The organism is Rhodovulum marinum (genome assembly GCF_004343075.1).
GTDB lineage: Bacteria > Pseudomonadota > Alphaproteobacteria > Rhodobacterales > Rhodobacteraceae > Rhodovulum > Rhodovulum marinum.
In genome coordinates, this window is record NZ_SLXP01000006.1 from 1 (window position 1) to 56,781 (window position 56,781).

Here is a 56,781-nt window from a genome sequence, read left to right on the forward strand (position 1 = left end):
CCATCCGGAGCCGCTTCGCCGGCCACACCAGCCGTAGCGCCAAGACCCCTCATGCACTAAGACTGAAACCGGACCACTTCATCGGGGCAGGTCAGGTTCGGTCGAAAATTTCCTCGCTTTTCCATAGGCCTGACTTGCAACGCCGCCAAAACTGCGCGCCCTGTTCCCATCGCTATCGACCGAAACAGAGGCTGATCGCGCAGGGCTCGCCGCGCACGACCAGCCGCTCGAGGACTTCCGGTGCCAGACGCTCCTTCTTCTTCAAGATAAGGTCATAGGCGTCCACATCCTGAGATACGCCAACTTTGCGACCAGTTTCGGCGTCTTTCTTCTGCTTGATCGATTCATCGATGTCTCGGCCGGTTTTTTTGTCGATGGAGGAATAGCCGTTGTGGATCTCGGCGGGGTCGATGGCGGCAAGATATTTCCGGTACGCTGCATTGTCGATCGCGAGTTCGGACAGGTACTCCGCCCTCAGTAACTCGTACTCTTCCTCGAAGACCCGGGCATAAACCCGGGACGGTTCAGTGGAATGGGAACGGGTGTCGACGGTTGATGTGGCCGAAGGAGGTGCCTAAGAGGGCGCCAACAGAAAAAGGTGATCCCATGACTGCTCCCGACCGCTTCGCCAGTGCACTGCAACGCAAGATCGACTTCAAGACCAAGCCCTTGGGCGCGCTCGGTCGCATCGAGACGCTGGCGGCGCAGATCGCCATGCTGCAGGGCAGTCTGACCCCGCGGATGAAGACCTGCCAGCTGACGATCTTTGCCGCCGATCACGGTATCGCCGCCGAAGGTGTTTCGGCCTTCCCGCAGGAGGTCACACGGCAGATGGTGCTGAACTTCCTTGGGGGGGGCGCGGCGGCCAGCGTCTTTGCCCGAAGCGTCGGCGCGGCGTTGCGGGTGGTCGATGCGGGGGTTGCCGGTGCGCCGTTCGGTGCCGAGGGACTGATCGAACGGCGTATCGGCGCGGGCACGGCGAATTTCCTAACAGGCGCGGCGATGACCGAGGCGCAATGCCAGGCCGCTCTGGCGGCTGGTCGCGAGTTGGGTGCGGACGGAGACTGGGACGCCGTCGCCTTTGGCGAGATGGGTATCGCCAACACCGCGGCCGCCGCTGCGCTGGGGCACAAGCTGACGGGCGTGGGGCTGGACGTGCTGACCGGGCGGGGCACAGGGCTTGATGATGCGCAGCTTGTCCACAAGCGCACGGTTCTGGAACGCGCGGCGGCGCGCACGGGCGATCTGGCGCCCGCGCAGTCGCTGGCCGAATATGGCGGGTTCGAGATCGCGATGATGGCGGGCGCCATGCAGGGTGCGGCCGCCGCGCGCCGGATCGTGATCGTGGACGGGTTCATCGCCACGGCGGCGGCGCTGGCGGCGGTGCGGCTGGCGCCGGAAACCCGCGGCGCGATGGTGTTCGCGCACCGCTCCGAGGAACAGGGCCACCGGGTACTGCTGGAGGCGCTGTCGGCCGAGCCGCTTTTGGCGTTGAACCTGCGGCTGGGCGAGGGGACGGGCGCGCTTTTGGCATGGCCGCTCCTGAAGGCGGCGGCCGACATGCTGAACGAGATGGCCAGTTTCGAGGATGCCGGGGTGACGGGGCCGGTATGAACGGGCGTCTGGCCGAGGAGGCTCGCCTGGCCCTGCTGGCGGTGCAGTTCCTGACCCGGCTGCCGGTGCCTGTCGACCCTGGTTTCACGCCCGAGCGGATGACGCGGGCAATCCGCTATTTCCCGCTTGTCGGGCTGGGTCTGGGACTGGCGCTGGCGGCGGTTTACGGGCTGTCGGCACTGGTTTTTCCGCCGGTCGTGGCAGCGTTGCTGGCGGTTGCGGCGGGGGTGCGGCTGACCGGCGCGCTGCACGAGGACGGGCTGGCCGACCTTGCCGATGGGCTGGGCGGCGGGCTGACGCGGGAGCGCGCGCTCGAGATCATGCGCGACAGCCGGATCGGCAGCTATGGCGCGGTCACGCTGGGGCTGGTTCTGGCGCTGAAGGTGGCAGCGCTGGCGGGGCTGGGCGGCGCTGTTGCGGTGGCGGCGCTGGTCGCCGCGCACACGCTGAGCCGTCTGGCGACGGTGGTGATGACGGGGCGGCTTGCCTATGCGCGGGCCGAGGGCAAGGCGGGTTTCGCCAGCACCGGCCCGGGGCGCGACGGGATGCGGATCGCGCTGGCGACGGGGGCTTTGGCGCTGGCCGGGCTGTGGTTGGCCGCCGGGTCCGGGGCAGCGGTTGGCGCGGTGATCGCTGCGGGCATCGTCTACCTGTGGTTCGAGGCGATGCTGCGCCGGCGGCTGGGCGGACAGACCGGCGATGCGCTGGGGGCGTTGCAACAGCTGTGCGAGACCGCGATCCTGCTGGCGGTGCTGGCATGGCTCTGAGCCTGCTGCGCCACACCGCGCCCGATGTGGCGCCTGGCACCTGTTACGGCCGGCTCGACCTGGCGCCGGGCCCGGATTTCGCGGCCGAGGCGCAGGCGGTTCTGGCGCGACTGCCCCGCGCAACACGGCTTATGACCAGCCCGCTGCGCCGATGCCGGGCGCTGGCCGAACATATCGGGGCGCAGGTGGGCCTGCCGGTCGAGGTCGAGCCGCGCCTGATCGAGATTGATTTCGGCCGATGGGAGGGGCTGGCCTGGGATGCGGTGCCGCGCGACGAACTGGACCTGTGGGCGGGGGATTTCTGGCACGCCCGGCCCCATGGCGGAGAGAGCGTGGCCATGTTCACATCTCGTGTCGCGGGCTTTCTGGCGGATCAACGCGAGGCGGCGGATTGGCTTGCGGTGACCCATGCCGGGATCATGCGGGCCGCGCTGCATCTGCTGGGGCGCGACGAGACCTGGAGCCGGCGGTTCGGGTATGGCGAACGGCTTGATCTCGGCCCCGACGATTTGGCGGCATGCGCGGCCGTGACGCCGGTTTGATCGTGCCGACGGTTCGTTGAAACACGCACCTTCAGCCCCTGTGGAACGACCGTTGCATTCCTAGAGCCTGATCTGTTTTCGTCATCCCGGAGCGCGCGGGGCAAAGGCCTGCATGCGGCCGGGTCGTCCCGGTGCCGGAAGGCGTGGGCGCGGGGGCGGGATCGTTGGATTCCAGTTGCCAAGGCATCCCGATTGTTGTGGACTTCCGACAGGGCGACAAGCAAGCGTGGCGCGTTCTCGCAGGCTAAGGACGCTCGACGGACAGAGGCGCTTTGCCGACCCGGGGGACGAACCGGATCGGTGCGCCCCGACCGCAGAACCGGCCGGAGACCGACATGACCGCAAATGGCGCCGATCCCAAGCCTGCGCCGGGTGCCATGCACCATCGCCGGAGCCGGGGGGAACGAAGGGCGGCCTGATGGGCGATATCGAAACCCTCGGTACACTATCGACGACGCTTGTGGGCGGCCTTGCCCTGTTCCTGTTCGGCATGGAGATCATGACCCGCGCGCTCAAGCAGGTCGCGGGCGCCTCGATGAAGATGATGCTGGCGCGGATGACGGGCAACCGTTTCGCCGGCTTGGTGGCGGGCGCGGTGGTCACTGCGCTGATCCAATCTTCGTCGGTCACGACCGTGTTGCTTGTGGGTTTCATCTCGGCCGGGCTCATGACCACGGCGCAAAGCGTCGCGGTGATCTTTGGGGCCAATATCGGCACCACCATAACGGCACAGATCCTGGCCTTTGACGTCGACGCGCTTGCATTGCCGCTGTTGTCGATCGGCTTTTTCGGGGCGTTCCTGGCCCGGCGCAGTCGGTTCGCCGAGATCGGCCGGATCGTGCTGGGGTTGGGGCTGATCTTTTTCGGCATGGCGACGATGAAGGCCGCGATGGAGCCTTTGCGTGACGTGCCGGCCTTTGTAGATTTCCTCGCCGCGCTGGACAACGTGGCGCTGGCGGCACTGGCCGGTGCGGCGATCACCGGCATCATGCAGGCCTCGGCCGTGACCGCGGGCCTTGCGATCGTGTTGACCGCGCAAGGTCTGATCGATCTGGACACGGCGATCGCGATCGCGCTGGGGGCCAATATCGGCACTTGCGTGACTGCGCTACTGGCCTCGATCGGCCAGCCGCGCGAGGCGGTCCGGGCGGCGATGGTTCATGTCATCTTCAACGTGGTGGGCGTGCTGCTGTGGATCGGGTTCATCGACCAGCTGGCGCTTCTGGCCAAGGTGGCGGTCCCCGAGGGGGCGTCCACGCCGCGCCACCTCGCCAATGCGCACACGATCTTCAACGTGCTGAACGCCTTTGCCTTTCTTGGTTTCACCACGCAGATCACCCGTTTTGTCGAATGGCTGCTGCCCGACCGGCCCGAGCGTATCGAGCCGCGTTTCGCACCGCGCCATCTGGATGCCAAGTTCCTCGAGGTGTCGGCTATCGCGCTGGATGCGGCGCGGCTGGAGATCGGGCATCTTTGCGAGCTGGTGCGCAGCCTGCTGGATGCCGCCGTGCCTGCGGTCGTCACGGGCAGTCCGCTGGAGATCGACCGGCTGCGGGTGATGGACCGGCCGGTCGATCTGTTGCACCGCGAGATCGTCAGTTATCTGCGGCAGGTCAGCCTGGGCAGCCTGCCCGAGGGTCAATCGGCGCGGATGATGGCGCTGATCCGGGTCGCCAATGACCTGGAGCATATCGGCGACCTGGTGGCGACAGGGCTGGTGACCTCGGCGCGCAAGCGCAACGAGGAAAATGTCGTGATAAGCCCGCAGACCGCGGCAATGATCGCCCGGCTTCATCGCGAGGTGATCCGCGCGTTCGACGGGATCGCGAATGCGATGGACGCGCAGGATGCGGGCCCCGCGAAGGCGGTGCGCGAGATGAAGGCGGGGTTCACGCAGTTGCTGGAAGAGGCGGCCGCCCACGAAGTGGCACGGCTGCGTGCCGATGCGCCGCGCAGGTTGCACACCTATACCCGCGAGATCGAGTTGACCGAGACCTTCGAAGACATCTTCAAGATCCTTCGTCGCATCGCCCGCACCGAGATGGAGATATTCACCACCCGGCCCGAACAGCCGCAGTCCGACACCACGGGGCATCAGGCCGCCGAATGAACCGGCATCGACCGTGCCTATAGGCGTGGTCTTGTGAGAAAGGATCGGTCACCGCCGTCGGCGAACGCTGTCCCTGTAGCCCCAAGGATAAAATCGGTTCAGCCGACGGCGGCTCCGTCTCGCGGGTGTCGACGCTGTCCTACCCCTCTTCGCGCGCCCGGCGCAGAATAACGCCGCGGCGTACGCTCCCCCGGGCAAGGCCGCTCCTCCCGTCGAGATATCGACTTTAGCGCGCAGACCCGCCTTGAGAATTGACGACCGTCAACGGGCCGACTGGCCGGGCAACGCTTGACGGCGGTCAATTAAAGCGGCGCGCGTACATGGTACAGCTTCCAATCGTCGTGTTCTTTGTCGGAGGGGGCGATGCAGCATGACCGTGTATGGATCGTTGCAATCACCGCGACGCGGGCGCGTATCCTGCGCGACCCCGGGGGAGGGTCGGCGGGCCTTGCAGGCACGGCCGACCTGGTGATGCGCGCCGATCACCGGAACCTGCGCGACGCGATGGACCGCCCGGCGGATCATGCCCGGCTGCGGCGGCTTTGCGGGATGGCGGAGACGGTCCTGACCGATCCGGTGCAGGCGGACCAGCGCGACTTTTTTCGGCAAGTCGTTCAGGTGCTGGAAACGCACCGTCTGGCTGGCGATTTTACGGGCCTTGCAATCTACGCCGAGGCGGGCCTGCTGCAACGGTTTCGTGCAGAGATGCCGGCGCGCCTGGCGGCGCTGGTGATCGCTGAACAGCCGCCGTTCGACGGTGACCTTGGGCTTGGTGCGTTGGAATGGCTGGCGCAGACCGCCGCGGAACAGTAGCGCGCTCGGGCAGGGTGCGCAGCATGAAGAACCTTGCCCCGTTTCGCGTAAACGCGGCGCCCGCAGGCGCGGGGCGGCGACGTTCCCCCACCAGACCGAATAAACCCCCAGACAGACTCCAAAGGCCGCGTCAATCCGGGCGTCGGGCCCTTCATGCTGGCAATTACGAGGCTAGCGATGGACCCCCGGCCGGTCATTGATGAACGTCATGACGGCCGGGTCCGACGCCATCACCGGAGCATGTTCGCGGTCGGGCAGGCCCGCGCGCGCGGCAAGTCCCGCGGGATCGAGAAACAGGACATGTGCCGGATCGAGCAACCGGATGAGACCGTCTTTTCCCAGGCTCTTGAAGGTTCGGCAAATCGTCTCGACCGAGGTGGCAAGCAGGTCGGCGATATCCCGTCGGCTGATCGCGAGCGAGATCAGGCCGGTGCCGTCAGGAAGATCGCGATAGGGCAGGAAACCGCGGGCGTTCAACAAAAAGGCGGCGATCCGTTCTTCCGGCCGCAGCGCACCGATGGTCCATGTCAGCCAGTGTAGCCGGTCGAGATTGCGCGAGCCATAGCGGTAAAGCGCGCGGCGAAGGCTGCCATCCTCGATCAGCAATTCATCGAACACCCTGCGGTCGAAACGGCAAAGCACCGCCTCGGTCGCGCTTTCCAGGGAAAAGCCCTCGTTGCGTTCGTCTTCATGGCCGAACAGGTCGCCGGGCACCGTCAGGTTCAGGATCTGCCGCCTGCCGTCGCGATTGTGACGCTGGAACCTCAGATATCCCGACACCAGAAGTCCCACCGTCCGGCAGGGCGCGTCGTCATGCCAGAGCACCTTGTCTGCAGGTATCGTTTCAATATGCGCAGCCCGAATAAGCCGGGCGCGGGGCGCCGGGTCGACCTGGATGCAGAACCGTGACTGCTCGAGGGCGCAGGCTGGCGGCTTGGCTACCGTTGTGGATTGGCCGTGCAGCATCGTCTTCCCCCTTTCTGCCAGTCGTTCACACTTGTCGATCAGTGCCGAGTTCCGTGTTTTGGCATCGCCCTCCCTTTTTCGTGACCGCGGGGCAGACAGCTGTCGCGCAGCGCGTGCAGTATGCCCTAGTGTCGCATCGGCTACATTGACGGTGGTCAATGCAGCACCTAATCCGATGGACGACGCAGTCCGTCGCTATGTCTTCGCCGGTCCTCCGCGCGGAGCGATCGGGGGGAGGGGAGGACCGGCATGACGAAGACCGACTTGCGCAGCCTGCTGCCTGGACCCAATCGTGACGGGGTGGGGGGCCTGCTTGCCGAAATCCTGGAAACCCTGCCCGATGCGCATGCGCGATCGCTGGGTGCGATCGCGCGCGTTCGCGATCTGGCACGGGGTGAACATGTCGTCGCCGAAAGCGGACGCCCCGAAGAGATCGGCTATCTGCTGCATGGGGCGCTGGGGATGCAGAAATGCCTGCCCGACGGCCGTACCCACATCATCGGTCTTCTGGTGCCGACCGACATGTACGGGCGGCTTTTCGATGGCCCGTCTTCCTATGACATCGTGGCGTTGACGGACGCGCAGGTTCTGAGCTTTCCACGGGATCCTTTCGAGGACATCCTGAAGGCCAGCCCCGAGATCGAGAGGCTGTTTCTGGTCAATGTCCTAGATGAACTGGATTCGGCCCGGGAATGGGTGCTGCTGATGGGCGGTCACAAGATCGTCGAACGTGTGGCGTCGTTCATCCTGATCCTGTTCCGCCGAAAGCTGCGTCTTGCGGGTCATCGTGGAGCCGCCGTGGCGCGCAAGGTCGAGATTCCGATCCGTCGTGCGGATCTTGCGCATTACCTGGGCACCACGCCGGAATCGGTCAGCCGGGCACTGCACGAACTGGAACACGAGGGCATCCTGCGCCTGTTGGATGCCTATGAGATAGAGATCGCAAATCTGCCGGGGTTGGTGCGGGTGTCGGGTGCCGATCACCTGGCTGGGTCTGCCGACTGAGCGTCGCGGGTGCCATGGCCGCCGGCTGGGTGTTTCCGAGGCACGTTCACCCGAGGGATCGGATGCACAGGACGCGTGCGCAGCGTGGTGCGGAGTCAAGTACGGCAAGACCGCCGGGGGGAAGCATCGAGAACAACACGCTGCCCGCAGCCGGTGGCGGCGTTACGGTTCCCGGTTGGGCGGCCGAAAGGTCGCGAAGTGGACGGCCAAGGCGTGTGGCGGTGGCCCGCGCCAAGGGTCCCAACCCCTTGTCCGCGCCTGAATCGAGGACGAGTTCGCGCAGGGGGGCGTGGAACGGTGAGGCGGGAAGTACCAGCAGATCGCCCGGTACAGCCAGCGCAGCCAGTATTTCGGTCGAGCGCCCCGACGCGCGCCGGAATGACCAGCGCAACGCTGATTTTGCGGCGGTGTCGGTCAGCAGGCGTTCGAACCGCGCCGCATCGCGGGCATAGGCAGCGCCCATCCGCTCCGGGCCGGGGAGCGCTATGGTCCGCCCCGCCGTATCGACGAATCGCGCGGCGCCAAATGTCGCCAAGGCAAGCCCAGCCTCTTCGACAAGCACGCCCTCGAGAATGGCGCCCGCTTCGGCGGCCAGCCCGGTCGCCAGCGCCAGCATCGCCTTGGCATCGGAAAAACAGCTGGCCGACAGGATTACCCGCATATTTCCTGCTCGGCTCATGCCCGGTCTTCCGGCGGGGCCGGGCGCTGTCCGAACCTGCGCCGAGCCTCGGCGAAAGCGAACAGCCGTGCTTCGACGCGTCCGTTCACGCTGTCGCCGGGATAGAGGCCATCGGTGCCGCGAACGCCCGCCGGTTTTCCCGTCAGCTGCGCGATGCCCTCGTCCACCGTGGCGATCGGGATCACGCGGAAATCGCCATTTGCCATCGCCGCGCGCACCCGTGGGCGCAGCACCAGGTGCTTGACGTTCGCCGCCGGGATCAGCACCCCCTGACGGCCGGTCAGTCCGCGGGTGGAACAGACGTCGAAAAAGCCCTCGATCTTTTCGTTCACGCCGCCGATGGCCTGCACGTCTCCGAACTGGTTGACCGAGCCGGTCACCGCGAAGGACTGGTCGATGGGCAATTCGGCCAGCGCGGAAAGCAGTGCGAACAGTTCCGCGGCTGACGCGCTGTCGCCCTCGACCCCGCCATAGCTTTGCTCGAACACGACGCTTGCCCAAAGCGACATCGGCAGGTCGGGCGCATATTGCCCCGCGAGGTAACCCGACAGGATCATCACCCCCTTGGAATGGATCGGCCCGCCCAGTTCCGCCTCACGCTCGATATCGACGACCTTCCCGGTGCCCATGCGCACCCGCGCGCTGATCCGCGTGGGCCGGCCGAACCGGGTCTTGCCGACCTCCATCACCGAGAGCGCGTTGACCTGGCCGATCCGCGTGCCATCGGTGTCGATCAGAAGGGTTGCCCGTGCGATGGCCTCTTGTCCCAATTCGCGAAGGCGACCCGCCCGCCGCTCCGCCGCGGCGATCGCGGCTTCGATTTCGTCCCGGCCGATGGAGCCGGCACCGGCCTTGCCCGCCCGGTGATCGGCCTCGCGCAGGATGTCGTCCAAGGCGGCAAGGTTCAGCGTGAAGCGTTCGGAATCATCGGCAAGGCGCAGGCTTTCGGCCAAGAGCCGCGCCACACCCTCTGCCGTCACGCCGCGCAGCCCGCCGGTCTGTGCCGCGGTGCCGATCAGCCGGGCGAACAACAGTGCGCTTTCCGCGCTACGGGGCATCCGGTCGTCGAAATCGGCCTCGAGCTTGAACAGACGTCCGAAATCCGGATCAAGCGCCGAAAGCAGATAATACAGCAGCCGGTCGCCCACCAGCACCACACGCAGCTTCAGCGGGATGGGGGCGGGGTCCAGCGTCTCGGTCGAGATCAGGCTGAACCTTTCGCCCGCGGAGTAGATCGCGACCTCGCCCGATTTGAGGCTGCGTTTCAGCGCGTCCCAGGCCAGCGGTTCGGTCAGAACCTGGGCCGCGTCGAGGATCAGGAAGCCGCCATTCGCCCGGTGCAGCGCGCCTGGCCGGATCATCGTGAAATTGGTGACCAGCGCGCCCTGTTCCGAGGTGTATTCGATCCGCCCGATCAGGTTGGCCAGTGTCGGCAGGCTTTCCTCGATCACCGGTGCGCCGCCCTGCGGGCCAGTGTCTTGGCCTACGATCACGTTCACCGCGTAGCGTTGGAACTGTGGCTTGAGGTAGTGGCGCGAGGTCGCCACCGGGAACGCGCCGGCCTGGGGGCCGTCCTCGCGGATCAGGAACAGTTCGGCATTGTCGATCATGTCCGCGCGCATCGCGTTCAGGTGAGCCGTGACGTCCGCGTGCCCCTCGAACCGCTGAAACGCCTCGGCAAGCGCGGCGTCCACGCCTTCGCGCGCCATCGAGATGTTCAGTTCCTCGACCTCGCGGCGCTGCGCCTTCAGGCCCTTGGGAACCTCCTTCAGGATATCCTCCAGCCGGGTGCGCACCTCGTCGATGGCTGCGTCAATTCTCGCTCGTTTGTCCTTGGGCAGTTTTTCATATTCTTCGGGCGGCAGGATCTCCTCGCCTTTCCGGGGCGCGACGCCAAACCCCATCGGGGTGCGCACGATGGCCACGCACTTGTCCCGGGCCATGTCGGCCAGCGTACCCATCTGCTTTTCGTGGCCTTCGGAATAGCTGTCCTCGATGGCGCGGCGGCGGGTCTGATAATCCTCGGATTCGAAGATCGCGGGAATGTCGTTGGCCAAGTCGTTGACCGCCTTGCGCAGGGTGTCTCGCAATTCCCCCGCGCGGCCCGGTGGCAAAGCGATCGCAATGGGCCGGCGCGGGTCGTCGAAGCGGTTGACATAGACCTGGTCGCTGGGCCGCGGGCGGTCGGCCGCCGCCTGGGACAACAGCCGGCGTGCCGCGCTGTGGCGCCCGGTGCCCGGCATGCCGAGGACATAGAGGTTGAAACCCGTATGGTCGGTTTCCGCGGCCAGCCGCATCGCTTCGAGTGCCCGGTCCTGTCCAGGCCAGTCCTCCAGCGGCTCCAGATCAGCGGTCGTCTTGAAATCGAGTACGAAATCCTGTTCGCCCGTCAGGTCAGCGGGGTTCAGCGGCTGGCCGGTAAGGATCTGGTCCATGGGCGTGCCTCGGATGCCAACGGCCGCCTGTGTCGGCCGGGGCCGTCATCGCGTTCAGCGAACACGGTTTCGGGCAGCGGCGCAACCCCGACCGCGTGTCAGGCCGGGTGCAGCACCGCGAGGGCGCCGATCGGCACCTGGTCGTAAAGGTGGATCACGTGCGAATTGAACATCCGAACGCACCCGTTCGAGGCGCGGCTGCCGATGCTGCGGGTATCCGTGGTGCCGTGGATGCGTAACATGCTGTCGGCCCCGCCCGCGGTGAAGAGGTACAACGCACGCGCGCCCAGCGGATTGTTCGGGCCGCCCGGCATGCCGTCCTCGTATTTCTTGTACTTGTGCGGCTCGCGTTCGATCATCTCGTCGGTTGGCCGCCATGAGGGCCATTCCTTTTTTGCCCCCACCCGGAAACTGCCCGGTTCGTAAAGCCCGTCGCGCCCGATCGCGACCCGGTAGCGGATCGCGCGGTCTTTGCGGTCGGGCAGGGTCCAGTAAAGGGCGAAGTCGCGTGGAACCACGTGAATCTGCCCGGGCGGGATGTTCCGGATCCGCACCAGCTTGGCGGCAAGCGGGTTGTCCTCCGGGGCCTCGGGCGCGCCGGTCTGGGCGAGTGCCGGGGCGGCGAGCAGGCTGGCGCTGACGGTCTGAAGCAGGAAAGATCTGCGTTTCATCTTGGAAATACCATTTTGCACAACATTTTATCCAAGGTTAACCCGAGAATCGCGTGACGCAAGCACCAAGCGCGGTGCGTCAATGTCCGCGAAACCGTCAGCCTTCGCCGTCCCGGTTTTTTCCACGCCCGCGCAAGCGATGCGCGAGCGCAGCGATATCCAGCCAGATCAGCGCAAGCCCCAGCGGAATCATCCAGAATCCCACGACCGGCAGGAACCCCACCAGACCGCCCAGCACGAACAGCACCCCCGCAAGACTGCGCAGGCCGGGCGGCAGGCGCGTCCGCGCCCAGTGGACGACGGCCCGGATGCGCGGGCCAAGCCTGTTGCTTTCCGGTTCGTCTGTCATCTCGCCGCCGCCGTGGGCGGGTTATCCTGCTGCCTTGGCGATCTCGGGGAACATCGCGGCCAGTCCAGCGGCATTGGCCTGGGCGACGCCGCGTTCGGTGATCAGCCCGGAAACAAGCCGCGCGGGCGTCACGTCGAAGGCGGGGTTTCGCGCCGGTGTTTTCTCGGGCGAGATCAGCACCTGGCCGACGGTCCCGTCGGGCATTCGGCCCTGCACATGGGTGACCTCGGCCTGGCCGCGTTCCTCGATCGGGATTTCCCGGACCCCGTCGTGCACCGTCCAGTCGATGGTGGGCGAGGGCAGGGCGACGTAAAATGGCACGCCGTTGTCATGGGCGGCCAGCGCTTTCAGGTAGGTTCCGATCTTGTTGCAGACATCGCCCCGGGCAGTGGTGCGGTCGGTGCCGACGATGCACAGGTCGACCTCGCCATGCTGCATCAGGTGGCCGCCGGCATTGTCGACGATCAGGTCGTGGCTGACGCCGTGATTCAGCAACTCCCAGGCGGTCAATTGGGCACCCTGGTTGCGCGGCCGGGTTTCATCGACGAAGACATGGATGTCGATGCCCGCCTCGACCGCGTGGTAGATCGGCGAGGTGGCCGTGCCCCAGTCAACCGTGGCCAGCCAGCCCGCGTTGCAATGGGTCAGCACGTTGACGCGCCCGCCGCCCTTGCGTTCCGCGATCTCGCGTATGAGCTGGAGACCGTTCACGCCGATCCGACGGTTGATCTCGACATCCTCGTCGCAGATCTCGGCCGCGCGGCGAAACGCGGCTTCGGCCCGGTCGGTCGGCGCCAGCGGGTTGAGCAGCCTGGTCATCTCGTCCAGCGCCCAGCGCAGGTTGATCGCCGTGGGGCGCGTGGCGTGCAGCACCTCGTAGGTTTCGGACAGCGATGCGTCGGACGGGTCATCGGCCATCTGCACCGCCACGCCATAGGCCGCCGTCGCGCCGATCAGCGGTGCGCCGCGGACCCACATGTCGCGGATTGCATCGGCGAAGTCCTTGCGACTGCAGAGGGTGACGATCCGCAGTTCATGCGGAAGCCAGCGCTGGTCGATGATCTTTACAGCGCCGTCCGCCTCGCGCCAGATAGAGCGGTAATGGGTTCCGTCGATCTTCATCGGGGGATGTCCTTTCGATCATGGTCAGGTCTATGTGGCCCGTTCCTGGAATGGGCGAAACGCGGTGCCTCGTCTCACGCTGTGGCCGCAAGATACCCCGCGCAGCCGGTCAGAGCGGCGAAATCGTCGGCGATGGTGGCGATGGCAAAATCCTCCATCAATCCCGAGAAGCGGCCCTTCGAACGGAAACTGTCCGCCAAGCCGAGCCGTGCAAGGTGGGGGGTCACGGCGCGTGCCACGCCACCGATCAGGTAAATGCCGCCATAGGGAAGGTGGTGCAAGGCAAGGTCGCCCGCGACCCGGCCCAGCATCCGCGTGTAGGCGCGGAGCGTTTCCGTCGCCGCCGGATCTTCATCCACGGCAGCGATGATCGCATTGCCCTCCAAACGGCGCGGGCGCCCCGCCCGCGCCGTCTCCCAGGCGAAAAGCGCCTCGATGCCGCGCCCGGCGAGAATGTCCTCGACGGCGGCGAAGCCATCGGCGCCGGCGGCGAAGCGCGCCAGCGACAGGTCGTCCGCGCTGGCCACGGGAAGGCTGACATGGCCCGCCTCGTTCGCCGTGACGAGCGTGCCGCTGGCGATGCGGTGCACTACGGTGACGTTGACCCCGGTGCCCAGTCCCAGCACCAGCCGCGTGCCGCCCGGTGCGCGTCGCCCGTCCAGCACCGGGATCAGCGCATCGGACGCAAGGTGGTCCAGCGCGTGACCCTGTGCCTGCAGGTCGTTCAGCAGTTTGACCTGACCCGCGCCGGTGACCCGCGCGATGGTGTCCTCGTCGATGGTCCAGTCGAGATTGGTCAGCCGCCCGCACCCGTCGCGCACGGGACCGGCCAGCGCGGCGCAGGCGCCCGCGATCTCGGGGCTTCCCGCTTCGGACAGGAACCGCGTGAGCACCGCCGCCAGCCCATCGAAATCGGCGTTGGAATATTTGCGCACGCTGTCTGCGTCGACCCGAGGGCCATCGGCAAGCGCCAGGCGAGTATTGGTGCCGCCGATATCGGCCACAAGCGCGGTCATGGGGCGTGTCCTTTCAGCATGCTGGCCAGTGCGTGGTAGGATGCCTTGGGCGTGCGCTGCAAGCTTTCGAAACCCACATGGACAAGGCCGAAGCGTTTGAAATAGCCGAAAGCCCATTCGTAATTGTCCAGCAGCGACCACACGACATAGCCGCTCAGCGGTACGCCCCCGGCGATGGCCTCCCTGACGGCGTTCAGATGGGCGCAAATATAGGCGGTGCGGTCGTCATCCCGCACCGCGCCGCCGCGCAGCGCGTCGGGAGCGGCCATGCCGTTCTCGGTGATCAGGAGCGGCAGTGTGCCGGTATATTCCCGGGCAAGCCAGGTCAGCACAGCGGTCAGGGCCTCGGGCGCGATTTCCCAGCCCATGTCGGTCACCTGACCCCGCGGTGGTGCGGTGCGCCAGGCGGGCCATGGACCGGCGGCAGCTGTGATACGGCGGATCGTGTAGTAGTTCACGCCCAGCCAGTCCAGCGGGGCAGCGATGGTTGCCATGTCCGCTTGCCAGCGGTCGGGAAGGTGGCGTTCCAGGCCGTCCAGCGCCGTCTCGGGATAGCTGCCCCGCGTCATCGCCTGCACGAAGAAACGGTTGTAGGTCGCATCGTGCCGGTCGGCGGCGGCGATGTCTTCGGCGCGGTCGCTCTCTGGTCGGGCAGGTTCGAAATTGAGAACCACACCGAGGTTTCCCGCGCCATGCGCGCGCAAGGCGGCCAGTCCCAGACCGTGGGCAAGGCTGACATGATGCATTGCCCGCGCGGTGGCCCGGATGTCGCGCAGGCCGGGCGCGTGGTGGCCGTCGAAATGGGATAGCCATGACACGCACCAGGGCTCGTTGATCGTGGCCCACGACCAGACCCGGTCGCCAAGGCGGCTGCCCATCAGCGCGGCGAACCCGGCAAAGCGTTCGGCCGTTTCGCGGTTCGCCCAACCTCCCCGGTCGGCCAGCGCGGAGGGCAGTTCCCAGTGATAGAGCGTGAGTGCGGGCCTGAGGTCGCGGGCGAGTATCGCGTCGACAAGCCGGTCGTAGAAGTCAAGCCCGTCCTCGTTCACCGTCTCGCCATCGGGCATCACGCGCGCCCAGGAGGTCGAAAACCGGTACAGATCGAACCCGCCTGCCGCCACCAGGTCCAGGTCTTCGTCGAAGCGGTGGTAATGGTCGCACGCGATCCGGCCATCGGCTGCACCCGCCACGTTTCCCGGTGTGGCGGCGAAGCTGTCCCAGTGGCAGGGGCCGGCCCCGCCCGCTGCGTGACCCTCGATCTGGTAGGCCGAAGTGGCGGTGCCGAACAGGAAGCCCGGGGGAAAATCGCTGCGCGTCAGGTCCATGAAAAAAGGGTCCCGCGGCGCGGGGCGCAGGTCAAGCGGGCGATTGCGTGGGCGGGGTGTGGATACCCGCGTCGGTTGACAGCCCCGGGGGCATCGGCCACCGTGATCGCAACAGGCACGAGCCGGGCGCGCGCAGGCATCATCGCACCGGGGGGAGGACATGATGAGAATAAACGCGATGGCGGGCGCTGCGGCGTTTGTGTTGTGTGTCGGGCCGGCTCAGGCCCAGGCGCTGAAATTCCAGCCGGGCGAGGGTGCGCAATTCACCTGGAGCAGCTATGACAGTTTTGCCGCGGCGCATGACCTGACGGGGCAGGTGCTGACGATCACCGGGCCATGGATCGGTCCCGACAAGGTGCTGGTGGAGAGCGTGCTGGCCTATTTCGAGGCTGCAACCGGCGCGCAGGTGAACTATTCCGGCTCGGACAGTTTCGAACAGGATATCGTGATCGCGACCGAGGCCGGTTCTGCCCCCGATATCGCGGTGTTTCCTCAGCCGGGGCTAGCCGCGGACATGGCGCGGCGCGGTTTCCTCGTGCCTTTGGATGACGAGACTGCCGACTGGGTCCGTGCGAACTATGCCGCGGGCGAAAGCTGGGTCGATCTGGGCACCTATGCCGACGCGGACGGCACGGAGAAGCTGTTCGGATTCTTCTACAAGGTCGATCTGAAGTCGCTGGTCTGGTACGTGCCCGACGCCTTCGACGAGGCGGGTTACGAGATCCCCGAAACGATGGAGGAACTGAAGGCGCTTACGGAACGGATGGTCGCCGATGGTGGCACGCCCTGGTGCATCGGGCTGGGGTCTGGGGCTGCGACCGGATGGCCCGCCACGGACTGGGTCGAGGACATGATTCTGCGCACCCAGCCGCCCGAAGTCTATGACCAGTGGGTGACCAACGCGATCCCGTTCGACGACCCGCGCGTGGTTGCCGCGATCGAGGAATATGGCTGGTTCGCGCGGAACGATGATTTCGTGGCGGGTGGGGTGCAGAATGTGGCCACAACCGATTTCCGCGAAAGCCCGGCCGGGCTCTTCACCTTCCCACCCGAATGCTACATGCACCGGCAGGCAAGCTTCATCTCGACCTTCTTCCCCGAAGGAACCGAACTGGGGCTTGATGCCGATTTCTTCTACTTTCCGGCCTATGCGGGCAAGGACCTGGGCACGCCCGTCCTTGGCGCCGGCACGCTGTGGGCGATCACCGCCGACAGCGAGGCCGCGCGGGTGTTCATGGAATTCCTGAAGACGCCCATCGCGCACGAGGTCTGGATGGCGCAATCGGGCTTCCTGACGCCCTTTGCCGGGGCGAACCCGAAGGCCTACGGCACCGAGGCGCTGAGCGCGCAGGGCGAGATCCTGACCAGTGCGACCACTTTCCGGTTCGACGGGTCCGACCTGATGCCCTCGGAAATCGGGGCGGATGCGTTCTGGAAGGGGATGGTGGCCTACAGCTCGGGCGAGGATGCGGCGGCGGTCGCACGCGGCATCCAGGACCGCTGGGACGCGATCCGGTAGTTCACCGATGTCACCGCTGATCCAGGGGCTGATGACGATCCTGATCGGGATTGGGGGCTGCGTGGGCTATTTCTGGCTTTCGAACCTGCTGCTGGACCGGGTGATCTTTCCGGCCCGTGGGCCCGACCAGGGCCGCAACATCACCCGCGCCAACGCGGTGCGCCCCTGGCTCTTCCTGTTCCCGGCGCTGGCGGCGCTGGGTCTTTACCTCGTCTACCCGGTGGTCGGGTCGTTCTGGCGTTCGCTCTTCAACCGTGACGGTGACACGTTCATAGGGCTTGGCAATTACGTGGCGCTTGCCGGCGATGACGGGTTCCGGACTGCGGTCTTCAACAACCTTCTTTGGGTGCTGGTGGTGCCGGCGGCGGCCACCTTCTTCGGGCTGGTGGCGGCGCAGCTGACCGACCGGCTGCGCTGGGGCAACCTCGCGAAATCCATGATCTTCATGCCGATGGCGATTTCCTTCGTGGGCGCCTCGCTGATCTGGAAATTCGTCTACGCGAACGAGGCCGATATCGGGTTGATCAACGCGATACGCGCCGCATTGGGCGCGGACAACCCGGTCGACGTGATCCAGATCCCGTTCTGGAACAACTTCTTCCTGATGGTGATCCTGATCTGGATCCAGACCGGGTTCGCCATGGTGATCCTGTCGGCCGCACTTCGCGGCATTCCCGAGGAAACGGTCGAGGCCGCGATCATCGACGGGGCGAACCCGTTCCAGATCTTCTTCAAGATCAAGGTGCCGCAGATCGTGGGCACGATCCTCGTGGTGTGGACGACGATCACCATTCTCGTGCTGAAGGTGTTCGATATCGTCTACACCATGACGGGCGGCAATTTCGGCACGCAGATCCTGCCCAGTTACATGATGAGCTACATGTTCCGCGACGACGGGCGCGCGACGGCCGTGGCCTTCGTCATCATGATCCTGGTGCTGCCGGTGATGGCCTGGAACATCCGGCAGTCCCGGCGGGAGATGCGCTGATGGCGGGGATCGCGGGGAGGGGAACGCGGCTGGGCTGGGTTATCAACCTCAGCGTGCTGGCGCTGGTGATCCTGTGGCTGATCCCGACCGTGGGGCTTTTGGTATCGTCCTTCCGCGACCGCGACCAGATTTCCGAAACCGGCTGGTGGAAGGCACCCTTTGCGGTCGAACAGACCTATCGCGCGCGGGTCGATGCGGGGGGCGCGGTGGCCGAGGGCACGGGCTTCGTCATCACGGGCAACGTGTTCGAGGCCGCAGGCGTGGGTTCGGGCCAGGTCACCGCCTTTGGCGTGACCGGGCGCGATCCGGCGGCCTTTGCGCCGGGCGACATGGCGGAGCTGAGGGGTGGGGGCATGCTGACTGTCGCAGGGGATGGCAGTTTCCGCGCCACTTCTCCGGAAGAGTTCGGGCGCCGCGGCCCCAGCATCTACTTCCAGGCCGCCACGCCGCCGAAATTCACCCTCGACAATTACCGCCGCGTGCTGGGCGCCGACGCGATGGACCGCGCCTTCATCAACACGCTGACCGTCACCATCCCCGCCACCATCATCCCGATCCTCATCGCGGCCTTCGCGGCCTACGCGCTGGCGTGGATGGAGTTTCCGGGACGGGGCCTTCTGATCGCGGCCATCGTCGGGCTGTTGGTGGTGCCGCTGCAACTGGCGCTCGTCCCACTCTTGTCGCTGCATTACAAGGTCGGCATCGGGCAGGGCTTTCTAGGGATCTGGATGGCCCATACCGGGTTCGGGCTGCCGCTGGCGGTATATCTGCTCAGGAACTACATGGCCGGTCTGCCGCGCGACATCATCGAAAGCGCCAAGGTGGACGGCGCGACCGATTTCCAGGTCTTCACGAAGATCGTGCTGCCGCTGTCTTTCCCGGCGCTGGCCAGTTTCGCCATCTTCCAGTTCCTCTGGGTCTGGAACGACCTGCTGGTCGCCAAGGTGTTCCTGCCCTCGACCGACGAGGCCAAGGTGATGACCGTCAAGATCGCCGATGACCTGCTGGGGTCACGCGGGGGCGACTGGGGCATTCTGGCGGCGGCGGCCTTCACCTCGATCGCGGTGCCGCTTCTGGTCTTCTTCACCCTGCAACGATACCTCGTCCGCGGCCTTCTGGCCGGGTCGGTGAAATAGGGAGGATACATGCCCTCGGATCCCGAATGGTGGCGTGGCGCCGCGATTTACCAGATCTACCCGCGCAGTTTTCAGGACAGCAATGGCGACGGGGTGGGGGACCTGTTGGGCATCGTGGAACGCCTGCCTTACGTTGCGTCCCTTGGGGTGGATGCAATCTGGATATCGCCCTTCTTTCCCTCGCCGATGAAGGATTTCGGCTATGACGTCTCGGATTATTGCGACGTCGATCCGATCTTCGGAAGCCTTGCCGATTTCGACGCGCTGCTGGACACCGCGCACGCGCTGGGGCTCAGGGTCATGATCGACCTTGTACTGTCGCATTCCTCGGATCAGCACCCGTGGTTCATCGAAAGCCGGGCGAGCCGCGATAACCCTCGCGCCGATTGGTATGTCTGGGCGGATCCGAAACCGGACGGGACGCCGCCCAACAACTGGCTTTCGATCTTCGGAGGGGCGGCCTGGGCCTGGGATGGCGCGCGCGAGCAGTATTATCTGCACAACTTCCTGGCCAGCCAGCCCGACCTGAACCTGCATTGCGAAACGGTGCAGGATGCGCTGCTGGATGTCGCGCGGTTCTGGTTGGACCGGGGCGTGGACGGGTTTCGCCTGGATACGATCAACTTTTATTTTGCGGACCGGCAGTTGCGGGACAACCCGCCGCTGCCCCCCGACGAGCGCAACGACAATATCGCGCCGCGGGTGAACCCCTACAACCATCAGCGCCACCTTCACGACAAGAACCAGCCCGAGAACCTGGATTTCCTGCGCCGTTTTCGGGGCGTCCTCGACGGGTATGGCGCCGTGGCCTTGGGCGAGATCGGGGATGCGCAGTGCGACCTTGAACTGCTGGGCGAGTATACCTCGGGCGGGGACAAGGTGCAGATGTGCTATGCCTTCGATTTTCTTGCCAAGACGCCGCTGACGGCCGCCCGCATCGCCGAGGTCTATGCCCGGCTTGACCGGGTCGCCGCCGAGGGTTGGGTGTGCTGGGCGCTGTCGAACCACGACGTGATACGCCACGCCACGCGCTGGGATCTGTCGCCCGCGGCGTTACGCGGATTTACGACCCTGATGATCTGCCTAAAAGGCACGATCTGTCTGTACCAGGGCGAAGAACTGGGCCTGCCCGAGGCCCACGTCCCCTTCGATGCGCTGCAGGACCCTTATGGCATCGCCTTCTGGCCCGAGTTCAAGGGGCGCGATGGCTGCCGCACGCCGATGGTCTGGTCGGCCGGGGCCTTGCATGGCGGGTTTTCGACGGCGCCCCGCACCTGGCTGCCGGTTCCGCACGAGCACCTGTCGCATGCGGTCGATCTGCAGGAGCGCGCGCCGGAGGCCCTTTTGCACCATTACCGTCGCGCGCTGGCCTTTCGGCACGCCAACCCGGTGCTCGCCAAGGGTGCACTGGTCAACATGGTCGCGCAGGGCGACGTGCTGTCCTTTACCCGGGTGGGAGAGGCGGCCGAGATGTTCTGCGCTGTCAACCTGGGTGACCGGCCCGCGACACTGACCCCGCCCGATGGCGACTGGCTGGCCGTGGGCGGTGAAATAAATGCGGCCCACCCGGGGGCCGACGGGCTGGTGCACCTGGGGCCTTGGCAGCCCTGCCTGCTGTTGCGCCACGGTGGCGGGTGACATGGCCGATCTGAGATTGACGGGCGTCGGCAAGACCTATGGCGGCACGGTCGAGGTGCTGAAAGGCATCGACCTGGAGATCGCGACGGGTGAATTGATCGTCTTCGTCGGCCCTTCGGGGTGCGGCAAGTCCACTCTTCTGAGGATGATCGCGGGGCTTGAGAAGATCACCGACGGCACGCTGGAAATCGACGGGGTGCGGATGAACGACGTGCTGCCGGCGCAGCGCGGTATCGCGATGGTGTTCCAGTCCTACGCGCTTTACCCGCATATGAGCGTGCGCGACAACATGGCCTTCGCGCTGAAGATCGCGGGCAAGTCGAAGGCCGAGATCGACGCTGCTGTTGCCCGCGCGGCGAAGACGCTGCAGCTGGAACCCTATCTCGATCGTCTGCCCAAGGCGCTGTCGGGCGGGCAGCGCCAGCGTGTCGCCATCGGTCGGGCCATAGTGCGCGATCCGAAGGTCTATCTTTTCGACGAGCCGCTTTCGAACCTCGACGCGGCGCTGAGGGTCGCGACGAGGATCGAGATCGCCCAGTTGAAAGAGGCAATGCCCGACAGCACGATGATCTACGTCACCCATGACCAGGTCGAGGCCATGACGCTGGCCAGCCGCATCGTGGTTCTGGCCGACAAAGGTGTGGCGCAGGTGGGTGCCCCGCTCGAGCTCTACGAGCGGCCGAACTCGGAATTCGTGGCCCGGTTCATCGGCAGCCCCGCGATGAACCTGTTCGCCGGCGAGGTGGTCGAGGCCGGTGAAACGACACGGGTCAGGCTGGTTGCGGGCGGCGGGAGAATTGCGGCGAATATCCCCACGCGGCCCGAGGATATCGGTCTGGCGGTCAGGATCGGCATTCGTCCCGAGGACATGGTGGCGACCGACGGCGCGGAATATGCTTTCGAGGGCCGTGTGGACATCGTCGAGGCGCTTGGCGAGGTGACACAGCTTTATTTCCAACGGACCGACCCCGGGCAGGATCCAGTGATCGCGAAGCTGCCCGGCATCCATACCGGACTTCGGGGGCGAGTGGTGCGCATGACCGCGGATGCAGGAAAGGTGCATCTGTTCGCCGGGGGGCGGTCGCTCCTCTGGCGTTAGCGCACAGGCTGTGCCGGTCTTTTCGGCATGTGTTGAGGTTTTGCCCACGGCGTGGGCGTAGTGCCCGTTGGCTGGCGTGCGGGTGGGGCCACGGCGTTGATCTTGATGAACGCGTCGTGAAGCGTACTGGCGTTCCGAGCAAGGAAACGACCATGCCGATATATGCCTATCGCTGCGGGGCCTGTGGAGCGTCCTGCGAACTTTTGCAGCGCAGCACCGATGCACCGCCCGTATGCCCTGAATGCGGCGGCGCCGAGATGAAACAGCTTCCCTCTCGTATAGCGCCCCAGGGCCGGCTGGCCGGTGATCTGGCCAGCGCCCGCCGGCAGGCCGCGAAAGAGGGACATTTCAGCAATTACTCGAAGGCTGAAAAGGCCAACTTGAAATCCTGACCGCGCCAATTCACGCGAAACTTGGCAGCCAGAGCACGATTCCAGGCACCATGATCAGAACCGCGATGGTAATCGCGTCGGCGATGAAGAAGGGGGTCACGCCCTTGAACACGTCCTGCACGGTCAGGTCGTCGCGCACACCGGCCACCACGAAACAGTTCAGCCCGATGGGCGGTGTGATCAGGCAGAACTCGGCCATCTTGACCACGAGAATTCCGAACCAGATCGCGCACATCGGTCCCGACATGCCGAAGGCGCTGTCCTCGGCCGAGACGAACTCGCCCCCGTTCAGTGCCATAACGGCGGGGTAGACCACCGGAAGCGTCAGAAGCAGCATTCCGATGGCGTCCATGAACATGCCCAGCACGGCATAGGCCAGTAGGATCAGCACCAGCGTCAGCATTGGCGATTGATCCAGCGAGGTGATCCAGTCCGAAAACGCGCCGGGCAGGTCGGCGAAGCCGAGGAAGCGCACGTAGATCAGCACGCCCCAGATGATCGTGAAGATCATCACCGACAGCCGCGCGGTCTCCAGCAGCGCGTCCTTGAACTGCGGCCAGCGCATGCCGCGCCAAAGGGCCATCAGGAAAACCACGAAGGCGCCGATCGCGCCGCCCTCGGTGGGCGTGCCCCAAGCGTCGCCCCCGAACGGGTTGTAGACGAAGAAGATGATCGTCACGACGACGAAGACGATGGGCAGCGCCGGGGGCAGGGCGCGGAACCTCTGTCCCCAGGTGAAGCCCCGCACCGGCGGGCCGAAATTCTTCAGCGTGAGTGCAAGCCCGACGATGAGCAACCCGTAGATACAGGCCGAGACGACGCCGGGGATAAAGCCCGCCAGCAGCAGCTTTCCCACGTCCTGTTCGACGATGATCGCATAGATCACCAGGATCGCCGAAGGCGGGATCAGGCTGGCCAGCGTGCCACCTGCGGCCACGACGCCCGCGGCGAAGCGCTTGTCGTAGCCGATCTTGAGCATCTCCGGGATCGCGATCCGGGCAAAGACCGCGGCCGTGGCGACCGAGGCGCCCGATACGGCGGCGAAGCCAGCCGTGGCAAAGACGGTGGATACTGCCAGCCCCCCGGGCACCCAGGCGATCCAGCGTTTCGCCGCCTCGAACAGCGCGCGTGTGAGGCCCGCGTAGTAGGCGAGATAGCCGATCAGGATGAAGGTCGGGATCAGTGACAGCGCCTGGCTGGCCACCTTGGAGTGGGGCACCTGGCCCGCGGTCTTGACCGCGACGGTCAGCGCCCAGAGGAAGTCGTCACCGGCATAGCCCTTCTTGGACCAGAAGATCCAGACAAGGCCCACCAGCCCGGCGAGCGCCGCGGCAAAGGCCACGCGCATCCCCAGCACCACCACAAGGAACAGCCCCGCCGTGACCCAGATGCCGATGTCGATGGGTTCCATCCTGCCGCCCCCTATCCGTCCGCACCCGAGACATGCTCGGCCTCGGCGGCGGCCTGTTCGGCGGCCGATTGCACCAGCGGTACCGCGACGGGTTCCACGAGCCCCAGCACGAACGCCCGGCCATACGCCCAGAGTTGCAGCCCGAGGCGCAGGCACAGCACCGAGAAGGCGACCGGCGCCAGAAGTTTGGCCGGCCACAAAGGCAAGTTGATGTCAAAACTGGAATCCCTGCTCCACATCGGTGCGGCGAAATCGAAGCTGCGCTGGAAATGCGCCCAGGTGCCCCACACCAGCAGCGCCATCAGGATCAGCATCGCGAACGTCGTAAGGAACTCCGCCGCCCACAAGAATCGCCCCTTGAGCGCGCCGATCAGGATGTCCATCCGTATATGGCCACCGTCGCGCTGGGTGAACGAGATGCCCATGAAGGCGATCAGCGGCATCGCCTGCTGGATCCAGTCGACATAGCCGGGCACCGGCTGGTTCAGGAAATTGCGCCCACCGACCGACATCACCGCCAGCACCATCAGCGCGAAGACCGCGAGGCCGGACAAAAGCGCCAGCACCCGCTCGACGCGGTACAGCACACGGTCAAGACGGCTGAGGAGGCTGTCATCCTCAAGCACGGGGACATGGGCGGCCATGGGGTTTTCTCCCGGCGAGCACCGTCCGCGCGGGACGCGCGGACGGTGCGTCAGGGGTTATTGTCCGACCATGCCGGTCACGAAGTCGTAAAGCTCCTGCGCAGGCAGGCCGCGGGCGCTGTTCTCTTCGATCCAAGCCGTGGCGGCCGGACCCGCGGCGGCTGCCTTGAAGGCGGCGATTTCTTCGGGGCCATAGCTGACCCGTTCGATCCCGCGTTCATCAAGCGCCGGGCCCCATTTGGCCATCGTCTGGTTGTTGTAATAGTCGATGTAGTATTCCAGCGCCTCGTCGACCGAGCCCAGAAGCGCCGTGCGTTCGGTGTCACTCAGAGCATTCAGCGCGTCGGTGTTGATCACGACGGGGCAGTTCACGGTGCCGGGGTTCAGGTTGGTCGTCCACCAGCTGCCGGTTTCGATCGTGCCGAAGGACATGTGGGCATGCGGCGCAAAGGAAACCGCCTTGACCACGCCCGAATCCAGCGCCTGGCGCACTTCGGTCGCCGACATCGAGGTGGGCACCGCGCCGATCGTCTCCATCGCGGCGCCGATACCGCCGGTGGCGCGCACGCTCAGCCCCTTGAAATCGTCCAGCGTGCGGGGCGCGTCGCCCACGCCCACGAAATTGTACTGCGGCAAGGGCGAGGGCATCAGCAGCGTGGCGTTCCAGCGGGCCAGGTCGGCCTTGACCGCCGGGTGGTCGTAGAGCGCCATGGAAATCTCGCGCTCCTGCTCCAGGCTTTCGACGCCGAGGAATGGAAGTTCCAGAACGGTGATCGAGGGGTTCTTGTCGCGATGATAGCCCGCGCAGAACTGCGCCATCTCGAAGGCACCGATGGAAATGCCGTCAAGGTTCTCTGTGTTCTTGGACAGCCCGCCATAGGAGATGTTCAGGGTGAATTCTCCCCCGGTCTTTTCGCTGACCAGCTCCGCCAGCTTCTCGACATGCTCGGTAAAGGCGCGGCGCTTGCCCCAGAGCGAGACGTTCCACTCGGTGGCCAGCGCCTCGCTGGCGAAGGCGAAGGTCATGCTCGCGGCAACGGCCGCCGTGGTCAGCGTTTTCATGGATCGAACCTCCCAAGTCTTTTCATTGGGGCAGAGAGTAACGGGCAGGGGCGGGGCGGCAAGGGAAAACTGGCCGGGCATGGGCTTGCGTGGGCGGTGCGGTTGGGCCGCTCTGCCATAGGGTCAAAGGGGGGGGGCGGAGAGCGATATCGGCCATTTCGTTCGTTGATTGGCGATCTGGGCATCGTCGCCGCCGCGGGTGGTGGCGATGCTCGTGGCGTTCATGCCGAGTTGGCTCGTCTTGGTGCCAAGAGGGCGTGGGCTCGGCGCCTTGGCCTTTAGCGATCCTTTCGCGGTAGGACGGGTCTAGCCGGGCCTTCCTTGCCGGAATGCGGAGGAAGTCCGGTCACCGCGTGGATCGACCGCGCCCGCCACAGCCCGCTGCATGCCGTCCGCGCCGGACCAAAGCTGGCGCTGATCTGGATGGTGACGCTGTTGCTGTTGGGCTTTGCGTTCGGCGTGCTTTGGGCCTTCGTCGAGCGGGGTATAATAGGGGGTCTCGGGTGGTATTCGACGCCCTTTCTTGGATCGCCCGCGGGCCTGTCGGGACATTCTGATCCGGTTGGCCCTCACGGTGGGCTGATTGGACGGTGGCGCGCGGCGCGAGTAGGATGTGCACGATCACCCAAGCCCGGAGGCCCCCATGATCCGCCCCGCCGCTCTTGCCCTGCTTGCCGCCCTGACGGGCGTGCCTGTCATGGCGCAGTCGCAACTGGCCCGGGATGTCCTGCCCGAGTTACGCCGCGCGGGCGTTTCGCAGGACTGTATCTCGCGGCTGAGCCAGCATGATTTCGCCGCGATCAAGGGCATCCGCGATTCCATCACCCTCAGCCCGGGTAACAAGCTGCGCGAGATGAAGTTTCGCGCCGAGCGGGGTTGCGGCGAAACCCGGTCTTTCATCTTCGATATCTTCAACTAGGCCAGGGTGGTCTGTCCGCGTGCGTGGAAGATGAAGCCCAGCGTGTTCAAGAGAAGCTGTGCGGCCAGGATCGCGGTGACGCCGCCCGGGTCATAATCCGGCGCCACCTCGACCAGGTCCAGGCCCACAACATCATGGCGGCGCGCGATCCCCTGTATCAGTTCCACAACCTCGTAATACATGAATCCGCCATGGCTGGGTGTGCCGGTTCCCGGCGCGATCGAGGGGCAGAAGGCGTCGATGTCGATGGTCAGGTAGACCCGCGCGCCCGCCGGGATGCGCGTCACGACGGCCTCGGTGCCGAGCTGCCGGACCTGCCGGACCGAAAGGATGTCCGCCCCCATTGCGCGGGCATCCTCATAGCCTTCGCGCGCGGTCGAGGAGACGTTGCGAATGCCCAGTTGCGTCAAACCGGTGACATGATCCCGTTCGGCGGCCCGCCGCATCGGGTTGCCATGGCCATGCCGCACCCCGTGGCGTTCGTCCACGAAATCAAGGTGGGCGTCGATCTGGACGATGTGGAATGGCGCCTGCCCGTCGAAGGCCCGGATGGCGGGGATGTTGACCGAATGATCGCCGCCGATCAGCACGGGCAGGGCGCCCGCAGCCAACGCGGCCCGAACGCCGGTCTCTATGTTGGCGTGGCTTGTCTCGGTATCAGTATGCACGATATCGGCGTCCCCCATGTCGACGATCCGCACGTCCGGGCCCAGGTAGACCGCGTCGTCCTCGTGGTCATAGGCGCCGGCATGGCCGAAGGAGAACAGCGTGGAGGCCTCGCGCACCGCGCGCGGCCCGAACCGCGCGCCGGGCCGGAACTGGGTGCCGCCGTCGAAGGGGGCTCCCAGGATGGCCGCATCTGCCTCGATCCGGTCCCAATCACCCGCATGTGGCCGTTTGCCGAAGGTGCAAATCCCGACGAAGGGAAGGTCCAGCCGGCCCGTGTCGTAGCCATGTCCCGCCATCGTTGTCCTCCGCTTGCGGCCCGGGCGATCCTCGCCAATCGCCGCTGGCAGGGCAAGCGGCTTGCCCGGCGGGGGCGGCCGTGGCAGATGGGTGGGTATGGCACGGCAGGTTCCCCCCGTCTTCACACCGCGTCCGCGTTTCGGCGATGCGGTGCCACCTGCCATCTTTGCCCCGGTACTGGGCGCCTTGGCGCTTGGGTTGGCCTGGCGCAGTGCGTCGTTCAGTTTCGCGGTGCCGGGGGCGGTGGCCGACCTGATCCTCGGGGCGGTCACATTGCTTTTCCTGTTCTGCGCTCTGGCCTACGGACTCAAGGCGATGCGCCATCCTGGCGTCGTGGCCGAGGATCTTCGGGTATTGCCGGGGCGCGCCGGTCTCTCTGCGATGGTGCTGTCGGTCTATGTGCTGGCCACCGGGCTGGTGCCACTTGTGCCGGGTCTGGCCGGGCTGCTTCTCGCTATGGGCTTTGTGCTACATCTCGGGCTTGTCGGGCTGGTGCTACGCATACTCATGACGGGCCCGGCCGAGCAACGCCGCGTCAGCCCGGTCTGGCACCTGCAATTCGTGGGGTTCATCGTCGGTGCGGTGACCGCGTTGGCGTTGGGCCAGGTGGGACTGGCGACGATCATCCTATACGCCACCGGGGCTTGTGCTGCCGCGATCTGGATCGCCAGCATTGTCCAGTTCGCCCGTGCCGACGTACCCGCCCCGCTGCGGCCGCTGCTTGCCATCCATATCGCACCTGCCTGCCTGTTCGGAACCGTGGCGGTTCAACTGGGGCTGCCCGCGCTTGCCTGGTGTTTTGCGGTCCTGACCGCGCTTGTCCTGCTGGCGCTGCTGTTCCGCCTGCGCTGGCTGCTGGCCGCGGGGTTTTCGCCGCTGTGGGGTGCCTTCACGTTCCCGCTGGCCGCGCTGGCGAGTTTCTTTCTGACGATGGATGCAGCGGGGCAGGGCGCAGCCTTCCGCATCTTGGGCGGAGTGGCGCTGGTGGTGGCCACGCTCGCGATCCCGGCTATCCTTATCAAGGTGATGCAGGCCTGGGCCAAGGGCGGCCTCGGGGCCCGCACGAACGCCGCCCGCGTCTGACAAGGTATCCCTTTCGGCCGAAGACCTGCCGCATCGGACACGCGCCCGACGAAGCGGGTGCATCATCCCAACCCCGGACAAGTGGAAGCAAGCTGCGTCTTGGACCGGGGACAGGAGTGCCGATCGTCCGCCGCGCATTCGCAAACTGGTCGCGTGCTGGGCATGGCGGACCGATCTTGCCCGATCCGGCGGCAGCACTGTGCGTCTTCCGGCCATCCCGCTTTCGGAGCGCTGACAAGTGTCGGAAGGGCTTGTAGCGCCATGCGAGAAACGCCAAGAGGATGCCCCACCGATGAACGACGCCACCCTCGACCGCTATGTCAGCTTTCAGGGAATCGATTGCGACGGCAACGCCGATCGCCTGATGGGCATGCTTGCCCGCCAAATGGCCACCACCGAATCCCGCTGGGTTGGTTATTTCGAGAAGAAACTGGCCGAGAAACGTCGCATGGGTGCGGACAACCTGCACTTCATCGGGTCGCAGGTTAATACGCTTTCGGCCTTCTTCGCGGAAGAAGGCGATACCGAGGCGCTGGACCTGCTGGCCTACCTTGAAGAGACCTGTTGCTAGGGGCGCCTGCCCAGACCTTTTGCCCCTTTCCTTTTCGGCCTCCACATGAAATAGGGAAGCGCCAAACGAAGACTCCCCAGGAGACCCCCATGGAGATTCGCGAGGCGCTTACCTTCGATGACGTTCTGCTTGTTCCGGGTGCCAGTTCGGTTCTGCCGAGCCAGGCTGATACCGGCACCCATGTCACCCGGTCGATCCGGCTGAACATCCCGCTTCTGTCTTCGGCGATGGACACGGTGACCGAACACCGGATGGCGATCGCGATGGCCCAGGCGGGCGGGATCGGCGTGATCCACCGCAACCTGACGGTCGAGGAACAGGCCCGTGAGGTGCGCCGGGTCAAACGATTTGAATCCGGGGTCGTCTACAGCCCGATCACGTTGACCCCAGATCAGACGCTTGCCGATGCCAAGGCCTTGATCGAGCGGTATAATTTTACGGGATTCCCGGTCGTCGACGGCAAGGGCCACGTGGTCGGCATTCTGACCAATCGCGACATGCGTTTCGCGTCCAGCGATGCGACGCCAGTCAGCGCGATGATGACCTCGCAGAACCTTGCCGTGCTCAAGGAACCGGTGGACCGTAGCGAGGCGCTGAACCTCATGAAGGCGCGGCGGATCGAAAAGCTTTTGATCACCGACGAGGCGGGCAAGCTGACCGGGTTGTTGACGCTGAAGGACACCGAGAAATCGGTTCTGAATCCGCAGGCGGTGAAGGACGAACTGGGCCGGTTGCGCGTCGCCGCCGCGACCACGGTGGGGGATGCGGGGTTCGAACGCTCCGAGGCGCTGATCGACGCAGGCGTCGACCTGATCGTGATCGATACCGCGCATGGCCATTCCGAAGGCGTGGCAAAGGCCGTCGCGCGGATCAAGGGAATGACGAACGCGGTGCAGGTGATGGCCGGCAACGTCGCCACCGCCGAGGCGACGCGGGCGCTGATCGATGCTGGAGCGGACGCGATCAAGGTGGGCATCGGACCGGGCTCGATCTGTACCACGCGGATGGTGGCGGGTGTGGGCGTGCCGCAGCTGACCGCAATCATGGATTGCGCCGCTGCTGCGGGCGATATTCCCGTGATCGCCGATGGCGGTATCAAGTATTCCGGCGATTTCGCGAAGGCGATCGCGGCGGGGGCGTCCTGCGCGATGGTAGGGTCGATGATCGCGGGAACCGACGAAAGCCCCGGCGAGGTGATCCTGTACCAGGGCCGGTCCTTCAAGTCCTATCGCGGGATGGGCAGCCTGGGTGCGATGGCGCGTGGCTCGGCCGACCGCTATTTCCAGAAAGATGCCGCGTCAGACAAGCTGGTGCCCGAGGGGATCGAGGGGCAGGTGCCCTACAAGGGATCCGCGGGCGCTGTAATTCACCAACTGGTTGGCGGTTTGCGCGCGGCGATGGGCTATACCGGATGTGCCACGGTGGAGGAGATGCGTCGCAACTGCCGCTTCGTTCGGATCACTGGGGCAGGGCTTAAGGAATCCCATGTCCATGATGTGCAGATCACGCGGGAGAGTCCGAATTACCGGGTGATGTGACGATGGCCCCCAATTCAATTTGGTCAACGGCTTGCGGGGCGAACTTCATGTTTTTCTCGACGGGGGTCGCGTGACCCCGGGCGCACGGGTTGCCGCAGCCATCGGCATTCTGGACGATTGGCTGGCCGGTGCGCCCATAGAGAAACTTTTGACCACCTGGGGCCGGCAGAACCGGTTTGCGGGCTCGGGCGACCGGGCCGCGATCCGCGATCTGGTGTTCGACGCGCTGCGCTGCCGACGGTCCTGTGCGGCGCTTGGCGGCGCTGAAACCGGACGCGGGCTGATGCTTGGCCTGTTGCGGGCCTCGGGTCAGGACCTCGACGCCGTTTTCAGCGGTGCCGGACATGCCCCGCCCCCGCTGACCGAGGCCGAGCGCGCCTCGCCCCGGCGTGTCGCCGATCTGCCCGAAGAGATCGCCTGCGACTGCCCCGATGCGTTGGCCGAGGTGCTGCGCGACAGTCTGGGGAACGACTTTCGCCCGGTGATGGAGGCGCTGCGGCACCGGGCACCGGTCTTTCTGCGTGTGAATACCCATCGTACGTCTCTTGCGGCGGCTGCGGCGGCGCTTGCCGAAGAGGGCATAGCGACCCGGCCGCACCCTTTGTCGCCGACTGCGTTGGAGGTCACGGAGAACGCCCGACGGGTTCAGCGGAGCCGGGCCTATATGGAGGGATTGGTGGAGTTGCAGGACGCGGCAAGTCAGGCGGTGGCTGATCTGATGCCTATTCCGCCAGAGGGCCGCGTGCTGGATTACTGCGCCGGCGGCGGTGGCAAGACTCTGGCGCTGGCGGGCCGCGCGAAGGCACGGTTTCACGCCTTCGACGCGGCGCCCGAACGGATGCGCGACCTGCCGGAGCGCGCCACGCGCGCGGGTGTCGGGGTGCGCAGGATGACCCGGGCGGATCTGGAAGGTGGCCCCCCCTTCGACCTGGTTTTGTGCGATGTGCCCTGTTCGGGCAGTGGTGCATGGCGGAGGTCACCCGAGGCGAAATGGCGGACCTCTCCCGACGATCTTGCGCGACTGACAGCCACGCAGGACGCGATCCTTTCGTCGGCGGCAAAGCTTGTCGCGCCCGGTGGTGCCCTTGGCTATGCGACCTGTTCGCTGATCGCAGTCGAAAACAGAGCGCGTGTCGCGGCCTTTCTGGGACGCGAACCGGGCTGGCACATGATTGACGAACGCCGCCTGACCCCGCTGGACGGAGGCGATGGATTCTACGCGGCGGTATTGCGCCGTACCTAAGCGATCTGCCGCCTGCAGGACGCTGCGTTAACAGATGGTTAACCGCCGCCGGCCCAAACTGACACAGCGATCCGAATCCGTCCCGAGGCTGTCGACGTGCCGCGACTTTCCCCTGCGATTTCAAATATCAGTCAGTCTGCGGCATTCTATGCCGAGAGAGCCTGGGCCATTCTGCTGTGCGGCATCGCGCTTGCGTTGGTGGCGCGGGCGACACCGATGCACTGGCTGGCTGTGCTTTTGCTGTCGGCGGCCGGCACGTTGGCGGCGCTGGCAACCGTATTACGTCTTGCGGACCTTTGGGGCAGGCGCCTGCCGGCCGGCCGTTTGCGCCGGTTATGTTCGGGTGCGCCTGGGGCATGTGTGCTGACCGACCGGCGGGGACGTGTCCTGATGGCCAATACCGCCGCGTTGCGCCGGGTGCCCGCGGCACGCGGTCAGCCATTGGCCGCGGCTTTGGCTGCGATTTTCGCCGATCCCGAGCGGGCGGTAGCGGGCCTGATCTCGGCCGCTGCCCGCGGCGAAAGCGCGACACATGTCCGGCCTGGATCCGAGGGAAACCTGCGCCTGAACGTCGAACGAGTCGCGCCGGGGGTGTTCATGTGGCATGTCGATGGCGGAGAGCCACCCGCGACCGACAGCGCCCTTCCGATGCTTCGGCTCGATTCCGAAGGCAAGGTTCTTACGCTGAACGCGGCGGCGCGCGGTTTGCTGGGCCGCAGCCCTGCCTCCCTGGCGGAACTGCGCCGCGGTGCGCCGCCGCCGTCGCACGCCGTTGGTGACGAAATCGAGATCGACACGTGCAAAGGGCCGGCGCGGCGTCGGTTGATGACGCTTCGCGGACGCGACGGAACGAGCGAGCTTTACATTCTTCCTCCCGGGGCTGCGGTGGGTGAGACGCGCCCCCCCGAGGGGCTGCTAGATGCACTCCCCGTGGCCATCCTGCAACTCGACATCGACGGTACGGTGCGGTTGGCCAATGTGCGTGCGCGGCAGTTCCTGGGGGGCGATCCAGATCAACCGCTGAACCTTTGCGATCGCCTGGAAGGCCTGGGGCGTCCGGTCAGCGACTGGCTGGCCGAGGCCGCTGAGGGACGCGCGAGCAACATGGCCGAAGTGTTGCGCGTTGCGCGTTCCGATTGCGAGCTTTTCGTGCAGGTCGCCCTTGCGCGGATGGAGGGCAGCGGGCTTGTCGCGGTGCTTCACGACGTCACCGAGATGAAAACCCTCGAGGCACAGTTCACGCAAAGCCAGAAAATGCAGGCGATCGGCCAGTTGGCCGGCGGTGTGGCGCATGATTTCAACAACCTGCTGACAGCCATATCGGGTCATTGCGACCTGTTGATGCTGCGCCATGATGCGGGCGACCCCGACTATGGAGACCTCGTGCAGATCCATCAAAACGCCAATCGTGCGGCGTCGCTTGTTGGCCAGTTGTTGGCCTTTTCTCGCAAACAGACGCTTAGTCCCGAGGTATTGGACCTGCGCGACACGATGGGCGAGTTGGCCCATTTGCTGGATCGACTGGTTGGCGAACGGGTCAAGCTGCGTATCAGTCACGGCGATGACCTGCCGCCGATCCGCGCCGACAAGCGGAAGCTGGAACAGGTCGTGATGAACCTCGTGGTGAACGCCCGCGATGCCATGCCCAGTGGCGGCGAGATCCGATTGGAAACCGCGGCGCTTGATTTGTCGACCGAAATGCGGCGCGACCGCGCGGTGGTGCCAGCGGGTGCCTATGCCGTGGTGCGGGTGCGCGACGAGGGTGAAGGAATTCCGCCCGACCGGCTGACGAAGATTTTCGAACCGTTCTTCACCACCAAGCGTCCGGGCGAGGGAACCGGCTTGGGCCTGTCGACCGTCTATGGCATCGTCAAGCAGACTGGCGGTTTCATCTTCGTCGACAGCGCGCCGGGCGAGGGAAGCACATTCACTTTGTACCTGCCCGCTTATCGCGGTGGCGCCGAGACCGATGCACTTGCCGAGACCCAGGCCGAGGATGATGCGCCAGACGCCGGCGTGGTCCTTCTGGTCGAGGACGAGGCCCCGGTGCGTTCGTTTGCGGCACGTGCGATGACCATGCGCGGCCATACCGTGCTCGAGGCCGAGAGCGGCGAGCAGGCGCTGGAAATCCTTTCGGATCCCGAACTCAAGGTCGATGTATTCGTGACCGACGTGGTGATGCCCGGGCTGGACGGACCCGGGTGGGTCGCGAAGGCGTTGAAGGATCGGCCGGGGACCCGCGTGGTCTTCGTTTCGGGGTATGCCGAGGACAGTTTTGGTGAAATCCGCGGTCGTATTCCGAACTCGGTATACCTGCCGAAACCGTTTTCTCTGTCCGACCTGACCACGACCGTGCAACGGCAATTGCGCGCCCCGACCAGACCCGCCGGCGCCAGCCCCTCCGGTCAGACCGCTCCGAGCGCGTCGTAAAGCGCGAAATCCTCGGCCCGTTCGCGCCGAAGCCGGGCACGTGTCGCAGCGGACAGGTTCAGCGGGGCGGTCGGTGAAGCATTGCGCCGGGGCAGTTTGATCGGTTCGCCAAGGCGCGTCTGCATGAAATCGAGGAGCGCTTTCGGGTCGTCGTAACGAAAGAGATGGTCCACTCCGCGCCTGTCGCTGCCCGGCGCGACGAAGCGGGACTGTGACCCCAGATCGGCATAGGCCGGCCTGTCGGTCCCGAGATAGGCGATCACGAAGTCCTCGAAGCTGATGCCCCGGGTGCTGGCGGCGCGCCCGGCCAGGGCGGGCCGCGCGCGGTAGCGATACCAACTGCCCAGCCATTCCTCTGGTTGGCGGATCACGGCCACCGTTTCTATGCCGGTTAGACCTGCCCGTTCCAAGACCGGCACTAGCCGGGTGCGGAAACGCCGCAAGGTCATGTGTTTCAGCGGGGGCGGGGCGCGCACGACCATGTCGGCCCGCTCTCCGAGCGCCGCGGCCCAGGCGGTCGATCCTGTCTTGGGCACCGCCAGAAGCGCCAGTCTTTCGCGCGCGAACAGCAACATCGACATGCTCCGTATGGCCTGCGGCAACTTTTGCCGAAGCGCGTGAACCAATCCTTAACCGTTTCCCGGAATGCTGGGGAAGTTCGAATTTGACTTGAAATGTTCGCGCTTTGATCTCATAAGAATGAGAACAAGAGGCGAACAAAAGCGATCATTGCCGCCCGCTCCCGGGTGTGGAATAAGGATTGAAAACATGGGCACAGCAAACCTTCTGGACATGGTGGACAAGCAAAACTCCGATAAGCAGAAGGCCCTCGATTCCGCGCTCGCGCAGATCGAGCGGCAGTTCGGCAAGGGCTCGATCATGAGGCTCGGTGCCGACAACCCGGTGCAGGAGATCGAGGCCACCTCGACCGGCTCGCTGGGCCTCGACATCGCGCTGGGGATCGGCGGGCTGCCCAAGGGGCGCATCATCGAGATCTATGGCCCCGAAAGCTCGGGCAAGACGACGCTGACGCTGCATTGCGTGGCCGAGGAGCAAAAAAAGGGCGGCGTCTGCGCCTTTGTCGACGCCGAACATGCGCTTGACCCGCAATACGCGAAGAAGCTGGGCGTAAACCTTGACGAGTTGCTGATTTCGCAGCCGGACACCGGCGAGCAGGCATTGGAAATCACCGATACGCTGGTTCGATCCGGTGCGGTCAGCATGGTGGTGGTCGACTCGGTCGCCGCGCTGACCCCGAAATCGGAACTCGAAGGCGACATGGGCGATTCCAGCGTTGGCGTTCAGGCCCGGTTGATGAGCCAGGCGATGCGCAAGCTGACGGGGTCGATCAGCCGGTCGAAATGCACCGTGATCTTCATTAACCAGATCCGGATGAAGATCGGCGTGATGTTCGGAAGCCCTGAAACCACGACCGGTGGCAACGCCCTGAAATTCTATTCCTCGGTGCGGCTCGACATTCGCCGGATCGGTGCGATCAAGGACCGCGACGAGGTCGTGGGCAACGCAACCCGCGTGAAGGTCGTCAAGAACAAGGTGGCCCCGCCGTTCAAGCAGGTGGAATTCGACATCATGTATGGCGAAGGCATCTCGAAGACCGGCGAATTGATCGACCTGGGCGTCAAGGCTGGCGTGGTAGAGAAATCCGGGTCCTGGTTTTCCTATGGCGATGAACGGATCGGGCAGGGGCGGGAGAATGCAAAGAATTTCCTGAGGGAGAACCCCGAGATCGCTCTGTCGATCGAGGACAAGATCCGTGCGGCACACGGGCTGGACTTTCATATGGGGGATGACGACGGCGGCGATGGCGAGGTGATGGAGTCCTGATCCGCCCTGCCGGGGCTGATTGTTTGGTTGCGGAAACCCGCCGGAGTGATCCGGCGGGTTTTTTTGGTGCCGGGCAGGTCGGGCCGTGCCGGCGGCCATGCGCGCCCGCTTGACCGTTCTTCGTCCGCGCAGTAGCCACCGGCCATGGCGCGCGCTCCCCTTTTGCAATTGTCCGACATTTCGCTGGGCTACGGCGGCAGCCCGGTTTTCGCCGGGCTGGACCTTGTGATCCAACCCGGTGACCGGGTGGCCCTAGTCGGCCGCAACGGGTCGGGCAAATCGACGTTGATGAAGGTGATGGCGGGGCTGGTCGAGCCCGATGCAGGTGCGCGCGTTCTGTCCCCCGGCACGACGGTCGGGTACATGGAACAGGACCCCGATCTTGCGGGCTTCGCCACGCTGGGGGAATTCGCTGTCAGTGGTCTCGACCACGGCGAGGCCTACCGCGTCGAGATGGCTGCCGACGGGCTGAAGTTCGATCCGTCAACTCCGGTTGCGACCGCATCGGGAGGGGAACGTCGGCGCGCGGCGCTGGCCAAGCTGTTGGCCGAAGCACCGGCTTTGATGCTGTTGGACGAACCGACCAACCACCTGGATATTCAGGCCATCGGCTGGTTGGAATCGCAATTGGCCGAGACGCGCTCGGCATTCGTTCTGATCTCGCATGACCGGGCTTTTCTTCGGGCGCTGACGCGTGCGACGCTGTGGATTGATCGCGGCGAAGTTCGCCGGCAGGAACGCGGTTTCGCGAGCTTCGAGGAATGGCGGGACAAGGTCTGGGCCGACGAAGACGAGGCCCGTCACAAGTTGGATCGCAAGATCAAGGCCGAGGCGCGTTGGGCGGTCGAAGGGATCTCAGCGCGGCGCAAGCGCAACCAGGGGAGGGTGCGCGCGCTGCAAGGGCTGCGCGAGGAACGGGCGGCGATGATCCATCGGCAGGGCGTGGCGGCGATGGCGCTGGAGTCGGGTCCCAAATCGGGCAAACGCGTGATCGAGGCGCGCGGCATCTCTAAGCGGTTCGGCGACCGGATGATCCTGCGCGACTTTTCCCTGCGCATTCACCGGGGCGAGCGGGTGGCGCTGGTCGGGCCGAACGGCGCCGGCAAGACGACGCTTTTGAAGATGCTGACCGGAGAAATTTCCCCCGACACCGGCGAGGTTATCGTGGGCGCAAATCTTCAGATGGCGGTGTTCGACCAGAACCGTTCCGCGCTCGACCCGGACATGACGCTTTGGGAAAGCTTGACGGGTGATTCCGAGATGCGCGTCTCGGGCAAGGCCGATCAGGTCCTCGTGCGGGGCCAGCCGAAACACGTGGTGGGGTATCTCAAGGAATTCCTGTTCGACGAGGCGCAGGCCCGCGCCCCGGTCAGGTCGCTGTCCGGGGGGGAACGCGCCCGGCTGTTGCTGGCACGGATCATGGCGCGGGATTCCAACCTTTTGGTGTTGGACGAACCCACGAACGATCTTGATGTGGAAACGCTGGACCTGTTGCAGGAATTGCTGTCGGACTTCGATGGGACGGTTCTGCTGGTCAGCCATGACCGGGATTTTCTCGACCGGGTGGCCTCGACCACCATCGCGATGGAGGGCGATGGGCGGGCGGTGGTCTATGCCGGGGGCTGGTCGGATTACCAGGCGCAGCGGGGCGCAGAGGGCGACACGCACGTACCGGATCGTGCGAAACCCGCGCCGACACAAAAGGTGCCGGTGGCCAAGGCAAAACCAGCTGCAAGCGGGCTTACCTTTACCGAGAAACACCGGCTGGAGGAACTGCCCGCCGAGATGGAGCGGCTTGCGGCCGAGATTTCCAAGCTGGAGGTGTTGCTGGCCGATGCCGAGCTGTTCACACGCGAACCGGTGAAGTTTCGCAAGGCGACTGAGGCGCTGACGGCACGGCAGTCGGCGCTGAGCGCGGCCGAGGACGAGTGGCTGGCCCTGGCCGAGAAAGCCGAGAGCTCGGGCACCTGACTGTGGCTGATGTGTCGGGCGGGCGCGGCATCCATGGGTTAAGAACGGTGTCACCGACCCAATCGCAAGAGAAATGCCGCCCCCGCTGAAAAGCGAGTGCGGCGAAAAGACTCCACTGTTTCAAGCGGTTCTCGAGACGGATCGGTTTGATCTCACGTCATCCTGAGGGCGCCGTCCAGCCGGATCACCTCGCCGTTGAGGTAGCAGTTTTCGATGATATGGCAGACCAGCCGGGCGAATTCGGCCGGGTCGCCCAGCCGGGGCGGGTTCGGCACGTCGGCGGCCAGCGTGTCCATCACCTCTGAGCCCAGCCCCTCAAGCATGGGGGTGCGGAACACCCCGGGCGCGATGGCCATCACCCGGATACGCAGGCTGGCCAGATCGCGGGCCAGCGGCAGGGTCATCGACGCGATCCCGCCCTTGGATGCGGCATAGGCGGCCTGGCCTTTCTGTCCGTCGAAAGCGGCGATCGAGGCGGTGTTGACGATGACCCCGCGGCAGCCATCGGACTCGTAATCGTTGGTGGCCATTTCGGCCGCTGCCAGACGCAGCACGTTGAAGCTTCCGATCAGGTTGATTTCGACCGTGCGGCGAAAGCTGTCCAGTGCATGCGGCCCGGACTTGCCCAGCGTGCGTTCGGCGGTGGCGATCCCGGCGCAGTTGAGGCAGGCGGTGATGCCGCCCATTTGGGCCGCGGCTTCGCCGATGGCCTGGGTGACGGACGCCTCGTCGGTGACGTCGACCGGTTGAAAGCCAGCGCCGATTTCGGCGGCAAGCGCCATGCCGCGTTCCGTGTCGCGGTCGAGGATCGTCACGGCGGCCTCGCTGGCACAAAGCATGCGCGCCGTTGCCGCGCCAAGCCCTGAGGCGCCCCCCGTCACGATGGCTTTCGTATCGCCGATGCGCATGTCCGTCTCCTCTTTGTTCATCGCGTCGCGTGCAGAGCTAGCGCGGCCCGCGGCGGATTGTCCATGCGGCCATGAGGCCCGACCGGGATGTCCGGCGCGGGGTGCGTCGGCCGGGTTCTGCCCAGACCATCCAGCAGCGCCGGCGGGAAAATGCCGGGCCAGCGATGCAGGTAGCAGGATTGCTCACATCCGCGTGTCCGCATCTTTGCGAACACAACGCGCGGGCCTTTCTTTGACGCGGGCGCCAACGCGGTGCCCTGCAGACGACTGCCAAACCAGAACCACCATAGAGGCAAGGAGACACTCCATGCGACTTTTCCGTTTCACCCTTCCGCTGGCTGCAATGCTGGGGGCGCCGGCGCTGGCCGGCGGCTATGATCCGGCCCCCGAACCCGTCCAGGTGATGCCCGCCGCGCCTGTGCCGGTCGCCAATGGCGACTGGAATGGCGGCTATGCCGGCATTCAGCTTGGCTATGGCGATGTCAGCGCCGATGGCGGGCTGGACGGCGATGGCGAAATCTACGGTCTGCATGCCGGTTATCGCTGGGACCTGGGAACGCTGGTCTACGGCGTCGAACTGGATCATGACAGGGCGGGTATCGACATCGGCGGCGGTGCGGCCGAACTGGATGACGTCACCCGTCTGAAGGGGCAAGTCGGCTACGATATGGGCCAGACGCTGGTCTATGCGACGGCGGGTGTCGCGAACGGCGATACCGATCTGGGCGATGAAACCGGTTGGGTTGCGGGCGCCGGGTTGGCCTGGGCGGTGTCACCGTCCTGGGTGATCGGCGGTGAAGTGCTTTACCATGACTTCGACGAGTTCGGCTCGTCCGGCGTGGGGGCGAACGCCACGACCGCGACGTTGCGTGCGTCGTTCCGGTTCTGATCGGCGCGTTCGGGGCCTTTGATGATCAAGTGGCCCCGGTCAACTCGGCCAGCACGCGCGGCAATGTCATGACGTCGTCGCGCGTGCAGTCGAACTGTCCCACCTGCACACGGATGACGAAGCGGCCACGATGCCGCGTCTGGGTCAGATAGACCCTTCCGTCGTCGTTTACCCGTTTCAACAGATCCTCGGTTGCCGCATCATCGCGCCATGCGAACGTGAAAAGCGACAGCCGGGGTTCGGTCACGATCTCGAAACCGGGCAGCGCGGCGATGGCATCGCGCGCCTCCGTCGCCCATTGGACGTGGTTACGGATGCGCGTGCGCAACCCCTCAAGCCCGTAGGCGCGCAACACGAACCAAAGCTTGAGTGCGCGGAACCGGCGGCCCAGGGGTACCGTCCACTCGTTGAAATCCGTGACGTCGGTCTGGCCCAACGTGTGCAGGTAATCGGGTCGAAGGCCCAGTGTGCGCACTTGGGGCGTTGGATCGGCAAGGAACTGGAGCGAACAGTCGAATTGTGCGCCCAGCCATTTGTGTGGGTTGAAGACGATGGAATCGGCGCCATCGATGCCCGCCCACCATGATCTGAACTCTGGACAGATCATGGCCGCACCGGCCCAGGCGGCATCGACATGGGTGTAAAGCCCGTGATCGCGCGCCACGATGAGGGTTTCCGCGACAGGATCCGTGGCGCCGATGCCGGTGCCGCCGACGCAAAGGATCACGCCCGCCGGCACATGGCCTGCATCGAGATCGGCGCGGATCGCGGCCTCTAGCGCGGCGGGGTCCATCCCGACATCGGAGTCGGTTGGCACCTTGACCAGGTTCGCCTGTCCGATTCCGGCGATGCGTACCGCCTTGTCGATGGAGGAATGTGCCTCGGCACTGGCGTAAACCCGGAGCCGCGGCTGCTGTGCAAGCCCGTCCTCGTTCCCGGCCCATCCCAGTGCGCGCTCGCGCATCGTCAGAACCGCCGACAGCGTCGCGGTGGTGGCACTGTCATGGATCGTCCCGGTGAAATGCGACGCCAGGCCCAAGGCATCGCGCAGCCATCCGATCATGACCTGTTCGATTTCGGTCGCAGCAGGCGCGGTCTGCCACAGCATGCATTGCGCGGCCATCGCGTTTGCCAGTTGCTCGGCCAACATGGAGGCGGGCGCGGCGTTCGCCGGGAAATAGGCGAAAAACCTGGGATGTTGCCAATGGGTCATTGCGTCCGGCACAAGCCGTTCGAAATCGGCGAAGATCGTCTCGATCGCCTCGGGCTGTTCGGGGGCTTGCCGGGGCAGTTTCGCGGCGGTGTCTCCAGGCGCGCAGGTCGCGCGCACGGGCCGGTCGCGCAACGTCGCGTGGTAGTCATGAGCCCAGTCCGCGGCGCGTTTCGACCAGTGCACCAGATCGTCGTGGTTCATCGCTTGCGCCCCTCGCTGCCATCGGATGCCTTGATCGGGCATATGTGCGGCCCGGAAAAGGAGCAAGGGGGCGCCGTGTCTCAATCGAGTCTCTTGCGACCGGCGCGCCTATCCCCGCCCGTTTTCGCCATGCCTTGTCGGCAGATACCCAGGCAGGGTACGGGCGTTGTATTTCCATCTTTCCGGATATGTGCCAGAACCCGCCGCGGGACGCGCGCGAAGGACGGACGCATGACCGAGATCACCCTTTACAATACCCGGACCCGCCGCAAGGACCGGTTCGAGCCGATCGACCCCGACAATGTGCGGATGTATGTCTGCGGGCCCACGGTCTATGACCGGGCGCATCTGGGCAATGCACGGCCTGCTGTGGTGTTCGACGTGCTGTTCCGGTTGCTCCGCCATGTCTATGGCGCCGACCACGTTACCTATGTGCGCAACATCACCGATGTCGACGACAAGATCATCGCGCGGGCCGACGAAACCGGTCGTCCGATTTCCGAGATCACTGAAGAGACGGCGCGCTGGTATGTCGAGGACATGGCTGCGCTGGGTGTGTTGGAGCCGTCGCATATGCCGCGGGCGACGGCCTTTATCGGCCAGATGATCGCGATGATCGAGGAACTTATCGCGCGGGGGCATGCCTACGCCGCCGAGGGCCATGTGTTGTTCGACGTGAAGAGCTATGCCGCCTATGGGGCGCTGTCGGGCCGGTCGGTCGATGACATGATCGCCGGCGCGCGTGTCGAGGTGGCGCCCTACAAGCGTGACCCGATGGATTTCGTGCTGTGGAAGCCGTCGACGCCGGATCAGCCGGGCTGGGACAGCCCCTGGGGCCGCGGTCGGCCCGGCTGGCATATCGAGTGCTCGGCGATGAGCCATGCGCTTTTGGGGGAGACGTTCGACATCCATGGCGGCGGCAACGACCTGACCTTTCCGCACCACGAGAACGAGATCGCGCAAAGCTGCTGCGCCCATCCTGGCAGCGACTTCGCACGGGTCTGGATGCATAACGAGATGTTGCAGGTCGAGGGCAAGAAGATGTCCAAGTCCCTGGGCAACTTCTTCACCGTGCATGACTTGCTGGAGCAGGGGGTGCCGGGCGAGGTGATCCGCTTCGTGTTCCTGTCGACGCATTACCGCAAGCCGATGGACTGGACGGCGGAGAAGGCGAAGCAGGCTGAGGCGACGCTGGCTGGCTTCTATTTACAGACGGATGGGGTCGAACCGGCGAAGTCGGTGCCGGAAGACCTGGTCGAGATTCTGGCAAACGATCTGAACACCGCTGGCGCTTTGGCCCTACTCCACGATTATTCCGCCAACAATCGACCTGCTGATCTGAAAGCGGCGATGACGTTACTTGGTTTGCCCGAGGCCGAGAACTTGGAATGGTTCAGAGACCGCAGAGTGTTTGTTTCGGCAACCAACGATCCGCACCGCGCGCATGTTCTTTGGCCGCATCTTGATGCATGGATGGAACTCAGGAATGCCAAGAATTATTCCGCTGCCGATGAACTGAAGGCGAAGATTGAAGCCGCCGGAACGGTTTTGACGGTAACGCCGACCGGCCCAAATGCGGAAGTGCTACCTTCGTTCGACCCCTCGAAGCTGGAGGAACCGCTGGAATGGGAGTGACGAAAGTTGGGCACAGTTGCAGGGTCCGCCCCCAACGAGGTCGGCGAGAAGCGCCCGCCCTGTGGGGGGCGGGGCGGACGCTTTCCGGGCCCTTGGCCCGGGCTGGGATTGGCCTTTGCAGTAGTAAGCAGGTCGGGGGCGACCCGTACCGTTGGCCCGGGGTGCGGGATGGTATCGGAGGGGCATGATGGCTGAACGTCTCTACCTCTACGACACCACCCTTCGCGACGGCCAGCAGACTCAGGGTGTGCAGTTTTCCACCGCCGAGAAGATCCGGATCGCCGAGGTGCTGGACGCGCTCGGCGTTGACCATATCGAGGGCGGCTGGCCCGGCGCGAACCCGACCGACAGCGCTTTTTTCGAGATGGCCCCAAAGACCCGCGCGCGGCTGACCGCGTTCGGGATGACCAAGCGCGCAGGCCGCAGCGCCGAGAACGACGAGGTGCTGGCCGCGGTACTGAACGCGGGCACGCCGTCGGTCTGCCTTGTCGGAAAGACCCATGATTTTCACGTCGAGACGGCGCTTGGGATTACCCGCGACGATAATATCGAGAATATCGCGAAATCCATCGCACATGTTGCCGCACAGGGCCGCGAAGCGCTGTTCGACGCGGAACACTTTTTCGACGGCTGGAAATCGGACCCCGATTACGCGTTCGACTGCCTGAAGGCCGCCCATGATGCGGGCGCGCGCTGGATCGTGCTTTGCGACACAAATGGCGGAACGCTGCCCCACGAGGTAGGCGAGATCACGGCACAGGTGATCGCCCGCGGCATATCGGGCGCGCAGATCGGTATCCACACGCATGACGATACCGGCAACGCGGTGGCGGGTAGTCTTGCCGCCGTGGACGCGGGCGCGCGGCAGGTGCAGGGCACGCTGAACGGGCTGGGGGAACGCTGCGGCAACGCCAACCTGGTAACTCTGATCCCGACGCTGCTGTTGAAGGCGCCCTATGCCGGGCGGTTCCAGACCGGCGTCACCGAAGAGGCGCTGGCACAGCTGACCCGTGCCTCGCGGCTTCTTGATGACATCCTGAATCGGGTGCCGGTGAAAAGCGCCCCTTATGTCGGCGCCTCGGCCTTTGCTCACAAGGCGGGCCTGCACGCCAGCGCGATCCTCAAGGATCCAGCGACCTACGAACATATCGACCCTGCGCGGGTCGGCAATATCCGCGTCATTCCGATGTCGAACCAGGCCGGGCAGTCCAACCTGCGCCGACGACTGGCGGAGGCGGGCATAGAGGTGGACGAGGCCGATCCGCGCCTCGCCCAAATCCTGGACGAGATCAAGATGCGCGAGGGCGAGGGCTATTCCTACGACACTGCGCAGGCGAGCTTCGAACTGGTAGCGCGGCGGTTGCTGGACGGCCTGCCCGCCTATTTCGAAGTCAAGCGCTATCGCGTGACCGTGGAACGGCGGAAAAACCGCCATGACCGGATGGTCAGTTCGTCCGAGGCGGTCGTGGTGGTCAAGGTCGGTGGCGAAAAGAAGCTTTCGGTTTCCGAAAGCCGCGATGCAGAGGGGCGCGACCGGGGGCCGGTGAACGCGTTGTGGCGGGCGCTGGCCAAGGACCTGGGCCCTTACCAGCCCTATATCGACGACATGAAGCTGGTGGATTTCAAAGTGCGGATTACCAACGGTGGGACCGAGGCGGTGACGCGCGTCATTATCGACAGCGAGGACGGGCAGGGGCGTCGGTGGTCCACGGTGGGGGTTTCGCCGAACATCGTCGACGCCTCGTTCGAGGCGCTGCTTGACGCCGTCGTTTGGAAGTTGGTGCGGGATGGGGCCGGAACCTGATGGATGGGGACGCGTTCGTCAAGCTGCATGCCGGCCTGCCGTGCGAGGGGCAGATGCACCGGGATGTCGGGCGGGCCGAGGATGGCAGGATATGCAACTCGGGCTGGGGGCGGAGGACTGATCTTGCCTCATTGCGGGTGCCTGCGCCGCGCGGCCGGGTCAAGGCGGTGTGGGCGAATGGTGAAGTCGCAATACCCTGCGCCTGTCGGGGTGTGGTCGAACGTCTGTTGAACGTCTTGCGGCCCCGATGAGCCTGGAGGCCTGTGCAGATATCGTTCGCCGCGGCGACCCTGACCGATTCCTTGCCGTCATGGCCGCGCCGGTGGCCGTGCGGGTACGTCTGTTGCCGCTGTACGCCCTGAACGTCGAAGTTGCGCGCGCGCCCTGGCTGACCGAAGAGCCCATGATCGCCGAGATGCGGCTGCAATGGTGGCGCGACGCTTTGGAGGAGATCGCCGCGGGCGGCCCGGTGCGGCGGCACGAGGTCGCGACGCCGCTGGCCGAGGTTCTGGGTCCGACCGAGGCTAAGTTGCTTGACGGTCTGGTGGCGGCGCGGCGCTGGGATGCCTATCGTGATCCCTTCGGCGATGGCGCCGCACTGGAAGCCCATCTGGATGCAAGCTTTGGTACGCTGATGTGGGTTTCGGCCCGTGTTCTCGGCGCCACACAGGGCGAAGGGGCGCTGCGGGATCTGGGGCGCGCGCAGGGTTTGGCAGCTTGGCTTGTCGCGGTGCCCGAACTTGAGGCGCGTGGACGCATTCCGTTGATCGACGGCCGGCCCGAAGCGGTTTCGGCGCTTGCCCGGCGGGGGTTGGGCTGGTTGCGCGCGGCATACACGGCCGCCGATCCGGTGCCGGTGCTGGCACGGCCCGCAGCGCGGGCAGCCTGGCGGACAGGGCCGATTCTGCGCCAGGCCGCCGCCGAACCCGACCGGGTGGCCGAGGGCCGGCTTGGCTCCTCGGAATTCCGCCGGCGGGCGGCGCTGATTGCCCGCGTGCTGACCGCGCGCTGGTAGGTTCAGGGCCCGGAAGTTGCCCGGCGCGGGACGCTGTTGGGGCATGGCCGAGCGGGTATCGTTCTCGGCAGCAGGCGCTATTCCGGTTCCTGTTGGTCCTTCAGCCGGGCAAGAGCGGCAAAGGGGCGGGTATCCTCGTCGCGCATCGGGGTTGTGCCGGGCGGGCCAAAGACCGCCTGCCCGATCTCGGCGCCCTCGGCCCGCGGATATAGTGGCAGCGCCAGGGCCAGAGCTTCTTCGACGACGTCCATCGGGTCCAACAGCTCGGGCAGCGGCTCTTCGGTGTCGTCCTCGGGCATCTCGATCTCGTGGTGCACCGGCGGCGGCATCTCGGCGCGATAGGTGCGCACAACGTCGGTTTCGATCCGCGTCGTCACCGGCGCAAGCGTCACGACACAGGGCTGGACCACAGTTGCGCCCAAGCGACCGGTCAGCCGCCAGTCGCGTCGGCCCTCGGGGGCGAATTCACCCTCGAACCGCAGTTTCTTTACCGCCAGCAGCCCCAGCCGCGCAGCGATAGCGTCACGCACCGCGTCAGAAGGCACCAGAACCAGAGGCAGGGGAGCGCGTCCGGACAGCGCCGAGGGGCGAATGGTGGGGGTGCTTTCGTCGTGATCGGCCATGGGCGGCGTTCCTTTCTTGAACCCGGGGGGCTCTCCGATGTAAGGGGATAGGAGGCAAGCGCCCTTGTGACAAGAGGTTGGCATGGCAAGGCCCCGGGCAGGTTCCGCCAGATTGGCATTGGTGGCCGTGCTGTGCACGGCGCTGGTGTCCTGTTCGCCCATCAGCCGCACCCACGGTTATGCACCCTCGGAAGAGGACCTGTCGCAGATCGTGGTCGGGGTCGACACCCGCGACTCGGTGGCCGAGGTTGTCGGGACGCCGTCGACAGGAGGCGTGATCCGCGACGAGGCCTGGTACTATGTCGAGAACACCTGGGAGACGGTCGGTTTTCGTGCTCCCGAAAATGTCGACCGGCAGGTGGTTGCGATTTCCTTTGCCCAGGATGGCACCGTCGAGAATGTCGAGCGGTTTGGGCTGGAGCAAGGTCGCGTCATCGCGCTGAACCGGCGCGTGACCGAGGCCAACGTCAAGGGCATTTCGTTCCTGCGCCAGCTTATGGGCAATATCGGGAACTTCCGGGCCGCCGACGTGATCGGCCCGGATTCCTGATCGTTTAGCCGCGTTCCTCGAACTTAAGCGCCACGCCGTTGATGCAATAGCGCATTCCGGTGGGGGCCGGGCCGTCGGGAAAGACGTGACCCAGATGTGCGTCGCACCGCGCGCAATGGACCTCGGTCCGGGTCATGAAAAAACTCTTGTCGGTGCTTTCTTCGACGGCATCCGACTCCATTGGCCGGGTGAAGCTGGGCCAGCCGGTGCCGCTGTCGAACTTGTCGGCCTGGTCGAACAGGTCCGCGCCGCAGCAGACGCAGCGAAATGTGCCGGGCGCCTTGGGAAAATCGTCATGGGTGAAAGCGCGTTCGGTGCCATGCTTGCGGGTGACCTTGTAGGCCAGGTCTGACAACTGGTTTTTCCATTCGGCGTCGGTTTTGGTGATCTTGTGGGGCATGTTGTCTCGCGCGCTTGTCGTTGGGGTGTCACATCTTGTGTGCTATCGGCCTGACAAGCATATTTAGCCAGGCGGAAGGCATCCGCCAATCCGGTGGAGCAGTCACGATGCTGTCACTTCGCAAGGGGCGCTATGTGGCCCGCCTGGCCGAAAGCCCCGCAGATGTCGAGGCCGCCCAGAGTTTACGCTATCTGAGTTTTCGGGCGTCGGACGACGCGCCCGCCGGACTGGACACCGACCGGTTCGATCCCCAGTGCCGTCACGTTCTGGTCGAGGAACAGCGCAGCGGCACCCTGGTGTGCTGTTTCCGCCTGCTTCCGCTGAAGGGCGGGGCCGAGATCGGACAGAGCTATTCGGCGCAGTATTACGAATTGTCCGCACTGCAGCAATTCGATGGCCCGATGGTCGAGATGGGGCGGTTCTGCATTCACCCCGATTGGCGCGACCCGGATATCCTGCGCGTCGCCTGGGGGGCGATGACACGGTTCGTGGATGAGGAAGGGGTCGAAATGCTTTTCGGCTGTTCCTCGTTCAAGGGCACCGAGGCCGAGGCCTACATGGATGCCTTTGCTCTGCTGAAAGAGCGTCACCTGGCGCCGCCGCGCTGGCTTCCGCGGGTCAAGGCGCCGAACGTGGTGCGGTTCGGCCAGATGCTGCGCCTGTGCAAACCGGATGCGAAGCGCGCCATGCTGGGCATGCCGCCGCTGTTGCGCAGCTATCTGGTCATGGGCGGATGGGTGTCCGATCACGCGGTGGTTGACCGCGACCTGAACACGCTTCACGTCTTTACCGGGCTGGAGATTCGCGCCATCCCAGCGGCGCGCAAGCGCCTGTTGCGTGCCGCGGCGGGTTAACCGCGGTCCGTCAGGTGTGCCTCGTGCCGCCTTGCCCATGGACAGCCCTGCTGCACGGCGATACATCGTGCCCAACACTTGCCCCTTGATCCAGAGGCCAAACACTCATGCCCAGCCTGAACGAAATCCGCTCGACCTTCCTGAGCTATTTCGAACGTAACGGCCACGAGGTGGTGGACAGTTCGCCGCTTGTGCCGCGGAACGATCCCACGCTGATGTTCACCAATTCCGGCATGGTGCAGTTCAAGAACCTGTTCACCGGTGTCGAAACCCGCGACTACAAGCGTGCGACGACCTCGCAGAAATGCGTGCGCGCGGGCGGCAAGCATAACGACCTGGACAACGTCGGCTATACCGCGCGGCATCACACTTTTTTTGAGATGCTGGGGAATTTCAGCTTCGGCGATTATTTCAAGGACCAGGCCATTCCGTTTGCCTGGGAACTGCTGACCCGCGATTTCGACATTCCCAAGGATCGACTGCTGGTCACGGTCTATCACACCGATGACGAGGCCGCCGATGTCTGGAAGAAGGTCGCGGGGCTGCCGGATGAGCGGATCATCCGCATCCCGACCTCGGACAATTTCTGGCAGATGGGCGATACCGGCCCCTGCGGCCCCTGCACCGAGATCTTCTACGATCACGGCGACCACATCTGGGGTGGCCCGCCGGGCAGCAAGGACGAGGACGGTGACCGGTTCATCGAGATCTGGAACCTCGTCTTCATGCAGTTCGAGAAGTTCGAGGACGGCACCCAGCGCGACCTGGAGGCGCAGTCGATCGACACCGGCATGGGGCTGGAACGGATTGGCGCACTGTTGCAGGGCAAGCACGACAACTACGACACCGACCTGATGCGCGCGCTGATCGAGGCCTCGGCAAACGTGACCTCGACCGAACCAGACGGGCCGGGCAACGTGCATCACCGAGTGATCGCCGACCATTTGCGCTCGACCTCGTTCCTGCTGGCCGACGGCGTGATGCCGTCGAACGATGGACGGGGCTATGTGCTGCGCCGGATCATGCGTCGCGCGATGCGGCACGCGCATCTGCTGGGCGCGACCGACCCGGTGATGCACCGTCTGGTGCCGGCGCTGGTGACGCAGATGGGCGCGGCTTATCCCGAGTTGCGTCGCGCGCAGGCGTTGATCGAGGAGACGCTGAAGCTGGAGGAAACGCGGTTCAAGCAAACGCTCGACCGTGGGCTGCGGCTTCTGGACGAGGAACTTGACCGCCTACCCGAGGGGGCGGCGCTGCCCGGCGAAGCGGCGTTCAAACTGTATGATACCTATGGCTTCCCGCTGGACCTGACGCAGGACGCGCTGCGTGAGACGGGTCGCGGCGTGGATGTGGCCGGCTTTGACGCCGCGATGGCCGAGCAGAAGGCCAAGGCGCGCGCAAGCTGGTCGGGGTCTGGCGAGGCAAAGGAGGCGCGCGTCTGGTTCGACGTGGCCGAGCGCGTGGCCGCGACCGAATTCCTGGGCTATGACACCGAGGTGGCTGAGGGCCAGGTGATGGCGCTGGTCATCGATGGCGCCCAGGTCGATGCAATCGCCGAAGGCGCCGAGGGCTGGATGGTCGTGAACCAGACGCCATTCTATGCGGAATCGGGCGGCCAGGTCGGGGACACGGGCACCTACCTGAAACCCGAGGGGGCCGGGATGATCCTGGATACCCAAAAGATGCCGGGGGGCCTGTTTGCTCACAAAGTGCAGCCCGAGAAGGCAGCGCTTGCGGTGGGCGACGCGCTTGAATTGCGTGTCGATCACGGGCGGCGCACGGCGATCCGTGCCAACCATTCGGCCACACACCTGTTGCACGAGGCGCTGCGCCAGGCATTGGGCGATCATGTTGCGCAAAAGGGGTCGCTGAACGCGCCTGACCGGCTGCGCTTCGACTTCAGCCATGGCAAGGCGATGTCGCCACAGGAACTGGCCGCGGTCGAATCCGAGGTCAATGCCTTCATTCGCCAGAACACGCCGGTCGAAACCCGGATCATGACGCCGGACGACGCCCGCGCGATCGGTGCGCAGGCCCTGTTCGGCGAGAAATACGGCGACGAGGTGCGCGTGGTCTCGATGGGCCGCGCGGCGACGGGCAAGGGCCATGACGGGAACACCTGGTCGATCGAGCTGTGTGGCGGTACCCATGTGCGTCAGACCGGTGACATCGGGCTTTGCGTGGTGCTGGGTGACAGCGCGTCGTCGGCGGGTGTGCGCCGGATCGAGGCGTTGACGGGCCAGGCCGCGCTGGATCACCTGATCGCCCAGCAGAACCGGCTGGCCGAGGTGGCCGAGGTGCTGCGCGCTCAGCCTGCCGATGTGGCGGCGCGTGTGCGGGCGCTGGTCGACGAGCGCCGTGCGCTCGAGAACGAGGTGGCGAGCCTGCGCCGTGAACTGGCCCTAGCCGGTCCCGCGGGTGCCGCCCCCGAGACACGGGAAGTGGGCGGGGTACCGTTCTTCGCCCAGGTTTTTGCGGGCGTATCGGGCAAGGACCTGCCGCCGCTTATCGACGAGCACAAGGCCCGGCTGGGCAGTGGTGCTGTGCTGTTGATCGCGGACTCTGGCGGCAAGGCGGCCGTTGCGGCCGGTGTCACCGACGATCTGACGGGCCGGGTCTCGGCCGTCGATCTGGTCAAGGCGGCGGTCGCGGAACTGGGTGGCAAGGGCGGTGGCGGGCGGCCCGACATGGCGCAGGGCGGCGGAAAGGATGCCGCGAACGCCGAGGCCGCGATCAAGGCCGCCGAAGCGGTGTTGGAGGGATAGATGGGCGCACTCTGGATCGCGCATGTCACGGTGACTGACCCCGAGGCCTATGGCAAATACGCGGAACTGGCCGGGCCTGCCATTGCGAAACATGGCGGCACCTTCGTCGCCCGCGGCGGCAGGTTCGTTCAGCTCGAGGGCAGGGAACGCCCGCGCAACGTGGTGGCGCGTTTCCCGTCCGTCGAGGCGGCGGTGGATTGCTATAACAGTCCCGAATACCAAGAGGCGCTGAGCCATGCGCGCGGCGCCTCGGAGCGCGAGCTGTTGGTGGTCGAAACCAGCGAATAAGGCGGCCCTGTTTCCCGTGGGTCAGTACGGATCGACCCACAGGGTCCGTTTGCCGCGCACCAGATCCCCCACGAAGGCGCATCCATTGTCGGGCTGGCTGAAATGCAGCCATGCGGCCTGTGCGAAATAGCCCGGGTCCATGCGTGCGATGAACCCGTTCAATCGACCGGTGTTGTCCGGGTCGTCGATGCCGTTGCCGTCCAGGATGGCGGCTTGATCGGCGGGCTCCAGCGCGTCGATCTGCAGTGCGAACGCGATGTATTCGTGATCGGCGAGGCACGGGGTCCCACTGCACTCGGCCTGGTCTAGGAACGCGTGGACCAGTTCATGTACTATCAGGCTGTCGAACAGCGCCTGCGGTGTGATGCGCCGCCAGATGCTGTCCGGTGCCAGAATCGATGGCAGCGCCCTGGGCGCAGTCACCGAAATGCTATCGTCGTGGCAGTGGTATTGAGCCATGCACGCGGTCAATGCGTGGGTAATCTGCGGAAGGACACGGATGGTCAGCGGCTGCGCCTGATGCAGATTGCAGGCATCAAGTCTGGGGCGGGCACGGGCCACGGCGGCACAAACTGCCGCGGCATCGTCAGGAGATTCGGCTTCAACCGAGATCAGTGGGTCACCGGGGCAAGAATGGGGCGCGGCGCGGCCGGGCCCCGTCCAAATCGCCAGCGCGATGCAGATACCCACTGCCGTTGCCGCGGCGCCCATGTCCCCCGTTCCCTCGCCCGAGCCTAAAGCCTAGGACGGGCAAGGGATACCTGTCCAGTGCCGGTTATCCGGCGGCGCGAGACTGGCGCTTGCGTTCATGCGGATCGAGGAAGCGCTTGCGCAGCCGGATCGCCGTGGGTGTCACCTCGACCAGTTCGTCGTCGTCGATATAGGCGATCGCCTCTTCAAGGCTCATCTTGACGGGCGGGGTCAGCGTGACCGCGTCATCCTTGCCCGCGGCGCGGACGTTGGTCAGCTTCTTGCCCTTCAGCGGGTTCACCTCGAGATCGTTGTCGCGCGAGTGTTCGCCGATGATCATGCCCTGGTAAACCGGCTCTTGCGCCCCGATGAACAGCCGCCCGCGGTCCTCGAGGTTGAACAGCGCGTAGGCAACCGACGTGCCGTCCTCCATCGAGATCAGAACGCCCGCGCGACGCCCGGGGATCGGGCCTTTCCAGGGCGTCCAGCCATGGAACACGCGGTTCAGCACGCCGGTGCCGCGGGTATCGGTCAGGAATTCGCCGTGATAGCCGATGAGCCCGCGCGAGGGCACATGGGCGATGATCCGGGTCTTGCCCGCACCTGCAGGCCGCATCTCGACCATCTCTCCGCGCCGCGCACCGGTGATCTTTTCGATCACCACGCCGGAATAGTCGTCATCCACGTCGATGGTGACTTCCTCGACCGGCTCCAGCCGCTGGCCGTCCTCTTCGCGCATCAACACCTGCGGGCGCGAGATCGACAGTTCGAACCCTTCGCGGCGCATGTTCTCGATCAAGACGCCCATCTGCAATTCGCCGCGGCCTGCCACCTCGAAGGCTTCGCCGCCGGGCGTGTCGGTCACGTGGATCGCCACGTTCGATTCCGCCTCGCGCATCAGGCGGTCGCGGATCACGCGGGACTGCACCTTCTTGCCGTCGCGGCCCGCAAGCGGGCTGTCATTGATGCCGAAGGTCACGGAAATCGTGGGCGGGTCAATCGGTTGGGCGGGCAGGGGGGCGGACACCGAGGGTGCGCACAGCGTATCGGCAACGGTCGCCTTGGACATGCCCGCCAGCGACACGATATCGCCGGCCTCGCCCATCTCGATGGGCTGTTGTGACAGCCCGCGGAAGGCCAGCACCTTGGACACGCGGAAACTCTCGATCTGATCACCCTTGCGCGACAGCGCCTTGACCGTGTCGCCCGGCTTGACCGTGCCGCTTTCGATGCGGCCCGTTAGGATGCGGCCGATGAACGGGTCCGCGCCCAGCGTGGTGGCCAGCATCCGGAACGGTTCGGCGGTGTGGTTCAACTGCTTGGGTGCGGGAACGTGATCGAGGATCAGGTCGAACAGCGCGTGCAGGTCCTTGCGCGGCCCGTCCAGCGTCGCATCCGCCCAGCCTGACCGTCCCGAAGCATACATGTGCGGGAAATCCAGTTGTTCTTCGTTCGCGCCGAGGCTTGCGAACAGGTCGAACACCTCGTCGAGGGCGCGGTCGGGTTCGGCGTCGGGTTTGTCGACCTTGTTCAGGACCACGATGGGGCGCAGGCCAAGCGCCAGCGCCTTGGAGGTGACGAACTTGGTCTGCGGCATCGGGCCTTCGGCGGCATCGACCAGCAGCACCACACCATCCACCATGGACAGGATGCGCTCCACCTCGCCGCCGAAATCGGCATGGCCGGGGGTGTCGACGATGTTTACCCGGTGTCCGTCCCATTCGACCGAGGTCGCCTTGGCGAGGATGGTGATGCCGCGTTCGCGTTCCAGGTCGTTCGAATCCATCGCCCGTTCGGCAACGGCCTGATTTTCGCGGAAAGCGCCGGATTGGCGCAGGAGTTGGTCCACCAGGGTGGTCTTGCCGTGATCGACATGCGCGATGATCGCGATGTTGCGAAGGTCCATGGGATGCCTCATGCAGGGATTGCCGCGGCCATAGCCGGTTCACGCTGAAAAGGCGAGGAGAAAAAGGGAACTGCGCGCGATGGTGATACAATCGCGTGGCAATACGGGAATTCCCTACCTTCCAGAGCGATCAAGATGGTTGCTCATCCAGCTTGGAATCGTTCAAGGTTGTACTGCGGTCGATTGGGCCGTTACGATCAATTGGGATTTGGAATGGGAAATTTCACGTGTTTTGAACGCTTTGCTGTCACCGCGGCTGCTACGTCTCTGCTTGCTCTGGTGGGGGCTTTCGGTGCATCGGCGGAAACCATTGTCTACAACGGCCTCGCCGGAACCTCTGTGGCCAACGGTTATGCCGATTTCGATCTGAACGGCGATGGCTTTGACGATATAGGGTTCTACGCCTTCGATTACGTGAGTGGCACCCAGGAAGGTGGGGTGGGAACGTATTCGTACGAGCTTGGAGGAAAGTTGTATCGTACCTCTATCGTGAACGAGTCCGACGCGACCATTGGTGCGACCCTCGCCGTCGGGTTCAATCCGGGTGACGCGATCGACGCGACCTCTGGCGATTTCGGTGGCGGCGGCGAGCTTTACGTCAATGGTAGCGGTACGCCTTACGGTATCCTGGCGGCTGCCGGATCATCGGCTTACCTCGGGTTCCAGATCGAGGTCGGCTCCAATTTCGGAACGAATGACGGTTATTATTTCTTCGGTGCCGCTCAGGAAACCTACTACGGCTGGATCGCGGTGGAGCGTGGAAGCGTCATCCTGGGGGATTACGGCTTGCAGAACGTCTCGGGTGAAGCTGCTGCCATCCCGACGGTTGGTTCCGGGCCCAGCCCAGTCCCGCTGCCCGCAGGCCTGCCGTTGCTGCTGGCCGGGCTTGGTGCACTGGGCTTGGTTCGCCGCCGGCGCTGAGCACCCTATAAATCATGGGCCGCGCGGGGCGCGGCCCTTTCTCAATGGGTCGAGGTCTTCGAGAACAGGTGAATCACCAGAATCCCGAGAATGATCAGCCCCATCCCCAGCAATGCAGGCAGGTCAATTCGCTGTCCGAAGACCCACCAACCGATGGCGGCGATGAACACGATGCCCAGCCCCGACCAGATCGCGTAGGCGATGCCCACCGGGATGGTTTTCAGCGTCAAGGCAAGGAAATAGAACGAAAGCGCATAGGCCACGACCACCAACGCAGATGGACCAAACCGTGTGAATTGCTGGCTGGCATGCAAGGCAGAGGTGCCGATCGTTTCGGTCAGGATCGCAAGCACAAGAAAAATATAGGATTTCGGCACTGGACACGATCCGATCTCGAAATTTCAAGGACTGCACAGACAGTCGCGTGCGGGGACGCTCTTGGCAAGCCGCTCCTTGCCGAGGAGGCGGGTCGTGTTGCGACACGAAGCCACGCGTTTGCATTCACGGAGTTGGTGAGTACCTCGCTTCGGGTCTGGTTTTGAAATGGTTGCAGAGACTCCTGAGAATCGGCATGCACCCCGTCCGGACCAAGTTTCTCCACCGGCGTTATGTCGATCAGATCATTGCGATCCACGGTCGCGTTTGACCGCTTGCGAAGGGGCTGCAAGCCCTGATCGGAAGGATGATCTGCCTTTCAGTGCATCTCGAGGTAGAGCCCCACGATCTCCATGACCTTGGCCTCGAACTGCGGGTCGTTGGACACCTTGAAGCCCTTCGTCAGATGCGGCTTGAGACCGGCCTCGGCCCAGATGCGCCCCACGCTCGACGGCGATATGCCCGCCGCCGCCGCCGCCGCCATCGTGGCGCGGCTCCAGTGCGTGGCATCGGGTGGCGTCTCCTTCACCTTCTTGGTGATCACCGTCAGGCGCGTCTCCCTCGGCAACGGCGATACCCGCGACGGCCGGGTCTTGTCCCGCTGCAGCCCCTCGATGCCTTCGTCGAGATACCGCGCCTGCCAGCGCCAGACGGGTCGGCTTTGACGTCCCGGCGCGCCGCATGATCTCGCTGGTCCCGCAGCCATCCGCCGTCGCCAGGACGATCTCCGCACGCCAGACATCCTTGCGCGGCGTGTTTTGATTGACGCAGAGCGCCATGAGTTGCTCGCGATCAGCGGGGCCAAGATACAGGCAGATGTCGTCACGTCTCATGCTTCGATAGTGACACATCCGTTCACCGTTGGGAATCTTCCGTCAGGTGGCGAACACTAGCGGGCTATATAACGGTCGCGCCGGTGGTTGGTCGCGATGATGACGTTCAGAAGCGCCGCTCCCAGCAAAGACCAGGCCACCGTGACGACCGGGATCACCGCCAGCGCGAGGGCAAAGACCACCGCATCAAAGCCCAACTGCACCCAGCCCGCCCGGATACCGCGGCTGTCTTGAAGCCAGACCGCGACGATGCCGACGCCGCCCAGGCTCGCGCCGTGGCGGAACAATGCCAAAAGTCCCGCACCCGCCGTGACACCGGCAAGGATGGCGGCGACCGGCGGGGTCAGCGGCGTGACGACAAGGACATGGGGCATCACTTCGGTGAACAGTGCCAAGAGCCCCACCGCAGCGAAAGTTTTCAAGGTGAAGGCCCGGCCCATCCGGCGCAAGGCAAGCCAGTAGAACGGCAAGTTCAACGCGAAGAACACCAGTCCGAACGCCCAACCGGTCGCATAGCTCGTCACCAGGGACAGGCCTGCGATCTGTCCCGTCACCAGTCCGGCGCCCTGCAGAAATTGCAGCGAAAGGGCGACCAACAGGGTGCCGACCAACAGGCCTTGTAGGTCTTCGAGAAGAGAATGACGAGCGAAACCGGACATGGTCCGGAAATGGCGCGGCACGGCGCCGATGTCCAGAAGAGGCGAAGGCCCCCGGCGTGCCTCGGGGAATGAAAAAAGGGCCGGCGTCGCGCGCCGACCCTTTCATATCTTGGTCTCAGCCGAGCGCCTTGTTCAGGTTCTCGTCCACCTTTTCGAGGAAGCCCATGGTGGTCAGCCATTTCTGATCGGGCCCGACCAGAAGCGCCAGGTCCTTGGTCATGAAGCCCGTTTCCACGGTCTCGACCACGACCCGTTCCAGCGTTTCGGCGAAATGCTTCAACGCGTCGTTGCCGTCCAGCTTGGCCCGGTGCTTGAGGCCCCCGGTCCAGGCGTAGATCGACGCGATAGAGTTGGTCGAGGTCTCCTCGCCCTTCTGGTGCTGG

General features: G+C 65.2%; 52 protein-coding genes (1 of these 52 only partly in view). 29 read left to right on the plus strand and 23 right to left on the minus strand.

Annotated elements, in window-relative coordinates; all coding sequences use genetic code 11:
* Positions 1-606 precede the first annotated feature (606 nt).
* The 5 genes from cobT (at position 607) to EV662_RS10250 (ending at position 5,846) form a co-directional block, all read left to right on the plus strand.
* Positions 607-1,614, plus strand: coding sequence for a nicotinate-nucleotide--dimethylbenzimidazole phosphoribosyltransferase (cobT, locus tag EV662_RS10230; protein WP_132462071.1), 1,008 nt, complete (start codon positions 607-609; stop codon positions 1,612-1,614).
* A complete protein-coding gene (gene cobS / locus EV662_RS10235; protein ID WP_132462072.1) occupies positions 1,611-2,381 on the plus strand; it encodes an adenosylcobinamide-GDP ribazoletransferase in 771 nt (256 codons plus the stop codon). Before cobT ends, cobS begins: the two co-directional genes overlap by 4 nt.
* Positions 2,372-2,923 (plus strand): alpha-ribazole phosphatase family protein, encoded by a 552-nt coding sequence (gene cobC / locus EV662_RS10240; RefSeq protein ID WP_132462073.1) that lies wholly within the window; start codon positions 2,372-2,374, stop codon positions 2,921-2,923. Before cobS ends, cobC begins: the two co-directional genes overlap by 10 nt.
* 418 nt (positions 2,924-3,341) lie before the next feature.
* A complete protein-coding gene (locus EV662_RS10245) occupies positions 3,342-5,033 on the plus strand; it encodes a Na/Pi cotransporter family protein (protein ID WP_165915575.1) in 1,692 nt (563 codons plus the stop codon).
* 363 nt (positions 5,034-5,396) lie between these two features.
* Positions 5,397-5,846, plus strand: coding sequence for a host attachment protein (locus EV662_RS10250; protein ID WP_132462075.1), 450 nt, complete (start codon positions 5,397-5,399; stop codon positions 5,844-5,846).
* A 171-nt stretch (positions 5,847-6,017) separates the two neighbouring features.
* Here EV662_RS10250 and EV662_RS10255 read toward each other — a convergent pair whose 3' ends face one another.
* On the minus strand, positions 6,018-6,971 hold the full coding sequence (locus tag EV662_RS10255; RefSeq protein ID WP_132462076.1) for a Crp/Fnr family transcriptional regulator: 954 nt from the start codon (positions 6,969-6,971) through the stop codon (positions 6,018-6,020).
* A gap of 90 nt (positions 6,972-7,061) precedes the next feature.
* Here EV662_RS10255 and EV662_RS10260 point away from each other — a divergent pair, with 90 nt between their 5' ends.
* A complete protein-coding gene (locus EV662_RS10260; RefSeq protein ID WP_132462077.1) occupies positions 7,062-7,817 on the plus strand; it encodes a Crp/Fnr family transcriptional regulator in 756 nt (251 codons plus the stop codon).
* A 46-nt stretch (positions 7,818-7,863) separates the two neighbouring features.
* Here EV662_RS10260 and EV662_RS10265 read toward each other — a convergent pair whose 3' ends face one another.
* From EV662_RS10265 to EV662_RS10295, 7 genes are all read right to left on the minus strand, one after another.
* Positions 7,864-8,496 carry a hypothetical protein gene (locus EV662_RS10265; protein ID WP_132462078.1) on the minus strand — a complete coding sequence of 211 codons (633 nt, stop codon included), beginning with the start codon at positions 8,494-8,496 and terminating at the stop codon, positions 7,864-7,866.
* Positions 8,493-10,931, minus strand: a complete 2,439-nt coding sequence (locus tag EV662_RS10270) for a Lon protease family protein (RefSeq protein WP_132462079.1) — start codon at positions 10,929-10,931, stop codon at positions 8,493-8,495. The genes EV662_RS10265 and EV662_RS10270 overlap by 4 nt, the downstream gene beginning before the upstream one ends.
* 98 nt (positions 10,932-11,029) lie before the next feature.
* Positions 11,030-11,602, minus strand: a complete 573-nt coding sequence (locus EV662_RS10275; RefSeq protein ID WP_132462080.1) for a L,D-transpeptidase — start codon at positions 11,600-11,602, stop codon at positions 11,030-11,032.
* Between the two features lie 97 nt (positions 11,603-11,699).
* Positions 11,700-11,951 (minus strand): hypothetical protein, encoded by a 252-nt coding sequence (locus EV662_RS10280; RefSeq protein ID WP_132462081.1) that lies wholly within the window; start codon positions 11,949-11,951, stop codon positions 11,700-11,702.
* Between the two features lie 21 nt (positions 11,952-11,972).
* The gene (gene mtnA, locus EV662_RS10285; protein WP_132462082.1) at positions 11,973-13,073 is read right to left on the minus strand and encodes an S-methyl-5-thioribose-1-phosphate isomerase; all 1,101 of its coding nucleotides are present in this window, start codon (positions 13,071-13,073) and stop codon (positions 11,973-11,975) included.
* A gap of 74 nt (positions 13,074-13,147) precedes the next feature.
* Positions 13,148-14,089: a glucokinase gene (locus EV662_RS10290; protein WP_132462083.1), complete on the minus strand. Its 942-nt coding sequence runs from the start codon at positions 14,087-14,089 to the stop codon at positions 13,148-13,150.
* Positions 14,086-15,414, minus strand: a complete 1,329-nt coding sequence (locus EV662_RS10295; protein WP_132462084.1) for a GH1 family beta-glucosidase — start codon at positions 15,412-15,414, stop codon at positions 14,086-14,088. Before EV662_RS10295 ends, EV662_RS10290 begins: the two co-directional genes overlap by 4 nt.
* A 163-nt stretch (positions 15,415-15,577) precedes the next feature.
* On the opposite strand from EV662_RS10295, the gene EV662_RS10300 reads away from it, so the two are divergent.
* From EV662_RS10300 to EV662_RS10325, 6 genes are all read left to right on the plus strand, one after another.
* Positions 15,578-16,933, plus strand: coding sequence for an ABC transporter substrate-binding protein (locus EV662_RS10300; RefSeq protein ID WP_132462310.1), 1,356 nt, complete (start codon positions 15,578-15,580; stop codon positions 16,931-16,933).
* Between the two features lie 7 nt (positions 16,934-16,940).
* The gene (locus EV662_RS10305; RefSeq protein ID WP_132462085.1) at positions 16,941-17,921 is read left to right on the plus strand and encodes a carbohydrate ABC transporter permease; all 981 of its coding nucleotides are present in this window, start codon (positions 16,941-16,943) and stop codon (positions 17,919-17,921) included.
* Entirely contained in the window at positions 17,921-19,057 is a 1,137-nt protein-coding gene (locus EV662_RS10310) for a carbohydrate ABC transporter permease (protein WP_132462086.1), read from the plus strand. The genes EV662_RS10305 and EV662_RS10310 overlap by 1 nt, the downstream gene beginning before the upstream one ends.
* Before the next feature lie 9 nt (positions 19,058-19,066).
* A complete protein-coding gene (locus EV662_RS10315; protein ID WP_132462087.1) occupies positions 19,067-20,695 on the plus strand; it encodes an alpha-amylase family glycosyl hydrolase in 1,629 nt (542 codons plus the stop codon).
* Between the two features lies 1 nt (position 20,696).
* Positions 20,697-21,794: an ABC transporter ATP-binding protein gene (locus EV662_RS10320; protein WP_132462088.1), complete on the plus strand. Its 1,098-nt coding sequence runs from the start codon at positions 20,697-20,699 to the stop codon at positions 21,792-21,794.
* Between the two features lie 152 nt (positions 21,795-21,946).
* Complete coding sequence (locus EV662_RS10325) at positions 21,947-22,186, plus strand: FmdB family zinc ribbon protein (protein ID WP_132462089.1); 240 nt, start codon at positions 21,947-21,949, stop codon at positions 22,184-22,186.
* A 10-nt stretch (positions 22,187-22,196) separates the two neighbouring features.
* Here EV662_RS10325 and EV662_RS10330 read toward each other — a convergent pair whose 3' ends face one another.
* The 3 genes from EV662_RS10330 to EV662_RS10340 are packed head-to-tail and all read right to left on the minus strand — an operon-like array spanning position 22,197 to position 25,303.
* Positions 22,197-23,597, minus strand: coding sequence for a TRAP transporter large permease (locus tag EV662_RS10330; protein ID WP_132462090.1), 1,401 nt, complete (start codon positions 23,595-23,597; stop codon positions 22,197-22,199).
* A gap of 11 nt (positions 23,598-23,608) precedes the next feature.
* Positions 23,609-24,241, minus strand: a complete 633-nt coding sequence (locus tag EV662_RS10335; protein ID WP_132462091.1) for a TRAP transporter small permease subunit — start codon at positions 24,239-24,241, stop codon at positions 23,609-23,611.
* A 57-nt stretch (positions 24,242-24,298) separates the two neighbouring features.
* Positions 24,299-25,303 (minus strand): C4-dicarboxylate TRAP transporter substrate-binding protein, encoded by a 1,005-nt coding sequence (locus EV662_RS10340; protein WP_132462092.1) that lies wholly within the window; start codon positions 25,301-25,303, stop codon positions 24,299-24,301.
* 643 nt (positions 25,304-25,946) lie between these two features.
* On the opposite strand from EV662_RS10340, the gene EV662_RS10345 reads away from it, so the two are divergent.
* Positions 25,947-26,222 (plus strand): hypothetical protein, encoded by a 276-nt coding sequence (locus EV662_RS10345; protein WP_132462093.1) that lies wholly within the window; start codon positions 25,947-25,949, stop codon positions 26,220-26,222.
* On the opposite strand, the gene speB is transcribed toward EV662_RS10345, so the two are convergent.
* Positions 26,219-27,187, minus strand: coding sequence for an agmatinase (gene speB, locus EV662_RS10350; RefSeq protein ID WP_132462094.1), 969 nt, complete (start codon positions 27,185-27,187; stop codon positions 26,219-26,221). The genes EV662_RS10345 and speB overlap by 4 nt on opposite strands.
* Before the next feature lie 97 nt (positions 27,188-27,284).
* Here speB and EV662_RS10355 point away from each other — a divergent pair, with 97 nt between their 5' ends.
* The 5 genes from EV662_RS10355 to EV662_RS10375 all read left to right on the plus strand — a co-directional run bounded on the left by EV662_RS10355 (position 27,285) and on the right by EV662_RS10375 (position 34,053).
* The gene (locus EV662_RS10355) at positions 27,285-28,271 is read left to right on the plus strand and encodes a TDT family transporter (RefSeq protein ID WP_132462095.1); all 987 of its coding nucleotides are present in this window, start codon (positions 27,285-27,287) and stop codon (positions 28,269-28,271) included.
* Between the two features lie 292 nt (positions 28,272-28,563).
* Entirely contained in the window at positions 28,564-28,842 is a 279-nt protein-coding gene (cowN, locus tag EV662_RS10360; RefSeq protein WP_132462096.1) for a N(2)-fixation sustaining protein CowN, read from the plus strand.
* Positions 28,843-28,931: 89 nt separating this feature from the next.
* Complete coding sequence (guaB, locus tag EV662_RS10365; RefSeq protein ID WP_132462097.1) at positions 28,932-30,380, plus strand: IMP dehydrogenase; 1,449 nt, start codon at positions 28,932-28,934, stop codon at positions 30,378-30,380.
* Between the two features lie 70 nt (positions 30,381-30,450).
* Positions 30,451-31,623, plus strand: coding sequence for an RsmB/NOP family class I SAM-dependent RNA methyltransferase (locus EV662_RS10370; RefSeq protein ID WP_132462098.1), 1,173 nt, complete (start codon positions 30,451-30,453; stop codon positions 31,621-31,623).
* Between the two features lie 96 nt (positions 31,624-31,719).
* Entirely contained in the window at positions 31,720-34,053 is a 2,334-nt protein-coding gene (locus tag EV662_RS10375) for a hybrid sensor histidine kinase/response regulator (protein WP_243695823.1), read from the plus strand.
* On the opposite strand, the gene EV662_RS10380 is transcribed toward EV662_RS10375, so the two are convergent.
* Complete coding sequence (locus tag EV662_RS10380) at positions 34,029-34,628, minus strand: gamma-glutamyl kinase (RefSeq protein WP_132462099.1); 600 nt, start codon at positions 34,626-34,628, stop codon at positions 34,029-34,031. The genes EV662_RS10375 and EV662_RS10380 overlap by 25 nt on opposite strands.
* A 193-nt stretch (positions 34,629-34,821) precedes the next feature.
* Between EV662_RS10380 and recA the strand changes: the two genes are divergently transcribed.
* On the plus strand, positions 34,822-35,898 hold the full coding sequence (recA, locus tag EV662_RS10385) for a recombinase RecA (RefSeq protein WP_132462100.1): 1,077 nt from the start codon (positions 34,822-34,824) through the stop codon (positions 35,896-35,898).
* Between the two features lie 144 nt (positions 35,899-36,042).
* A complete protein-coding gene (locus tag EV662_RS10390; RefSeq protein WP_132462101.1) occupies positions 36,043-37,869 on the plus strand; it encodes an ABC-F family ATP-binding cassette domain-containing protein in 1,827 nt (608 codons plus the stop codon).
* Between the two features lie 152 nt (positions 37,870-38,021).
* Here EV662_RS10390 and EV662_RS10395 read toward each other — a convergent pair whose 3' ends face one another.
* A complete protein-coding gene (locus tag EV662_RS10395) occupies positions 38,022-38,777 on the minus strand; it encodes an SDR family NAD(P)-dependent oxidoreductase (protein WP_132462102.1) in 756 nt (251 codons plus the stop codon).
* Positions 38,778-39,084: 307 nt separating this feature from the next.
* Between EV662_RS10395 and EV662_RS10400 the strand changes: the two genes are divergently transcribed.
* Positions 39,085-39,666: an outer membrane protein gene (locus EV662_RS10400; protein WP_132462103.1), complete on the plus strand. Its 582-nt coding sequence runs from the start codon at positions 39,085-39,087 to the stop codon at positions 39,664-39,666.
* 25 nt (positions 39,667-39,691) lie between these two features.
* On the opposite strand, the gene EV662_RS10405 is transcribed toward EV662_RS10400, so the two are convergent.
* Positions 39,692-41,080 carry a pyridoxal phosphate-dependent decarboxylase family protein gene (locus EV662_RS10405; RefSeq protein ID WP_132462104.1) on the minus strand — a complete coding sequence of 463 codons (1,389 nt, stop codon included), beginning with the start codon at positions 41,078-41,080 and terminating at the stop codon, positions 39,692-39,694.
* A 231-nt stretch (positions 41,081-41,311) separates the two neighbouring features.
* Here EV662_RS10405 and cysS point away from each other — a divergent pair, with 231 nt between their 5' ends.
* The 3 genes from cysS to EV662_RS10420 all read left to right on the plus strand — a co-directional run bounded on the left by cysS (position 41,312) and on the right by EV662_RS10420 (position 45,534).
* Complete coding sequence (gene cysS, locus EV662_RS10410; protein ID WP_132462105.1) at positions 41,312-42,715, plus strand: cysteine--tRNA ligase; 1,404 nt, start codon at positions 41,312-41,314, stop codon at positions 42,713-42,715.
* A 184-nt stretch (positions 42,716-42,899) separates the two neighbouring features.
* A complete protein-coding gene (gene cimA, locus EV662_RS10415; RefSeq protein ID WP_132462106.1) occupies positions 42,900-44,519 on the plus strand; it encodes a citramalate synthase in 1,620 nt (539 codons plus the stop codon).
* A 247-nt stretch (positions 44,520-44,766) separates the two neighbouring features.
* Positions 44,767-45,534 carry a squalene/phytoene synthase family protein gene (locus tag EV662_RS10420; RefSeq protein ID WP_132462107.1) on the plus strand — a complete coding sequence of 256 codons (768 nt, stop codon included), beginning with the start codon at positions 44,767-44,769 and terminating at the stop codon, positions 45,532-45,534.
* A 77-nt stretch (positions 45,535-45,611) separates the two neighbouring features.
* On the opposite strand, the gene EV662_RS10425 is transcribed toward EV662_RS10420, so the two are convergent.
* The gene (locus EV662_RS10425; protein WP_132462108.1) at positions 45,612-46,157 is read right to left on the minus strand and encodes a YceD family protein; all 546 of its coding nucleotides are present in this window, start codon (positions 46,155-46,157) and stop codon (positions 45,612-45,614) included.
* A gap of 121 nt (positions 46,158-46,278) precedes the next feature.
* Between EV662_RS10425 and EV662_RS10430 the strand changes: the two genes are divergently transcribed.
* Complete coding sequence (locus tag EV662_RS10430) at positions 46,279-46,707, plus strand: outer membrane protein assembly factor BamE (RefSeq protein WP_341799080.1); 429 nt, start codon at positions 46,279-46,281, stop codon at positions 46,705-46,707.
* 4 nt (positions 46,708-46,711) lie between these two features.
* Here the strand turns inward: EV662_RS10430 and msrB are convergent, their stop codons facing one another.
* Positions 46,712-47,107: a peptide-methionine (R)-S-oxide reductase MsrB gene (gene msrB / locus EV662_RS10435; protein WP_132462110.1), complete on the minus strand. Its 396-nt coding sequence runs from the start codon at positions 47,105-47,107 to the stop codon at positions 46,712-46,714.
* A 107-nt stretch (positions 47,108-47,214) separates the two neighbouring features.
* Between msrB and EV662_RS10440 the strand changes: the two genes are divergently transcribed.
* From EV662_RS10440 to EV662_RS10450, 3 genes are all read left to right on the plus strand, one after another.
* On the plus strand, positions 47,215-47,961 hold the full coding sequence (locus tag EV662_RS10440; protein WP_132462111.1) for a GNAT family N-acetyltransferase: 747 nt from the start codon (positions 47,215-47,217) through the stop codon (positions 47,959-47,961).
* Between the two features lie 107 nt (positions 47,962-48,068).
* Positions 48,069-50,726, plus strand: a complete 2,658-nt coding sequence (gene alaS, locus EV662_RS10445) for an alanine--tRNA ligase (RefSeq protein ID WP_132462112.1) — start codon at positions 48,069-48,071, stop codon at positions 50,724-50,726.
* Entirely contained in the window at positions 50,727-51,014 is a 288-nt protein-coding gene (locus EV662_RS10450; protein ID WP_132462113.1) for a DUF1330 domain-containing protein, read from the plus strand. It begins immediately after the preceding gene.
* Positions 51,015-51,035: 21 nt separating this feature from the next.
* Here the strand turns inward: EV662_RS10450 and EV662_RS10455 are convergent, their stop codons facing one another.
* Complete coding sequence (locus tag EV662_RS10455; RefSeq protein ID WP_132462114.1) at positions 51,036-51,725, minus strand: DUF6639 family protein; 690 nt, start codon at positions 51,723-51,725, stop codon at positions 51,036-51,038.
* Positions 51,726-51,789: 64 nt separating this feature from the next.
* On the minus strand, positions 51,790-53,610 hold the full coding sequence (typA, locus tag EV662_RS10460) for a translational GTPase TypA (RefSeq protein ID WP_132462115.1): 1,821 nt from the start codon (positions 53,608-53,610) through the stop codon (positions 51,790-51,792).
* Between the two features lie 213 nt (positions 53,611-53,823).
* On the opposite strand from typA, the gene EV662_RS10465 reads away from it, so the two are divergent.
* Positions 53,824-54,531: a VPLPA-CTERM sorting domain-containing protein gene (locus EV662_RS10465; protein WP_165915576.1), complete on the plus strand. Its 708-nt coding sequence runs from the start codon at positions 53,824-53,826 to the stop codon at positions 54,529-54,531.
* Positions 54,532-54,572: 41 nt separating this feature from the next.
* On the opposite strand, the gene EV662_RS10470 is transcribed toward EV662_RS10465, so the two are convergent.
* The 4 genes from EV662_RS10470 to EV662_RS10485 all read right to left on the minus strand — a co-directional run.
* Positions 54,573-54,908: a DMT family transporter gene (locus EV662_RS10470; RefSeq protein ID WP_132462117.1), complete on the minus strand. Its 336-nt coding sequence runs from the start codon at positions 54,906-54,908 to the stop codon at positions 54,573-54,575.
* Between the two features lie 317 nt (positions 54,909-55,225).
* Positions 55,226-55,612 (minus strand): helix-turn-helix domain-containing protein, encoded by a 387-nt coding sequence (locus EV662_RS10475; RefSeq protein ID WP_165915577.1) that lies wholly within the window; start codon positions 55,610-55,612, stop codon positions 55,226-55,228.
* Between the two features lie 183 nt (positions 55,613-55,795).
* The gene (locus EV662_RS10480) at positions 55,796-56,398 is read right to left on the minus strand and encodes a YitT family protein (protein WP_132462314.1); all 603 of its coding nucleotides are present in this window, start codon (positions 56,396-56,398) and stop codon (positions 55,796-55,798) included.
* A 115-nt stretch (positions 56,399-56,513) separates the two neighbouring features.
* Positions 56,514-56,781, minus strand: partial view of an NADP-dependent isocitrate dehydrogenase gene (locus EV662_RS10485; protein WP_132462119.1) — the final stretch only. Its footprint extends 944 nt past the window's final position; only the last 268 of its 1,212 coding nucleotides appear in the window; the start codon falls outside the window, past its right edge; the stop codon is at positions 56,514-56,516.

Bases quoted from the DNA above. Each gene is read 5' to 3' on its own strand.
- EV662_RS10340 (WP_132462092.1), bottom strand. From the start codon at position 25,303: ATGAAAACGCTGACCACGGCGGCCGTTGCCGCGAGCATGACCTTCGCC.
- EV662_RS10265 (WP_132462078.1), bottom strand. From the start codon at position 8,496: ATGAGCCGAGCAGGAAATATGCGGGTAATCCTGTCGGCCAGCTGTTTT.
- speB (WP_132462094.1), bottom strand. From the start codon at position 27,187: ATGGCGGGACATGGCTACGACACGGGCCGGCTGGACCTTCCCTTCGTC.
- EV662_RS10320 (WP_132462088.1), top strand. From the start codon at position 20,697: ATGGCCGATCTGAGATTGACGGGCGTCGGCAAGACCTATGGCGGCACG.
- EV662_RS10440 (WP_132462111.1), top strand. From the start codon at position 47,215: ATGCTGTCACTTCGCAAGGGGCGCTATGTGGCCCGCCTGGCCGAAAGC.
- EV662_RS10315 (WP_132462087.1), top strand. From the start codon at position 19,067: ATGCCCTCGGATCCCGAATGGTGGCGTGGCGCCGCGATTTACCAGATC.
- EV662_RS10300 (WP_132462310.1), top strand. From the start codon at position 15,578: ATGAGAATAAACGCGATGGCGGGCGCTGCGGCGTTTGTGTTGTGTGTC.
- EV662_RS10305 (WP_132462085.1), top strand. From the start codon at position 16,941: ATGTCACCGCTGATCCAGGGGCTGATGACGATCCTGATCGGGATTGGG.
- EV662_RS10380 (WP_132462099.1), bottom strand. From the start codon at position 34,628: ATGTTGCTGTTCGCGCGCGAAAGACTGGCGCTTCTGGCGGTGCCCAAG.
- EV662_RS10290 (WP_132462083.1), bottom strand. From the start codon at position 14,089: ATGACCGCGCTTGTGGCCGATATCGGCGGCACCAATACTCGCCTGGCG.
- EV662_RS10395 (WP_132462102.1), bottom strand. From the start codon at position 38,777: ATGCGCATCGGCGATACGAAAGCCATCGTGACGGGGGGCGCCTCAGGG.
- EV662_RS10405 (WP_132462104.1), bottom strand. From the start codon at position 41,080: ATGAACCACGACGATCTGGTGCACTGGTCGAAACGCGCCGCGGACTGG.
- EV662_RS10270 (WP_132462079.1), bottom strand. From the start codon at position 10,931: ATGGACCAGATCCTTACCGGCCAGCCGCTGAACCCCGCTGACCTGACG.
- cysS (WP_132462105.1), top strand. From the start codon at position 41,312: ATGACCGAGATCACCCTTTACAATACCCGGACCCGCCGCAAGGACCGG.
- EV662_RS10280 (WP_132462081.1), bottom strand. From the start codon at position 11,951: ATGACAGACGAACCGGAAAGCAACAGGCTTGGCCCGCGCATCCGGGCC.
- cowN (WP_132462096.1), top strand. From the start codon at position 28,564: ATGAACGACGCCACCCTCGACCGCTATGTCAGCTTTCAGGGAATCGAT.
- typA (WP_132462115.1), bottom strand. From the start codon at position 53,610: ATGGACCTTCGCAACATCGCGATCATCGCGCATGTCGATCACGGCAAG.
- EV662_RS10475 (WP_165915577.1), bottom strand. From the start codon at position 55,612: ATGGCTGCGGGACCAGCGAGATCATGCGGCGCGCCGGGACGTCAAAGC.
- EV662_RS10425 (WP_132462108.1), bottom strand. From the start codon at position 46,157: ATGGCCGATCACGACGAAAGCACCCCCACCATTCGCCCCTCGGCGCTG.
- EV662_RS10450 (WP_132462113.1), top strand. From the start codon at position 50,727: ATGGGCGCACTCTGGATCGCGCATGTCACGGTGACTGACCCCGAGGCC.
- EV662_RS10330 (WP_132462090.1), bottom strand. From the start codon at position 23,597: ATGGAACCCATCGACATCGGCATCTGGGTCACGGCGGGGCTGTTCCTT.
- EV662_RS10355 (WP_132462095.1), top strand. From the start codon at position 27,285: ATGGCACGGCAGGTTCCCCCCGTCTTCACACCGCGTCCGCGTTTCGGC.
- EV662_RS10420 (WP_132462107.1), top strand. From the start codon at position 44,767: ATGAGCCTGGAGGCCTGTGCAGATATCGTTCGCCGCGGCGACCCTGAC.
- EV662_RS10400 (WP_132462103.1), top strand. From the start codon at position 39,085: ATGCGACTTTTCCGTTTCACCCTTCCGCTGGCTGCAATGCTGGGGGCG.
- cobS (WP_132462072.1), top strand. From the start codon at position 1,611: ATGAACGGGCGTCTGGCCGAGGAGGCTCGCCTGGCCCTGCTGGCGGTG.
- cobC (WP_132462073.1), top strand. From the start codon at position 2,372: ATGGCTCTGAGCCTGCTGCGCCACACCGCGCCCGATGTGGCGCCTGGC.
- mtnA (WP_132462082.1), bottom strand. From the start codon at position 13,073: ATGAAGATCGACGGAACCCATTACCGCTCTATCTGGCGCGAGGCGGAC.
- EV662_RS10465 (WP_165915576.1), top strand. From the start codon at position 53,824: ATGGGAAATTTCACGTGTTTTGAACGCTTTGCTGTCACCGCGGCTGCT.
- EV662_RS10245 (WP_165915575.1), top strand. From the start codon at position 3,342: ATGGGCGATATCGAAACCCTCGGTACACTATCGACGACGCTTGTGGGC.
- recA (WP_132462100.1), top strand. From the start codon at position 34,822: ATGGGCACAGCAAACCTTCTGGACATGGTGGACAAGCAAAACTCCGAT.
- EV662_RS10250 (WP_132462075.1), top strand. From the start codon at position 5,397: ATGCAGCATGACCGTGTATGGATCGTTGCAATCACCGCGACGCGGGCG.
- msrB (WP_132462110.1), bottom strand. From the start codon at position 47,107: ATGCCCCACAAGATCACCAAAACCGACGCCGAATGGAAAAACCAGTTG.
- alaS (WP_132462112.1), top strand. From the start codon at position 48,069: ATGCCCAGCCTGAACGAAATCCGCTCGACCTTCCTGAGCTATTTCGAA.
- EV662_RS10390 (WP_132462101.1), top strand. From the start codon at position 36,043: ATGGCGCGCGCTCCCCTTTTGCAATTGTCCGACATTTCGCTGGGCTAC.
- guaB (WP_132462097.1), top strand. From the start codon at position 28,932: ATGGAGATTCGCGAGGCGCTTACCTTCGATGACGTTCTGCTTGTTCCG.
- EV662_RS10310 (WP_132462086.1), top strand. From the start codon at position 17,921: ATGGCGGGGATCGCGGGGAGGGGAACGCGGCTGGGCTGGGTTATCAAC.
- EV662_RS10275 (WP_132462080.1), bottom strand. From the start codon at position 11,602: ATGAAACGCAGATCTTTCCTGCTTCAGACCGTCAGCGCCAGCCTGCTC.
- cimA (WP_132462106.1), top strand. From the start codon at position 42,900: ATGATGGCTGAACGTCTCTACCTCTACGACACCACCCTTCGCGACGGC.
- EV662_RS10260 (WP_132462077.1), top strand. From the start codon at position 7,062: ATGACGAAGACCGACTTGCGCAGCCTGCTGCCTGGACCCAATCGTGAC.
- EV662_RS10480 (WP_132462314.1), bottom strand. From the start codon at position 56,398: ATGTCCGGTTTCGCTCGTCATTCTCTTCTCGAAGACCTACAAGGCCTG.
- EV662_RS10345 (WP_132462093.1), top strand. From the start codon at position 25,947: ATGATCCGCCCCGCCGCTCTTGCCCTGCTTGCCGCCCTGACGGGCGTG.
- EV662_RS10325 (WP_132462089.1), top strand. From the start codon at position 21,947: ATGCCGATATATGCCTATCGCTGCGGGGCCTGTGGAGCGTCCTGCGAA.
- EV662_RS10455 (WP_132462114.1), bottom strand. From the start codon at position 51,725: ATGGGCGCCGCGGCAACGGCAGTGGGTATCTGCATCGCGCTGGCGATT.
- EV662_RS10335 (WP_132462091.1), bottom strand. From the start codon at position 24,241: ATGGCCGCCCATGTCCCCGTGCTTGAGGATGACAGCCTCCTCAGCCGT.
- EV662_RS10295 (WP_132462084.1), bottom strand. From the start codon at position 15,414: ATGGACCTGACGCGCAGCGATTTTCCCCCGGGCTTCCTGTTCGGCACC.
- cobT (WP_132462071.1), top strand. From the start codon at position 607: ATGACTGCTCCCGACCGCTTCGCCAGTGCACTGCAACGCAAGATCGAC.